Below are 56,826 nucleotides of genomic sequence, written 5' to 3'. Positions count from 1 at the left end.
GCATGGTGCCGTTCAAGCCCTACTTCCTGGGCCAGCAGACGCCACCCTGGTCGCGCGCGACGAGCGTGCAGAAGTGCGTGCGCACCGGCGACATCGAGGAGGTCGGCAAGACCTCCCGCCACGGCACGTTCTTCCAGATGAACGGCAACTTCTCCTTCGGTGACTACTTCAAGCGTGAAGCCATCGAGATGGCCTGGGAGCTGCTGACGACCGCGCAGTCCGAGGGCGGCTACGGCCTGGACGCCGAACGACTGTGGCCGACGGTCTTCAAGGACGACGACGAGGCGTTCGCGCTGTGGCGCGACGTGGTCGGCGTACCCGAGGCGCGCATCACCCGGCGCGACGAGAACGACAACTACTGGCACATGGGCGTGCCCGGTCCGGGTGGCCCGTGCTCGGAGATCTTCTTCGACCGCGGTTCCGACTACGGCGTCGAGGGTGGCCCTGCCGTCGACGAGGACCGCTACATGGAGATCTGGAACCTCGTCTTCATGCAGTACGAGCTGTCGGCCGTGCGCAGCAAGGCCGACTTCGACGTCGCGGGCGAGCTGCCCGCGCGCAACGTCGACACCGGTATGGGGCTGGAGCGCATCGCGAGCCTGCTGCAGGGGGTCGACAACCTCTACGAGATCGACGAGGTCTTCCCGGTGCTCGACCGGGCGGCCGAGATGACCGGCAAGCGGTACGGCGACCGGTCCGGTCACGACGCTGCGCACAGCCACCCCGACGACGTCCACCTGCGCGTGGTCGCTGATCACGTGCGTTCCAGCCTGATGCTGATCGGCGACGGCGTGACGCCCGGCAACGAGGGGCGGGGCTACGTCCTGCGGCGCATGCTGCGACGTGCGGTGCGCGCGATGCGGCTGCTCGGCTACGAGGACAAGGCGCTGCCCGAGCTGCTGCCGGTCAGCAAGGACCGCATGAAGGCGTCCTACCCCGAGCTCGAGACCGATTTCGCCCGCATCAGCCAGATCGCGTACGCCGAGGAGGACGCCTTCCGGCGCACCCTGGTGGCGGGCACGACGATCCTCGACACCGCGGTCAGCCGTGCCAAGCAGACCCAGGCGTCGACCGGGGGCCAGGCACCGGCGCAGCTGTCCGGTGCGCAGGCGTTCCAGCTGCACGACACCTATGGCTTCCCGATCGACCTCACGCTGGAGATGGCCGGCGAGCAGGGTGTCCAGGTCGACGAGGGCGGTTTCCGCCGGCTCATGCAGGAGCAGCGCGACCGTGCCAAGGCGGACGCCAAGGCCAAGAAGGCCGGCCACGGCAGCACCGAGGTCTGGAAGGAGCTGCGGGCGCTCGGCGCCACCGACTTCCGGGCGTACGACGCGCTCGACACCGAGGCGACCGTCAGCGGCCTCGTGCGCGACGGAGCGCTCGTCGATGAGCTCGAGCAGGGCGGCACCGGCCAGGTCGTCCTCGACCGCACGACGTTCTACGCCGAGTCCGGCGGTCAGATCGCCGATGAGGGCATCATCACGGCCGACGGTGCGCGGCTGCGGGTGCTCGACGTCCAGCGCCCGGTCAAGGGCCTGGTCGTCCACTCGGTCGAGGTCCTTGAGGGCGCGTTGCGTCGAGGTGCGCTCGTGCAGGCACAGGTCGACCCCGAGTGGCGGCTGTCGGCGTGCCAGGCGCACTCCGGCACGCACGTGGTGCACGCGGCGCTGCGGCAGGTGCTCGGCCCGTCGGCGCTGCAGTCGGGCTCCTACAACAAGCCCGGCTACCTGCGCCTCGACTTCGCCTGGAACCAGGCGCTGTCACCCGAGACGCGCAGCGAGATCGAGGACGTCGCCAACCGCGCGGTCCGCCAGGACCTGCCTGTGTCGGCGGCCTACATGACGCTGCCCGAGGCGCGAGAGCGCGGTGCGCTGGCGCTGTTCGGCGAGACCTACGACGAGCAGGTGCGCGTCGTCGAGATCGGCGGCCCGTGGTCGCGCGAGCTGTGCGGTGGCACGCACGTGCAGCACTCCTCCCAGGTCGGCGCGCTGACGCTGACGGGTGAGTCGTCGGTCGGCTCCGGCGTACGCCGGGTCGAGGCCTTCGTCGGCCTCGACGCGATGCGTTACCTCGCCAAGGAGCGCGCACTGGTGGCCGAGATCAGCCAGCTGGTCAAGGCGCAGCCCGGCGAGCTGAAGGAACGCATCTCCGATCTGCTCACGCGGGTCAAGGACGCCGAGCGTGAGCTGCAGTCCGTACGCCAGCAGCAGGTCCTCGCTCAGGCGGCACAGCTGACCGGTCAGGCCAAGGACGTCTTCGGGGTGCGCTTCGTCGGCCACGACGCGGGTGAGCTCAGCGGTGACGAGGTACGCAGCCTGGTGCTCGACCTGCGTTCGCGTCTCGGTGACGGCAGCCCCGCGGTCGTGGCGGTCACCGGTGTCGCCAAGGGGCGGCCGGTCGTGGTCATCGCGACCAACCCGCTGGCGCGCGAGTGGGGCGTGCGGGCCGGTGACCTGGTCAAGGTCGCGGCGACGACGCTCGGCGGTGGCGGGGGCGGCAAGCCCGACCTCGCCCAGGGTGGTGGCTCGGATGCGACGAAGGTCGGCGAGGCCCTGCAGCGCGTCGAGCACACCATCGGCGAGACCGTCACCGCAGGACGCTGATCGTGCGACGAGGCGTCCGGCTCGGCGTCGATGTGGGCAGTGTCCGCGTCGGTCTGGCGGCGAGCGACCCCGACGGGGTGCTCGCGACGCCGGTCGAGACGATTGCCCGGCAACCTGCTCGGCTCGGCGACGTCGAGCAGGTTGCTGCCATCGCGCTCGAGCGCGAGGCCATTGAGGTCGTCGTCGGCCTGCCGCGGTCGCTGTCCGGCGACGAGGGCGAGGCCGCGCAGGCGGCACGCGCATGGGCGCGGCAGCTGCGCGAGCGGCTCACCGGCGTACCGATCCGGTTCGTCGACGAGCGCCTGACCACGGTCGATGCCCACCGGGCGCTGCGTGACAGCGGCGTTGCCGGCAGGGCGCAGCGCTCGCACGTCGACCAGCAGGCCGCCGTGCTGATCCTGCAGGTCGCGCTTGACTCCGAGCGACGATCGGGACAGCCTGCGGGGGAACTCATGGGGGGACGCAAACCACGAGCACGTCGGTCACGCGCCGCGGAAGGGCAAGAATGAACGAGCCGCCCCACCTGAGTGACTCGATCTTCGGCGGGGACGACCCGGACGCCACCCGAGAGCAGCAGGTGCACCGCACCGACGGCGAGCCCCTGACCCGGCGGGCAGCGCGCGACCGTCGTGAGGCCGAGCAGGTCCACGAGTCGAGTCGCCGCCAGGCGCGCGCGGAGCGTGAGCAGCACGCAGTCGACGCCTACGACGGGCCTGACGACGGTCTCGGAGGGTTCGAGTACGACGAGGAACCGCCCCGTCGTCGTCGGCGCCCGTGGCTGCCCCTCCTGCTCGCGCTCGTGCTGGTGGGTGCGGGCGGCTACGTCGCGGTGAAGTCTCTCGACATCAGCCTGCCCTCGATCGGCGGTGGCAGCGACCAGGCCGATGCCGACTACACCGGTGAGGGCACCGGCTCCGTCACCGTCACCGTCGACCGCGGTGACACCGGCAGCGACATCGGCGCGACGCTGCAGCAGGCCGGTGTCGTCAAGTCGGGCGCGAGGTTCGCCCAGTCGTTCGCCGCAGAGCAGTCGGCGGCCGGGATCCAGCCGGGCTCGTACACCCTGCGCAAGCAGATGAGCAGCGCCTCGGCGCTGGCGCTGATGCTCGACCCGTCGTCGCGGACCGGGGGCGTCACCGTGCCCGAGGGCCTGTGGGCGAGCGAGATCTACCAGCGTCTGTCCAAGGCCACCGGCACCCCGCTGGCGGAGTACGCCAAGGTCGACACCTCCCAGCTGGGACTTCCCGCGGCGGCCAAGGGCAACGTGGAGGGCTACCTGTTCCCGTCGCGCTACGACTTCCCGAAGAACGCCACGGCGACCGAACAGCTGCGCTCGATGGTCACCGAGTTCAAGCGTCGTACGGCGGCCTTGCAGATCCCGCCGGACCGGCTCGAGCGGGTGCTCACGATCGCGAGCATCGTGCAGGCCGAGTCGCGCGGGCAGGACGGGCCCAAGGTCGCGCGCGTCATCGAGAACCGGCTCAAGCCCAACACCGAGACGGCCGGCCGTCTGCAGATGGACTCCACCGTCCACTACCTGCTCAAGAAGCGCGGCACGATCACGACCACCGACAAGCAGCGCCAGGACACCAGCCCCTACAACACCTACCTGCACAAGGGGCTACCTCCCGGCCCGGTCGGCAACCCCGGCATCGAGGCCATCAAGGCTGCTGAGGCGCCCACGCCGGGCGGCTGGCTGTACTTCGTGACGGTCAACCCGGCCACAGGTGAGACCCGCTTCGCCACGACCGGCGCCGAGCACCAGAAGAACGTCGTCGCGTTCCAGACGTGGTGCCGGTCCAACCCCGGCAAGTGCTGAGCCACTCCCGCGCCGCGGTCCTCGGTTCGCCGATCGCCCACTCGCTGTCGCCGCTGCTGCACCGCGCGGCGTACGCCGAGGCGGGGCTGAGTGAGTGGACGTACGACGCCTACGACGTGCGGCGCGACGGGCTCGCGGAGTTCGTCGAGGGTCTCGGACCGCAGTGGCGAGGGCTGTCCCTCACGATGCCGCTGAAGGAGGAGGCCCTCCTGGTCGCGGCTCAGAGCACCCCGCTGGCGCTGCAGGTCGGCGCCGCCAACACGTTGACGCGCCGTGCTGACGGTGGCTGGGACGCCGACAACACCGACGTCGAGGGCGTACGCGCCGCCTTGGCCGACGCCGGTGTCGGCGAGGGCCGACCGGCACGCACAGCCGCGGTGCTGGGCTCGGGCGCGACCGCACGCTCGGTGCTCGCGGCGCTGGCGATGCTGCACGTCCGCGACGTGACGTTCGTCGTGCGCGATGTCGCTCGCGAGAGCACCCTGGCCCAGGCCCGCGACCACGGCATGACCGCCCGGGTCGTGCGCGGCACCGACGACCTCGCCGGGTGGGCGGACGCCGACATCCTGGTCAGCACGACACCGGCCGGGGCATCGGACCTGATCGCTCAGGCGCTGGGTTCGGTGATCGACGCGGGCGCGCTCGCCCACGACGCTCCTACAGGTCAGGTCGCTCTGGACGTGGTCTACGCCGACTGGCCGACCTCGTTCGCACGAGCCGTCGCGACGCGGGGCTGCACGGTGGTCGGAGGCATCGAGATGCTCGTTCACCAGGCGGCGGCCCAGTTCGAGCTGATGACGGGCCGGCCCGCGCCGCTCGCGCAGATGCAGCGCGTCGGTCGTTCGGCCGTCTCAGGCTGAGAGCCGCCGGCAAGAACCCCGTGGTCGCCGTGGCAGGATCGCGGGCATGCTGCGTTGGTTGACCGCCGGAGAGTCCCATGGCCCCGCACTCGTGGCCACCCTCGAGGGGCTCCCGGCCGGCGTACACGTGACGACGTCCGATGTGCAGGCGGCGCTCGCCCGACGACGGCTCGGTTATGGTCGCGGCGCGCGCATGTCCTTCGAGAAGGACCAGGTCAGCTTCCTCGGCGGCGTGCGGCACGGCTCGACCCTGGGCGGCCCGGTCGCCGTGCACATCGCCAACACCGAGTGGCCCAAGTGGGAAGCCGTGATGGGTCCCGACCCGGTGCCGGAGAAGGACATCGCGGCCGCCGACGACATCGGGGCCGAGAAGGAGATCGCCCGTAACCGGCCGCTCACCCGGCCGCGACCGGGTCACGCCGACCTGGTCGGTATGCAGAAGTACGGCTTCGACGAGGCTCGCCCCATCCTGGAGCGGGCGTCGGCGCGCGAGACGGCGGCTCGGGTCGCGCTGGGCGAGGTCGCTGCGCGGTTCCTGGCGCAGGCGTACGGCATCCGCCTGGTCTCTCACACCATCGCCATCGGCGAGGCGGCCGTCGCGGACGACGCACCCCTGCCTGGTCCGGACGATGTCACCCAGCTCGACGCCGACCCGGTGCGCACGCTCGACGGCGAGGGCTCGGCCGCGATGGTTGCTGCGGTGGACGCTGCCAAGAAGGACGGCGACACGCTCGGCGGGGTCGTCGAGGTCCTCGCCTACGGCCTGCCGCCGGGTCTGGGTTCTCACGTGCACTGGGACCGCCGCCTGGACGCCAGGCTCGCCGGCGCGCTGATGAGCATTCAGGCGATCAAGGGTGTCGAGGTCGGCGACGGGTTCACGACGGCCGGTCGCCGTGGTTCGCAGGCCCACGACGAGATGGTGCGCGAGGACGGCGTGATCCGGCGCGAGTCCAACCGCGCAGGCGGCACCGAGGGCGGCATGTCCACCGGTGACGTGCTGCGGGTCCGCGCCGCCATGAAGCCGATCAGCACGGTGCCGCGTGCGCTGCAGACCGTCGACGTCGCCACCGGTGAGGCCGCGACCGCGATCCACCAGCGTTCCGATGTGTGCGCCGTGCCCGCCGCCGGTGTCGTCGCCGAGGCAATGGTCGCTCTCGTCGTCGCTCAGGCATGCCTGGAGAAGTTCGGTGGTGACTCCGTCGCCGAGACCCGCCGCAACCTGGAGTCCTACCTCGCCTCGGTCCCGGAGGTCATGCGCTCATGGTGACTCGTCCGCGCGTGGTGCTCATCGGACCGCCCGGCTCCGGCAAGACCACCGCCGGCGAAGCGCTGGCGGAGCGCCTGGGGATCGCGTTCCTCGACAGCGACCAGCTCGTGGAGCAGTCGGCCGGGCGCACCATTTCGGAGATCTTCGTCGAGGACGGCGAGCCCGTCTTCCGCAGGATGGAGGCCGACGCCGTACGCCGCGCCCTCGAGACACACGACGGTGTCCTCGCGCTCGGAGGCGGTGCTCCCATGCAGAAGCCCGTTGCCGAGGCGCTGCACGGCCACGTGGTGGTGTTCCTCGACGTCACCATCACCGATGCGGCTCGGCGCGTCGGCTTCGACGGCACCCGTCCGCTGCTCGCGGTCAACCCCCGCGCGACCTGGACCCGGCTGATGCAGGAGCGGCGCCCGACGTACGAGCGTCTCGCCACCCATCGCGTCGACACCGGCGGCCGCGACGTCAAGGTGGTCGTGGACGAGGTCGCGGCCCTGATCGAGAGTGAGTCCCGGTGAGCCGCAACGTGATTCGCGTCGGCGACGACTACGACGTCGTCATCGGCGACGACGCCTGGGACGACCTGCCCGGCCTGGTGGGTGAGCGTGCACAGCGGGTACTGGTGGTGCGCGCGCCGACCCTCCCTGGCCCGGCGGAGTCCGTTCGACGGGCGCTGGCCGGTGCCGGCCTCGAGGTCATCGACGCGGCCGTGCCCGACGCCGAGCAGGCCAAGACCGCTGAGGTCGCCGCCGGGCTCTGGTCACTGATGGGGCAGCACGGGTTCACCCGCACCGACGTGGTCGTCGGTCTCGGCGGAGGAGCGACGACCGACCTGGCCGGCTTCGTCGCGGCGACCTGGTTGCGTGGCGTGCCGGTGGTGCAGGTGCCGACGACCCTGCTCGCGATGGTCGACGCGGCCGTCGGGGGCAAGACGGGCATCAACACCGCCGAGGGCAAGAACCTCGTCGGCGCGTTCCACCCCCCGGTCGGCGTGCTCGCTGACCTCACCACGCTGCGGACGCTGCCGCGCGCGGACCTGGTCGCCGGGATGGCCGAGGTCGTCAAGTGCGGCGTCATCGTCGACACGACGATCCTCGAGCTGGTCGAGCGCGACCCGGCCGCGGCGCTCGACCTCGACGGGCCCGTCCTGCGTGAGCTGGTCGAGCGGGCCGTCCAGGTCAAGGCTGACGTCGTCGCCCAGGACCTGCGCGAGTCGTCGCTGCGCGAGATCCTCAACTACGGCCACACCTTCGGCCACGCGATCGAGCAGGTCGAGCACTACGCGTGGCGCCACGGCGAGGCCGTGGCCGTGGGCATGATCTACGTCGCCGAGCTCGCTCTGCGCGCGGGACTGCTCGGCCAGGCGGACGTCGACCGCCACCGGGCCGTGCTGACCTCACTCGGGCTGCCCACCACCTACGCCGACGGCCAGTGGGACGACCTGCTCACCGCTATGCGACGCGACAAGAAGACCCGCGGCTCGCTGCTGCGATTCGTCGCGCTCGACGCGATCGGCTCACCGACTCGTCTCGAGGGGCCCAGCGAGCAGCAGCTGCGCGCGGCGTACGACGCCGTGGCCGGCTGAGGCCTCAGCCCACTGCGCTCGGTGACGGCTGTGCCGCGCCCCCGACGGGCACGGTGCCCAGCATGATCCGGGTGATCTCGTCGGCGAGCGGAGCGCCCAGGGTGCCCCAGCCCGGCTCGTACCCGTAGACCTCGGCGAGCCCGACACCACGGCGCGTGCCGTCGAGCAGCTCGATGTCCTCGGTCGAGATGAGCCCGGGGTGGACGACGCCGACCGCCTCGGAGACCTTCAGCAGGTCGCGGCGCATCGTCGCGAGGTAGTTGGCCAGGCGGACCGACTTGGTGGCGGGGTCCAGCCCGCGCACCAGCCAGGGGTTCTGCGTCGCGACGCCGGTCGGGCACTTGTCGGTGTGACACTTCTGCGACTGGATGCAGCCGATCGACAGCATTGCCTCACGGGCGACGTTGACCATGTCGACCCCGAGGCCGAACCCGACGACCGCCGCCTTGGGGAGCCCGAGCTTGCCGGAGCCGATGAACGTCAACCGGTCGGTGAGCCCGGCGGCGGCGAACTCGGCGTAGACCCGGGTGAACCCGACCAGGAACGGCAGTGCGACCGCGTCGCTGAAGACCAGCGGCGCGGCCCCCGTCCCGCCCTCACCGCCGTCGACCGTGACGAAGTCGACCCCGCGATCACCGGGCGCCATCTGCTCGACCAGGTGCTGCCAGAAGGTCAGGTCGCCGACAGCCGACTTGACCCCGACCGGCAGGCCGGTGGCGTCGGCGATCCGCTCGACGAAGTCGAGCATCGAGTCGACGTCGGTGAACTCACCGTGCCGGGACGGGCTGATCACGTCGTGGCCCAGAGGGACGCCGCGGATCTGGGCGATCTCCTCGGTGAGCTTGGCTGCCGGGAGCACGCCCCCGAGGCCGGGCTTGGCGCCCTGGCTGAGCTTGATCTCGATCGCCTTCACCGGTGCGCTGGCGACGACGTCCTTGAGGCGTTCGAGGTCGAACCTGCCGTGCTCGTCGCGGCAGCCGAAGTAGCCGGTGCCGATCTGGAAGATCAGGTCGCCGCCCTGGCGGTGGTGGGGCGACAGAGCGCCCTCGCCGGTGTTGTGCATGGCCCCCGCGAGCCGTACGCCGGTGTTGATCGCCTCGATCGCCGGCCCGGACAGCGACCCGAAGCTCATGGCCGAGACGTTGATCAGCGACTGCGGACGGAACGCCAGCCGTCGACCACGCGGCCCACCGAGGACCTTGGCGCTGGGCAGGACGACCTCGTTGCCGCTGTGCGGGTCCGTCGGCGGGGGAGTGGGACTGAAGGTGCGGTGCTTGATGATCGGATAGCCGATCTGGTCCTCGACGTCGTCGTCGGTGCCGAAGCCGAAGTAGTTGTTCTCGCCCTTGGCCGAGGCGTAGATCCAGGAGCGCTGGTCGCGGCTGAACGGCCGCTCCTGGTCGTTGCTGGTGACGATGTACTGACGCAGCTCCGGGCCGATGGTCTCCAGCAGGTAGCGGCCGTGGCCGAGCACCGGGAAGTTGCGCAGCAGCGCGTGCTTCTTCTGGGTCATGTCCCAGGTGGCGAGCCCGGCCGTGGCGACCAGGGGGAGTGCGGACAGCGCGCGGGACCACTTCGTCATGGGTCGCAGTCTGGCCCGGATCACCGTGCGATGCCACGAGCGAGGCCGAGGCGTCACCGAATGCCCACCCCGGGTTCGCGATGCGTTCCGGGGACATCGCCTGAGCCGTTAGACTTCCGCAGAACCCCTTTGACCTGAACGGGTGCTGGCATGCCCGGGCGAGCTGCCCGGCCCACACCTTCCCGGCGTACGAAAGAGATGAACGCGTGGCAAGCACGAACGACCTGAAGAACGGCCTGGTGCTCAACCTGGAGGGCCAGCTGTGGTCCGTCGTCGAGTTCCAGCACGTCAAGCCCGGCAAGGGTCCGGCGTTCGTGCGCACCAAGCTCAAGAACGTCCTCTCGGGCAAGGTCGTCGACAAGACGTTCAACGCCGGCGTCAAGGTCGAGACGGCCAACGTCGACCGCTCCGACATGCAGTTCCTCTACAAGGACGGCACGGACTTCGTGTTCATGGACACCAAGACCTACGACCAGATCCACATCCCCGAGGCGACGGTCGGCGACGCTGCCAACTTCCTGCTCGAGAACCAGGAGGCCATCGTCGCGCAGCACGAGGGCACCGTCCTGTACGTCGAGCTCCCGGCCTCCGTGGTCCTGGAGATCGCCCACACCGAGCCGGGTCTGCAGGGCGACCGCTCCACGGGTGGCAGCAAGCCCGCCACGCTCGAGACCGGCGCCGAGATCCAGGTCCCGCTCTTCCTGGAGCAGGGCACCAAGGTCAAGGTCGACACCCGCGACGGCAGCTACCTCGGTCGGGTCAGCTGACGCATGGCATCCGCTCGGACCAAGGCCCGCAAGAAGGCCCTCGACCTGCTCTTCGAGGCCGAGCAGCGGGGCGTCAACGCCGTCACGCTGCTGGACGAGCGGGAGGCCGCCCCGGTGACGCCGGCGCCCCTGCCGGCGTACACCGGTGACCTCGTCCGCGGGGTCGTCGCCAAGTGGCCGACCATCAACGAAGCCCTGACGACGTACTCCCAGGGCTGGCCCCTGGACCGCATGCCCGCCGTCGACCGGGCGCTGCTGCGCGTCGCGACGTTCGAGCTGCTCTACCAGGACGACGTGCCTGACGCGGTCGTCATCTCCGAGGCCGTGGCGCTCGCGACCGAGCTGTCGACCGACGAGTCGCCGTCGTTCATCAACGGGCTCCTCGCCCGCCTCGCCGAGGTCAAGCCCACGCTCGTCTGAGCTCGTCGAGCCGGGGAGGGATCCGGATGCGCCGTGCAGGAGTCCTACCGAGGATGAGCCTCAGCACCCGCCCCGCGCCCCCCGCCGCCCGTACGACGCGCCTGGCCGCCCTCGACGTCCTGCGCGGTGTCGCGATCATCGCGGTGATTGCGTTCCACCTGACCTGGGACCTCGGCTCCCTGGACCTCATCGGCGTCGACATCGGCCGTACGACGTGGGGCCGGTGGATCGCCCACGGCATCGCCGGGACTTTCCTCCTGCTCGTCGGGGTCAGCCTGGTGCTCGCGCACCGCGAACGATTCAGGGCTCAGGCGTTCTGGCGCCGCGAGGTCGAGCTCGTCGGGTACGCCGCGCTGATCAGCGCGGTGACCTATGTCGCGTTGCCCACGGAGTTCGTGTCGTTCGGGATCCTGCACTCGATCGCGCTCACGTCGGTGATCGCCCTGCCGTTCGTGTGGGCCTCGCGGGCGACCGCACTCGGCGCTGCGGGGCTCGCGCTGGTGCTCCCGCAGCTGATCGTCATCGACGGCAGCTCACGGTGGTGGTCCTGGACGGGGCTCACCGAGAGTGTGAAGCCGACCATCGACTCCGCGCCGGTGCTGCCGATGCTGGCGGTCACTCTGCTCGGCATCCTGCTGATGCGCCGGCTGCAGGACAACCGGCTGGCCGACCGGCTCGCGCTCTGGCGGGCCGAGGACCGCCTGTCCACGGGGCTGCGGCACCTCGGGCGTCACACGCTCGTCATCTACCTCGTCCACCAGCCGCTGCTGCTGGGCGCGCTGCACGGGTTCGTCTGGCTCCGAGGCTGACTCCGCCCGCGGTGCTAGCATTGACAGCACGCTGAGGAGGTGATGTCGGTGGCCACGATTACCGTTCGCGACCTCGATGACGGTGTGCGCGACCGGCTCAAGGTGCGCGCGGCCGAGCACGGACGATCGATGGAGGCCGAAGTGCGCCAGATCCTCACCGACAAGTTCGCAGACGCCGCGCCCGGGCGCACCCTGGGTGCCATCTCGCGCGAGTTCCGGGCAGCCACGGGCGGTTTCGACCTGCGGTCGCGTCCTGAGGGCAGCTCGGTCAGGGGAGTGGCCGACTTCTCCGACGACGCGTGATCGTTCTGGACACCAACGTGGTGTCGGAGATGATGCGTGCGCGGCCTCATGCCCAGGTCGCGAGCTGGCTCGATGCGATCGATGCCGGCGACGTCGGCGTCTCAGGGATCGTCGCCGCCGAGCTGCGAGCCGGAGTCGCCGTACTGCCGCCCGGACAGCGGCGCGAACACCTCGGCCTGCGCCTGACCGACCTTCTCGGTGCTCTCGGTCGCGCCGTTCTGCCCTTCGACGCCAAGGCCGCGGGGCACTACGGCGAGGTGATGTCCGCCAGGCGTCGTCTGGGGCGACCTGTCGACCCCCTCGATGCACAGATCGCAGCGACGTGCCTCGCGCACGGTGCCACGCTCGCGACACGCAACGTCAAGGACTTCGAGGGCGTTGGCCTGACACTGGTCGACCCGTGGGACCACACTGGCTGAGCGACCGCTCAGGGGCGGGTCGCGGCAGTCACCAGCAGCGCGTCGTGGTCGGTGTAGGTCATCGGAATCACCTGCGACACGGCGCCTTTCAGCCGAGACTGCGTCCCGTAGACATGCTGGATGCCGACGGCCTGCGTCGCTGCGTCGTCGTCACGGTGCCAGTACCCGTCGGGTGCGCACGTCGTACGCCGGTTGACGTCTCCTGCGAACCACACCTCGCGTCCGCGACGGGCCTCGTGGCGCAGCTGCGCACCGAGCTCGTCGCACTGAGCCTGTCGCGTGGGGTCGAGCTCCGGACCGCTCGCGGTGAGATGCGATGTGCACGTGGTCGCGTCGTCGGTCGTGGTCGCGCACAGCCACCGCCGTTCCTCGACACCGTTCTGGGCGGCGTACGGCGCTTCCTCGGTCGTGCGGATCGGCGCCTTGGTCAGCACGGCGTTGCCGAAGACACCACGGCCGGTGGGCTTCACGCACGGCAGGGGAGCGCCGCGGTAGATCACGGTGGTGAAGGCGACGTGATAGCCCGTGCGCTCCGCGAGCGTCGCGGCGTCGCCGCTGCAGCCCTCGTTGACGGTCACCGCGTCGGGGCTGTTCCGCTCGATCACGGCCGCGGCCTCGTCGAGCACGGTCGGGTACGCCGTGCGCGGGTAGCACCCGGCCAGTCCGGACAGGCACAGGTTGAGCTGCAGAAGGCTGTGCGTGCGAGGTTCGGGCCGCTCGGCAGCGGACGCGGCCGGAGCTGTGAGGGCCCCCGTTGCGACGACGGTGAGGGCAGCGGCGAGTGCTGATGTGGGGAAGGCCATGTCCAGGGAGCGTGCATCGGTACGGTGAACGGCCGGCGACCGGGTAGCATCCTGGACGACAGACATCCTTTAACGATCCGTCCCGTGAGGCGGCGAAGGAGGTCCTGACGCCATGTCGCGTCCTGACTCAGCCCTACCCTCGGCGACGTCGCAGCCCGCAGCGGCTCCGTCGCCGGGTCGCGTCGTCCTCAGCACGAGCGACATCTCCCGTGCTCTGCGCCGCATGGCCCACGAGGTCCTCGAGCACAACAAGGGCGCCTCCGACCTGGTCGTCCTCGGCATCCCGACGCGTGGTGTCGAGCTGGCCGACAGGCTGGTACGAGCGATCAGCCAGGTCGAGGGTGTCGATGTCCCCGTAGGTGCGCTCGACGTGACGATGTACCGCGACGACCTGCGCAGCCAGCCGGTCCGTGCCGCTCACAGCACGTCGATCCCCGACGCCGGGATCGACGACAAGGTCGTCGTCCTGGTCGACGACGTCCTCTACTCCGGTCGCACGGTGCGCGCTGCGCTCGACGCGCTGGGCGATCTCGGCCGACCACGGGCGGTGCGACTGGCTGTGCTCATCGATCGCGGGCACCGCGAGCTGCCGATCCGCGCCGACCACGTCGGCAAGAACCTCCCGACCGCCAAGAGCGAGAAGGTCCGGGTGCGGCTGCAGGAGCACGACGGCGTCGACGAGGTCCGCATCGTCGAGCCCGCCACGGAGGAGACCCGATGAAGCACCTGCTGTCCGCCGCCGACCTCAGCCGGGACGACGCGCTGCAGATCCTCGACACCGCGACGCAGATGCACGAGGTGCAGCACCGCGAGGTCAAGAAGCTCCCGGCGCTGCGCGGCCGCACGGTCGTCAACCTGTTCTTCGAGGACTCCACCCGCACGCGCAGCTCGTTCGAGATCGCCGGGAAGTGGCTGTCCGCCGACGTCATCAACGTGTCGGCCAAGGGGTCGTCCGTCAGCAAGGGCGAGTCGCTGCGCGACACCGTCATGACGGTCGCGGCGATGGGTGTCGACGGCCTGGTCATCCGCCACCACGCGAGCGGTGCGCCGCAGCAGGTCGCGCAGTGGGTCGACGCAATGGTCGTCAACGCCGGCGACGGCATGCACGAGCACCCGACGCAAGCGCTGCTGGACGCCTACACGATGCAGCAGCGGTTGGGTGACCTCGACGGCAAGCACGTCGCGATCGTCGGCGACCTCACCCACTCGCGCGTCGTGCGCAGCAACCTGATCCTGCTCAAGACCCTCCGCGCCCACGTCACTCTGGTGGCTCCGCCGACGCTGATGCCGAGCGGCATCGCCGACTGGGCCAAGGCCGAGGGCTTCGACACCTCCTACGACCTCGACGGCGTACTGCCGCACGTCGACGCCGCGATGATGCTGCGTGTCCAGAAGGAGCGGATGAGCGGCGGGTACTTCCCGACGCCGCGCGAGTACACCGTGGGCTACGGGCTCACCCGCCAGCGGCTGAAGGTGCTGCCCGAGCACGCGGTCATCTGCCATCCCGGCCCGATGAACCGAGGCCTCGAGATCACCGCCGACGCCGCGGACGAGGCCCGATCGCTGATCCTTGACCAGGTCTCTGCCGGTGTCGCAGTCCGGATGAGCGTCCTCTACCACCTGCTCGCATCGAGTTCCGAGGGAGTCCAGAAGTAATGGGAGAGAAGGACATTCGGGCGGGGCAGACCTCGTACGTCATCCGTGGTGCCGATCTTCAGGGCGCGGGTCGTGCTGACCTGCTGGTCCGTGACGGCGTGATCGCCGAGACGGGCACGGTCAAGGCACCCCGTGGCGCCACGGAGGTCGACGCCGACGGGCTGATCGCGCTCCCAGGTCTGGTCGACCTGCACACGCACCTGCGCGAGCCGGGCCGCGAGGACGCCGAGACGATCGAGACCGGCTCGGCCGCTGCCGCCGCTGGTGGTTTCACGGCCGTGCTCGCGATGGCCAACACCAACCCGGTCACCGACACCGCCGAGGCCGCCGAGCGCGTGCGTGACCTCGGTGAGAAGGTCGGTCTGGTCGATGTGCAGCCGGTCGGTGCAGTCACCAAGGGGCTGGCGGGCGAGGAGCTCGCTGAGCTCGGTCTGATGGCCCGGTCGCGCGCTGCGGTCCGGGTGTTCTCCGACGACGGCAAGTGCGTCCACGACGCACGCCTGATGCGCCGGGCGCTGGAATATGTCAAGGCGTTCGGCGGTGTGGTCTCGCAGCACGCCCAGGAGCCGCGCCTGGCCGACGGTCAGGCCTGCTGCCACGAGGGTGAGCTGTCGGGCCGGCTGGGCCTGCCGGGCTGGCCGGGTGTGGCCGAGGAGGTCGTCGTCGCCCGCGACGTCATGCTCGCGCGCCACACCGGTTCACGGGTCCACATCGCCCACGTGTCGACCGCGGGCTCGGTCGAGGTGGTCCGCTGGGCCAAGTCCCAGGACATCGCGGTCACCGCCGAGGTGACGCCGCACCACCTGCTCCTCACCACTGACCTGCTGAGCGGCTATGACCCGGTGTTCAAGGTCAACCCGCCGCTGCGTCTGCAGGAGGACGTCGAGGCGCTGCGCGCGGCCCTCGCGGACGGCACGATCGACGCGGTCGCCACCGACCACGCGCCCCACGCACGGCACGACAAGGAGCACGCGTTCGCCGAGGCGGCGTTCGGGATGCTCGGCCTGGAGCAGGCGCTGTCCGTCGTCACGACCGTGATGGTCGAAGGCGGCCTCATGGACTGGTCCGCCGTCGCGGCGGCGATGTCGTCACGGCCGGCCGCCATAGCCGGTCTCCGAGAGCAGGGGAGGCCGCTCGCGGTGGGAGAGCCGGCCAACCTTGTACTGCTCGACCCGGCGGCGGAGGTCACCGTGGATCGTGAGCGTTCGCAGTCCCTTTCGCGCAACAACCCCTGGCACGGCCGCGCCCTCAAGGGTCGCGTCCACTCGACCTTCCTGCGAGGCCGAGCCACCTACTTCGACGGAGAGGTCACCACTCGATGACGACCCAGCAGCGCGAGCCGGCAGTGCTCGTCCTCGAGGACGGCCGTACGTTCTCGGGCCTCGCCTACGGCGCGGTCGGCACCACCGTGGGGGAGGGCGTCTTCTCCACCGGCATGACCGGCTATCAGGAGACGATCACCGACCCGAGCTATCACCGTCAGGTCGTGGTCATGACGGCCCCGCACGTCGGCAACACCGGCGTCAACGACGAGGACGGTGAGTCCAGCCGCATCTGGGTGGCGGGCTACGTCGTGCGCGACCCCGCCATCCGACCCTCGAGCTGGCGCTCGGTCCGTACGCTCGAGGACGACCTGCGCGACCAGGGCGTCGTCGGCATCTGCGACATCGACACCCGCGCGCTCACCCGCCACCTGCGCGAGCGCGGTGCGATGCGCGTCGGCATCTTCAGCGGTGACCACCTCGAGGGCCGTACGGACGACCTCGTGTCACGGGTCCAGGACGCTCCCGAGATGGCCGGCTCCGAGCTGGCGTCCGAGGTCTCGACCGATGAGACCTATGTCGTGCCCGCCCAGGGTGACAAGCGTTTCACCGTCGCCGCGCTCGACCTCGGCATCAAGGCGATGACGCCGCAGCGGATGGCCGAGCGGGGCATCGAGGTGCACGTCCTGCCCGCCGACGCGACCTTCGAGCAGATCCAGGCGGTCGAGCCCGATGGGGTGTTCTTCTCCAACGGGCCCGGTGACCCCTCGACCGCGCCGCAGGTCGACGTCCTGCGGCAGGTGCTCGACGCACGGCTGCCGTTCTTCGGCATCTGCTTCGGCAACCAGATCCTCGGCCGCGCGCTCGGCTTCGGCACGTTCAAGCTCAAGTACGGCCACCGCGGCATCAACCAACCGGTCATGGACCGGACCACCGGCAAGGTCGAGGTCACCGCGCACAACCACGGGTTCGCGGTCGACGCGCCTCTCGACGGTGAGACCGTCGCGCCGTCCGACGCGGCCCACGGCACGTCGTACGGTCGCGTGCGGGTCTCGCACGTCTGCCTCAACGACGACGTGGTCGAGGGGCTGGAATGCCTTGACATCCCTGCGTACTCGGTCCAGTACCACCCGGAGGCGGCCGCCGGTCCGCACGACGCGGCCTACCTGTTCGACCGGTTCATCGACCTCATGGGAAAGAAGGGTCAGGCCTGATGCCGAAGCGTGACGACATCAAGAGCGTGCTCGTGATCGGGTCCGGCCCGATCGTCATCGGGCAGGCGTGCGAGTTCGACTACTCGGGCACCCAGGCCTGCCGCGTGCTGCGCGACGAGGGCCTGCGCGTCATCCTGGTCAACTCCAACCCGGCCACGATCATGACCGACCCCGAGTTCGCCGACGCGACCTACGTCGAGCCGATCACTCCCGAGGTGGTCGAGTCGATCATCGCCAAGGAACGCCCGGACGCCGTCCTTGCGACCCTCGGTGGTCAGACCGCCCTCAACACCGCGATCGCCCTGCACGAGGCGGGTGTGCTCGAGAAGTACGGCTGTCCGTTGATCGGCGCCAACGTCGAGGCCATCGAGCTCGGCGAGGACCGCGAGCGGTTCAAGGGAGTGGTCGAGCGCTGCGGTGCCGAGTCCGCCAGGTCGATCATCTGCAACGCCGACGAGGCGCCCGAGGGCGCCAGCGACCGTGAGCAGGTCGCGTTCGCGCTCGAGCGCACCCTCGCCGCTGCGGACGAGCTCGGCTACCCGGTCGTCGTCCGCCCGTCGTTCACGATGGGCGGGCTCGGCTCCGGGTTCGCCTACGACGCCGACGACCTGCGCCGTATGGCCGGTGCCGGCCTGCAGGCCAGCCCGACCACCGAGGTGCTCCTCGAGGAGTCGATCATGGGCTGGAAGGAGTACGAGCTGGAGGTCATGCGCGACAACGCCGACAACGTCGTCGTGGTCTGCTCGATCGAGAACTTCGACCCGATGGGCGTGCACACCGGTGACTCGATCACGGTCGCGCCCGCGCTGACCCTGACCGACCGCGAGTACCAGCGGATGCGTGACGTCGGCATCGCCGTGATCCGTGAGGTCGGCGTCGACACCGGTGGCTGCAACATCCAGTTCGCGATCAACCCCGAGGACGGTCGCATGATCGTCATCGAGATGAACCCGCGCGTCTCGCGGTCCTCGGCTCTGGCGTCGAAGGCCACCGGATTCCCGATCGCCAAGATCGCCGCCAAGATGGCCATCGGCTACACCCTCGACGAGGTCCCCAACGACATCACGAAGGAGACCCCGGCGAGCTTCGAGCCGTCGCTGGACTACATCGTGGTCAAGGTCCCGCGGTTCGCGTTCGAGAAGTTCCCGGCGGCGGACACCACGCTCACCACCACGATGAAGTCGGTCGGCGAGGCGATGTCGATCGGCCGCAGCTTCACCGAGGCGCTGCAGAAGGCCCTGCGGTCGATGGAGCGCAAGGGCTCCACGTTCCACTGGTCGCGCGACACCGACCCCTCGCGCGAGATGGCCCGGGCTCTGCTGGAGGAGGCCAAGCGCCCCACGGACGGCCGCATCGTGCTCGTGCAGCAGGCGCTGCGCGGCGGGTTGTCGGTCGAAGAGGTCCACGAGGCGACCAAGATCGACCCGTGGTTCCTGGACCAGATCCAGCTGATCAACCAGGTCGCCGAGCAGCTCGCCGATGCTGCGCAGCTCACGCCCCGACTGCTGCGCCTGGCCAAGCGTCACGGGTTCAGCGACGCCCAGATCGCCGAGCTGCGGGCCATGCCCGAGGCGGTCGTCCGCGGTGTCCGGCACGCGCTCGGCGTACGACCGGTCTACAAGACCGTCGACACCTGCGCCGCCGAGTTCGCCGCCGAGACGCCGTACTACTACAGCTCCTACGACGAGGAGACCGAGGTGCTGCCGCGTGAGCGGCCCGCCGTGATCATCCTCGGCTCCGGCCCCAACCGCATCGGCCAGGGTGTCGAGTTCGACTACTCCTGCGTGCACGCGAGCTTTGCGTTGCGCGACAAGGGTTTTGACACCGTCATGGTCAACTGCAACCCCGAGACGGTGTCGACCGACTACGACACCTCCAGCCGTCTCTACTTCGAGCCGCTGACGCTCGAGGACGTGCTCGAGGTCGTGCACGCCGAGATGCAGGCGGGCCCGCTCGCCGGCGTCATCGTCCAGCTGGGCGGCCAGACGCCGCTCGGCCTGGCCAAGGCGCTCAAGGCCGAAGGCGTGCCGGTGGTCGGGACCTCGCCCGAGGCGATCGACCTTGCCGAGGACCGCGGTGCGTTCGGACGCGTCCTCACCGAGGCCGGCCTTCCTGCTCCGCGCTACGGCATGGCGTACTCCAGCGAGGAGGCCGTGGCCGTCGCTCAGGAGATCGGCTACCCGGTGCTGGTGCGGCCGTCGTACGTCCTCGGCGGGCGGGGTATGGAGATCGTCTACGACGACGAGACGCTCGTGCAGTACGTCAACCGTGCGACGCACGCGTCGCCGGAGCACCCGGTGCTGGTCGACCGGTTCCTCGACGAGGCCATCGAGATCGACGTCGACGCGTTGTACGACGGTCACGACATGTACCTCGGCGGAATCATGGAGCACATCGAGGAGGCCGGCATCCACTCCGGTGACTCGGCGTGCGTCCTGCCGCCGGTGACCCTGGGTGCCGAGGAGATCGAACGGGTTCGGGCCTCGACGCTCAAGCTCGCCGAGGGCATCGGTGTCCGGGGCCTCATGAACGTCCAGTTCGCGCTGGCCCAGGACGTGCTCTACGTCCTGGAGGCCAACCCGCGGGCGAGCCGCACGGTGCCGTTCGTCGCCAAGTCGACCGGCGTACCCCTGGCGAAGGCGGCGGCGCGGGTCATGCTCGGCGCGAGCATCGCCGACCTGCGCGAGGAGGGCATGCTGCCCCAGCACGGCGACGGGGGAGCGATGCCCGTCGACGCTCCGGTGTGTGTCAAAGAGGCCGTGCTGCCGTTCAAGCGGTTCCGTACGAGCGAGGGCCAGGTCGTCGACAGCCTGCTCGGTCCTGAGATGCGCAGCACCGGTGAGGTCATGGGCGTCGACAGCGACTTCGGGTCGGCGTTCGCCAAGAGCCAGCTCGGGTCGGTGACCGGGCTGCCCGTCGACGGCACGATCTTCGTGTCGGTCGCCAACCGTGACAAGCGCGCGATGATCTTCCCGGTCAAGCGCCTCGCCGACCTCGGGTTCCGTCTGCTCGCGACGGCCGGCACCGCAGATGTGCTGCGCCGCAACGGAATTCACGCCGAGGTCGTCCACAAGCACCACGACGGCAAGCGCGTCGACGGCGAGCCGACGATCGTCGACCACATCCTGTCGGGCGAGGTCGCGATGGTGGTCAACACGCCTTCGGGGCGCGATGCGCGCGCCGACGGCTACGCGATCCGGGCGGCCACGACGAGCATGGACAAGCCGATCATCACGACGGTGCAGCAGCTGTCGGCGGCTGTGCAGGGCATCGAGGCACAGATGGCCGGGCCGATGTCGGTCAAGCCGCTGCAGGAGCACGCTGCCGATCTCGACCTGTTCGGTCGCGACGCCGACGGAAAGAAGTCCGCATGAGCGAGTCCGGTTCTGCTGCAACGACATTCGGTGACCGACTGAGTGCAGCGGTCGCTGCGCACGGTCCGTTGTGCGCGGGCATCGACCCGCACGCGGCGCTCCTGGAGGCCTGGGGTCTGAGCGACGACGCCGACGGTCTGCGAGCGTTCGCGCAGACGTGCGTCGAGGCGTACGCCGGCCGGGTGGCGATCGTCAAGCCGCAGTCGGCGTTCTTCGAGCGGCACGGCTCCCGTGGAGTCGCCGTGCTGGAGGACACGCTCGCCGCTCTGCGTGAGGCCGGAACGCTCAGCCTGCTCGACATCAAGCGAGGCGACATCGGATCGACGATGGCGGCGTACGCGGACGCCTACCTGCGCGACGACTCGTCGCTGCGGGCGGACGCGATCACCGTCAGCCCGTACCTCGGGTTCGGCTCGCTCGACCCGGCGATCGAGCTGGCACAGCAGACGGGGCGTGGTCTGTTCGTGCTCGCCATGACCTCCAATCCTGAGGGCGCGTCCGTGCAGCATGCGGTTGCCGACGGGCGCACGGTGGCGGCCTCGATGATCGAGGGGGTGTCCCGTCTCAACGCGGCTGAGGACGCAGCCCTCGGCAGCTTCGGTCTGGTCACCGGCGCGACGGTCGGCAAGGACCTCGCCGAGCTCGGGCTCACCGACGCGCTGGTCACCAGCCGGGCTCCGCTGCTCGCCCCGGGTCTCGGCGCCCAGGGCGCGACGATCGACGACGTGCGCCGTGGCTTCGGCGCGGCGGAGGGCCAGGTGCTGCCGGCGGCCTCGCGCAGCCTGCTCGGTCACGGCCCGGACGTCGCGGCCCTGCGGGCGGCGACCGACGCAGCCGTCGAGGAGGCTGCGTCGATCGGGCGCTGAGCCCGAGCCCGCAGCGTCAGCCGCGGGCGGCGGACGCCCGCACCCCACCGAGCTTGTGCGGGTTGCGGACGAGGTGGAGCGCCGTGATGCCGGTCTCCTCGACCGTGAGGAAGCACACCGAGTCCAGGTCGTCGCCCTGGGTGACGACGATGGCCGACTCGCCGTTGACACGCAGCACGTCGATGGCGAGGTCTGCACCACCACCGCCCTTGCGTACCGTGCCGGCGATGAAGCGCGACACCTTGTCCGCGCCCTCGACAGGACGCAGGGCTGCCTGTCGGAAGCCTCCGCCGTCGGACACCAGGACGACCTCGGGTGCGAGCAGCTCCAGCAGTCCGGCGATGTCGCCGGTCGACGCCGCCTGCACGAACCGGTCGGTGACCTCACGGTGCCGCACGCGGTCGACGACCTGGCGCGGACGCCTCGCCTCGACGTGCGACCGAGCCCGGTGGCCGAGCTGACGGGCAGCGGCGTCAGAGCGATCGATCGCCCGTGCCACCTCGGAGTACGTCAGCCCGAAGACGTCGTGCAGCACGAACGTCGCCCGCTCCAGCGGCGTCAGTGTCTCGAGCACGACCATCATGGCCATCGACACCGACTCCGACATCTCGACCGAGGCCTCGACGTCCATCTCGTCGCTCGGCTCGGGCAACCAGGGGCCGACGTAGTCCTCGCGGCGACTGCGTTGCTGTCGAAGGCGGTTCAGCGCCAGGCGGGTGGTCACGGTGAGGAGGTACGCCGTCGCGTCACGCGCCTGCGACCGGTCGACGCCCGACCAGCGCAGCCAGGCCTCCTGCACCACGTCCTCGGCGTCGGCGATGCCGCCGACGATGCGGTACGCCGCGCCGACCAGCCGGGGTCGTACCTGCATGAACTCCTCGGCCAGGGCGGTGTGGTCGTCCTCGAGGTGGGTCATCGTCTCTCCCTGTGGTCGCCATGATCGTGTCATGGGAGGTGACACGCACCTCAGCGCGAGGTGTGACATGCACCCGGTGCAGGGTGTCGGAGCGGACGCCGCGTTGCCTGGCCGGATGCTGACTCGCTAGGTTCCGGTAGAGCCCGAAGATGTCCTGCCGGGCGTCGCCGTCGTCCGTCTGACCCTAGGAGTCCGCCCGTGGCCCTTCCGCCCTTGACACCCGAGCAGCGTGCGGAGGCGTTGGAGAAGGCGGCGCGGGCTCGTCGCGAGCGCGCTGCGGTCAAGAACCGGCTGAAGTACGCCCAGGGCTCGTTGCGCGAGGTGATCGAGGCCGGCCGCGACAACGAGGTCATCGGCAAGATGAAGGTCTCCGCACTGCTGGAGTCGATGCCCGGTGTCGGGCGGGTGCGCGCTCGCCAGATCATGGAGGAGATCGGCATCTCCGAGAGCCGCCGTGTCCGCGGCCTGGGCGCCAACCAGATCTCGGCCCTGCTCGGTCGTTTCGAGCAGGCCTGAGCACGTAGTGGTACCAACGCATTCCGGGCGTCTCGTCGTTCTCGCTGGGCCTACTGCCGTCGGCAAGGGCACCGTCGCCGCGTACGTCCGCGAGAACTTCCCCGAGGTCTGGCTGTCGGTCTCGGCGACCACGCGCAGCCCGCGTCCGGGTGAGGTCGACGGTGTCCACTACCACTTCGTCTCCGACGCCGAGTTCGCACGCATGGCGAGCGAGGGTGAGCTGCTCGAGTACGCCGTGGTCCACGGCCGCGCCAGCTACGGCACTCCGCGGCAGCCGGTGCTGGACGCGATCGCAGCGGGTCGGCTGCCGCTGCTCGAGATCGACCTGCAGGGCGCCCGCCAGGTCAAGGAGCGCATGCCCGAGGCATACCTCGTCTTCCTGGAGCCCCCGTCGTGGGACGAGCTGGTTCGTCGACTGGTCGGTCGTGGCACCGAGACAGCCGACGAGCAGGACGTCCGGCTGCAGACCGCACGGACCGAGCTCGCGGCCGTCAGCGAGTTCGACACCACGATCGTCAACGACGACGTTCGGCGTGCGGCCGAGGAACTCGTATCATTGATGCGCAACCCCACCCACTGAAAGCGAGACTCGCTCGTGTCTGGCACGAAGGCTGCCCCCGAGGGCATCACCAACCCGCCGATCGACGACCTGCTGGAGGTCGCCGACTCCAAGTACGCCCTGGTCATCTACTCGGCCAAGCGCGCGCGGCAGATCAACGCGTACTACTCCCAGCTGTCCGAGGGCCTGCTCGAGTACGTCGGCCCGCTCGTCGACAGCCAGGTCAACGACAAGCCGCTGTCGGTGTCTCTGCGTGAGATCAACGAGCGCCTGCTGACGATGGAGAAGCAGGAGGCCTGAGGCCTCGCGGCCTCGGTCCGACCCGCTTCGTGCAGATGAAGATCGTCCTCGGCGTCAGCGGCGGCATCGCCGCCTACAAGGCGGCATCGCTGCTGCGCCGGTTCACCGAGTCCGGCTACGACGTGACCGTCGTGCCGACGGCCGCCGCCCTGGAGTTCGTCGGCGCCCCGACCTGGGCCGCGCTGTCGGGCAAGGCGGTGGCGACCGACGTGTGGACCGACGTCCACCAGGTGCCGCACGTGCGGATCGGCCAGGAGGCCGACCTGGTCGTCGTCGCGCCCGCGACCGCTGACCTGATCGCCAAGGCCGCGCACGGCCTGGCCGACGACCTGCTCAGCACCACGCTGCTCACGGCCCGCTGTCCCGTGGTGATCGCCCCGGCGATGCACACCGAGATGTGGCAGCACCCCGCCACCGAGGCCAACGTCGAGACGTTGCGCTCCCGTGGTGTCCACGTGATGGACCCGGCGTCGGGTCGTCTGACCGGCGCCGACAGCGGCCCCGGACGTCTGCCCGAGCCGGAGGACATCGCGACGTTCTGCGAGCAGGTTCTCGGCGGCCCGCAGGACGACGACCTCACCGGCGTCCACGTCGTCGTCACGGCTGGTGGCACGCGTGAGCCCCTCGACCCGGTCCGCTACCTCGGCAACCGTTCGAGCGGCAAGCAGGGCTACGCCCTCGCTGAGGTCGCAGCCCGTCGCGGCGCCAAGGTCACACTGATCTCCAGCTCGTCGCTCCCGACTCCGGCCGGGGTCGACCTCGTGCAGGTCGAGACCGCGCTGCAGCTGCGTGAGCAGGTGCTCGCGACCCGGGCCGACGTGGTCGTCATGGCCGCTGCCGTCGCGGACTTCCGGCCCGCGCACGTGTCCGGCACCAAGATCAAGAAGACCCACGACGCAGCTGATCCTGACGCTGCGCCGACCGTCGAGCTGGTCCGCAACCCTGACATCCTGGTCGACCTGGTCCAGCGTCGCGCCGACGCATCGCGTCCGGTCATCGTGGGTTTCGCCGCAGAGACCGGCGACCAGAACGGCGACGTCATCACCCACGCGCGCGCCAAGCTCGAGCGCAAGGGCTGTGACCTGCTCGTCGCCAACGAGGTCGGCGACGGGGTGACGTTCGGACAGGACGACACGACGGTCCATCTGCTGCGTCGTGACACCCCTGACGTCACCACGATCGGGCCCGCTTCCAAGTCCGCGGTCGCAACTGCGGTCTGGGATGCGGTCCTCCCGCTGGTCCGGACGTCCTAGACTCGCCGCGACGTGGTCAGGGGCCGCGTCGTCAGCAGCCGCTGCAACCGAGTAGGAGAATTCGTGGCACGCCTCTTCACGTCCGAGTCCGTCACCGAGGGTCACCCGGACAAGATCTGTGACCAGATCAGTGACTCGATCCTCGATGCGATGCTCGCCCAGGACCCTGCTGCTCGCGTTGCGGTCGAGACCATGGTCACCACCGGCCTGGTCCACGTCGCCGGTGAGGTGAGCACCTCCGGCTACGTCGACATCGCCAAGATCGTGCGCGACACCATCGTCGGGATCGGCTACGACTCCTCGGCCAAGGGCTTCGACGGCCAGTCCTGTGGTGTGTCGATCTCCATCGGTCAGCAGTCGCCCGACATCGCCCAGGGCGTCGACACGGCCCACGAGCGTCGTACGGATGGGGCCGAGCACGCGTACGACCAGCAGGGCGCGGGCGACCAGGGCCTCATGTTCGGCTACGCCTGCGACGACACCGCCGAGCTGATGCCGCTGCCGATCTACCTGGCGCACCGGCTCTCGGAGCGGCTGACCCAGGTCCGCAAGGAGGGCCAGCTCGCCTACCTGCGGCCCGACGGCAAGACCCAGGTGACGATCGGCTACGAGGGCGACAAGGCCGTCTCGCTCGACACCGTGGTGCTCTCGACCCAGCACGCTGAGGACATCTCCCTCGACACGCTGCTCGAGCCCGACATCAAGAAGTTCGTCATCGACCCGGTGCTGGAGGACCTCGCCGCCGAGGGCAGCACCCTGGACACCGCGGGCTACAAGAGCTACATCAACCCGACGGGCAAGTTCGTCATCGGCGGCCCGATGGGTGACGCGGGCCTGACCGGCCGCAAGATCATCGTCGACACCTACGGCGGCATGGCCCGCCACGGTGGTGGCGCCTTCTCCGGCAAGGACCCCTCGAAGGTCGACCGCTCGGCTGCCTACACGATGCGATGGGTCGCCAAGAACGTCGTGGCCGCCGGGCTGGCCAAGCGCTGCGAGGTGCAGGTGGCCTACGCCATCGGCAAGGCGCAGCCCGTCGGCCTGTACATCGAGACGTTCGGCACCGAGACCGCGCCCCTGGACAAGATCCAGGCCGCGATCACGTCGGTGTTCGACCTGCGCCCGGCCGCGCTCATCCACGAGCTCGACCTGCTGCGCCCGATCTACAAGCCCACGGCTGCCTACGGTCACTTCGGCCGCACCGCTGTCGAGGGCATCGAGCGCCCGTTCACCTGGGAGCAGACCGACAAGGTCGAGGCCCTGCAGAAGGCCGTCCGCGGCTGACCACTCGCGCACCGACGACGCCGCACCGCCCTCGAGGTGGTGCGGCGTCGTCGTACCCGCACCCGGAGCGCCGGATGTCCGGCGTCCGCGATAGAACTGCGCTCATGGGCGAGCAGGCTGACGGCAGCGCGAGCTCCGAGCAGCTCGCGCTGCTCGGAGCGGCTCCTGCACCCGTGCGGCCTCCGGACGGGGTCGACGTCGCCGAGACCCGGCCGGTCGCGCTGGTGCAGGTCGACACGGGCCTGCCCCACCTGGATCGCCCGTTCGAGTACCTCGTGCCCCGTGACCTCGACGACGCAGCCCTGCCGGGGTGCCGCCTGAAGGTCCGCTTCGCCGGCAAGGACGTCGACGGTCTGCTGCTCGAACGTCGCGAACAGGCGGAGCACACCGGACGCCTGACGCCGCTGCGCAAGGTCGTCAGCCCCGAGAGCGTGGCCACGCCACCGCTGCTCGCGCTGTGCCGAAGCGTCGCCGACCACTACGCCGGCACCCTCGGTGACGTACTGCGGCTGGCGATCCCACCTCGGCACGCTCGCGCCGAGAAGGCCCTGCCCGTCGAGGCGCCCGAGGCCGAACCCCTTCCAGCGGTGGTCGCCGACGCCTGGAGGGCCTACCCCGCGGGCCCGGCACTGCTGGCACGGGTCTCGGCCGGCGAGGCGCCCACGGCGTCCTGGCTCGCGCGCCCCACGGTCGACCCGGGTGAGGACTGGCCGGTCGCGCTGGCACAGCTCGCACTCACGGCTCTCGCCGCCGGCCGCGGTGTCGTGCTGGTCGCCCCTGACGGCCGCGACGTCGACCGGCTCGACGCAGCACTGCGTGAGGTGCTCGGGCCGGGGCAGCACGTCCGGCTGAGCGCCGAGCAGGGCCCCCAGGCGCGTTACACCGCGTGGTTGAAGGTGCTGCGCGGCCACGTGCGGTGCGTCGTCGGCACCCGAGCAGCGGCGTACGCGCCCGTGCAGGACGTCGGGCTCCTGGTGTGCTGGGACGACGGTGACGACGCGCTGAGTGAGCCACGGGCGCCCTACGCCGGCACCCGCGGCGTCCTGGCGTTGCGTGCCGAGCTGGAGCACACCGCTCTCGTGATCGGTGGCCACACGCGCACGGCTGAGGTGCAGTCGTGGCTCGCCTCGGGCCGGGCCCGCCCGGTCGAGGTGCCGCGTGACCGCAGTGCGCAGCCCAGGGTCGAGGTCGCCGGAGACGAGCGCGATGTCGAGCGCGACGGTCCTGCTGCGCGTGCGCACCTGCCGACGCGGGCCTGGCAGGCCGCCAAGCGGGCGTTGCAGACCGGACCGGTGCTCGTGCAGGTGCCGCGCCGGGGCTACCTGCCCGCGCTCTCGTGCCAGCAGTGCCGCACTCCGGCGCGGTGCGCGACGTGTCACGGTCCACTGGGGCTGGCGGCCGCGGGTGACCGACCGGCGTGCCGGTGGTGCGGTCGCACCGTCGTGGACTTCCGCTGTGCCGAGTGCGACGGCACCCGGCTGCGGTCGACCGTGGTGGGAGCGCGGCGTACGGCCGAGGAGCTCGGACGCGCGTTTCCCGGGGTCGCCGTCCACCGTTCCGCGGCCGGCGAGATGCTGCGCGAGGTGGGGTCCGGGCCGTCGCTGGTCATCGCGACTCCTGGCGCGGAGCCGATCGCCGAGGGCGGCTACGCCGCGACGCTGCTCCTGGACGCGTGGGCACTGCTCGAACGCCCGGTGCTCGACGCGCAGGCTGAGGCCCTACGACGGTGGGCCGCCGCAGCGGCGCTCACCCGACCGTCGCGCTCCGGCGGCCTGGTGGTCCTGTGCGGTGCCCCGTCACACACGACGCTGCCCGCGGTGGAAGCACTGGTCCGATGGGCGCCCGGCTGGTTCGCGGAGCGTGAGTTCACCGAACGCGCCGAGCTGCAGCTGCCGCCCGCGCGCTGGGTCGCCGAGCTCACCGGGCCCCGCGTCCCGCTGGCCGCCGCGCTCGAGTCGTTGCACCTGCCAGACGGTGTCGAGCTGCTCGGACCGTTGCCGGTCGGTCGCCCGGGCGCTGAGGACGCCGAGCGAGCCCTGCTGCGATGTGCGGATGCCGCGGTCCCGGACGTCCTGGCGCGTCTCACAGCGATGCGTGCCGCCCGAAGTGCCCGCAAGGACCTCGTGAGCATCGGCGTGCGGGTGGACCCCGAGCCCGGCCTGCTCTGACTCGGCGACGACCCCCGCGTCGGGGTGTCCGCGGCGGCTGGTTGGCTGGGTCGGTATGAGCCACCCTCAGCAGGGGCCGGTGGATGCCCCGTTCACGCTCGACCTCGACGACGACCTCGCACCCAACCCGGTCGACGCCGTGGTGTTCGACCTCGGCAACGTGCTCATCCGCTGGGACCCGGTGCCTGCGGTCGCCGCAGCCGTCGGCGACGAGCGCGCTGCCGCGTTCATCGCCGACCCGGCGTTCGACTTCGCCTCCTGGAACTACGCCCAGGACGCCGGGCGCACGTGGGACGAGGCCGAGCAGATCGCGATCACCCGGCACCCGCACCTGGAGGAGGAGATCCGCGCCTACCGCGCCAACTTCGGCGAGGCGCTGCGAGGTGAGGTCGAGGACACGGTCGCGATCCTGCGCGAGCTGCACCAGGCCGAGGTGCCCCTGATCGCCCTGACCAACTGGTCCGCCGAGCTGTTCCCTCAGGCCCTGGAGAGGTTCGACTTCCTCGACCTGTTCGAGGACATCATCGTCTCGGGCGAAGAAGGCGTCGCCAAGCCCGACCCCGAGATCTTCGAGGTGCTCGCCGACCGCGTGCGCCACCTGGGCGGTCTCGACGACTGCGTCTTCATCGACGACAGCGAGGCCAACGTGCAGGGTGCGACCGGGGCCGGGCTCGACGCCATCCTGTTCACCGACACCGGCCACCTGCGCGAAGACCTGATCGTGCGCGGCCTCCCGCTGAAGCCGGAGCGCTGAGCCTCAGCGTCGGACGGCCGAGCCGTTGCGCTGCCACCACCGGCATCGTTCGCGGACCTCCATCGGCACGGTGCTCGACTGCGCCCATGAGCCGAGGTCGGGGTGCGCGGCCATGCCGGCGGCGTAGCGCACCGTCGCGTCCGGAAACTCAGTACGGGACGAGAGCGCGAGCAGGTCGAGGTCCGGGCTCACACCCTGCGCATGGGTGAGCGCGGTCAACGCGGCCATCCGGACCTCCGGCCGGCTGTGCGGCAGCAGAGCCGTCAGCCGCTCGGCGTGGTCCTCGGTCGCCAGGTAGGACAGCATGATTCCTGCGCTCACCGAGCTCGCGCTGCCCGGCTGCTCGGTCAGGACGTCGAGGGCCACGTCGGCGAGGCTGACGCGGTAGGGGCTGGCCATCAGCAGCAGGCACGCGTGATGACGCAGGTCGACGCGGTCGTGGACGTGCACCTCCTGCAGCAGCCGTCGGAGCACGGGGTCGCGTGGCAGCCCGGTCGCCTCCTGAGCGGCGTGCTCGAACCGTGCCAGGTCGACCGGGGCATGCGGAGGCGGCAGCGGGCGTACGCCGGTCGCAGGCGCCGGTGCGGCTCGGCGACGCAGCAGCTCCATGCCCGCGGCCTGGTCCTCCGGTCCCATGCGCACGATGAGCTGCCGGGCCAGGCGGGCGTCGTCGAGCGACCCGGCGCACAGCGCGCCGACCAGCTGGCGCAGCCGTGGGCGCAGCTCGTCGGGGAACGCACCCATCCGGATCTGGTTGCTGAGCGCCGACACCGCGCCCGTACGAGTACGGCCGGCCGGGTCGGCGCCGAGGTCGAGCAGCACGGGCGCAGTCTGCTCGGGAAGTCCCTCACCGAGGAGGCTGATGGCGTCGATCACCGGCTCCACTCCAGGGACCGCGATGAAGTCGAGCACAGCCTCCACCAGGACCTGGGCGTAGATCGGGTGATCGGCCAGGTGGCACAGGGCCTGGTAGCGCGTGACATACGCCGCGCCGCACGACCGCACCATCTCGGCCAGCAGGGTCGCCGTCAGCTGCCGGACGATGGCGAGCGGGATCATCGTGCTGTGCATGTGGTCCCAGTAGGACGTGAGCGCGAACCAGTCACCGCCGGTCGTGGAGTGTCGGCTCGCGCCGTCGTAGACCGTGTCGAGGAGCTCCTGGCCGCCCCCGAGGGCGCGCGCCCGTTGCAGCGCGGGGCGTCCGGAGGCGAAGATCGACCGGCCGAGTCCCTCGCAGGTGGCCTGCATCGCGCCGGACGGCATGCCCAGCACCTGCTCGTACCCCGCGAGCACCGCGAGGGTCCAACGGCTGGTGGGCGTTCTCCCACAGCGACACCTTGGTGCTGCTGGCGTTGACGCCGACCTCACGCAGGCGCTCGGCGAAGGCCACCTGCTTGGCCGCCTCCGGGTCGGGGGAGGCACAGCGAGACACGCGGGCCAGCCAGGCGACACGGGCGCGCAGGTCGACTGCGGGGCCGTCCAGGTCGGACATGTCGCCCAGGATCTGGGTCGGTCGTCCAGGTCCGCGCGTCATTGATCCACCTCCCCACCAGCGGCACATCGTCGACAGCCCGAACACTACGCGGTGTGCGCGGTCCTGCCGGGCGGATTCCGGGGACAGGGAGTCCCTTAGAGTGGCACTCCGAACCCGCACATCTCCTGCCCGTGAGGCCTGCCGTTGTCTGTCCAGCCCATCCGCCTGTTCGGCGACCCCGTCCTGCGTACGCCGGCTGCCCCTGTCACCGACTTCGACGCCGAGCTGCGCCGCCTCGTCAAGGACCTCGAGGAGACCATGCTCGACGCTCCCGGAGCGGGCCTGGCCGCGCCGCAGATCGGGGTGGGGCTGCGGGTCTTCACCTACTTCGCCGACGGTGAGGTCGGCCACCTGATCAACCCCGACCTCGAGCTGTCCGACGAGATCGAGTGCGGTCCTGAGGGATGCCTGTCGATCCCGGACCTCGTGTTCGACACGCCGCGGGCCGTGCGGACGGTGGCCAAGGGCTTCGACATGTACGGCGAACCGGTCACCATCGAGGGCACCCACCGGCTGGCCCGGTGCCTGCAGCACGAGACCGACCACCTCGACGGCATCCTGTTCGTTGATCGTCTCGACCAGGAGGCGCGGCGGTTGGCCATGAAGGAGATCCGCGACGCGGAGTGGGCCGGGATGCCTGGTCCGATCGTGCGGGTCAGCCCGCACCCGACGTTCGGGCGGGCCACCTGATGCGCGTCGTGTTCGCCGGCACGCCCGAGGTCGCCGTCCCGTCGTTGGACGCCGTGCTGGCGTCCGAGCACGAGGTCGTCGCCGTCGTGACCCGTCCCGATGCGCGCGCCGGGCGCGGGCGTCGTACGGTCGCCTCGCCCGTGCGTGCGCGCGCCGAGGACGCCGGCCTGGAGGTCCTCACCCCGGCCCGTCCGTCCGAGCCGGAGTTCCAGCAGCGGCTGCGCGAGCTGGCTCCCGACGTGTGCCCGGTGGTCGCCTACGGCGCGCTGGTGCCCCGTGCCGCTCTGGACATCCCGCGCCTGGGCTGGGTCAACCTGCACTTCTCGCTCCTGCCGGCGTGGCGTGGCGCTGCCCCGGTGCAGCACGCGGTGATGCACGGCGACGAGGTCACCGGAGCCACCACGTTCGTGCTCGAGGAGGGCATGGACACCGGGCCGGTGCTCGGCACGCTCACCGAGACGGTCCGTCCGACCGACACCAGCGGCGACCTGCTCGACCGCCTGGCGCAGGCCGGTGCAGGACTGCTCGTCGCCTCTCTCGACGCTCTCGCCGAGGGGCGTGCAGTGCCGGTGCCGCAGCCTGCTGACGGCGTCTCGCTCGCGCCCAAGATCACCACAGACGATGCCGAGATCCGTTGGCACGAACCGGCTTTCGCCGTCGACCGACGCATCCGCGCGTGTACACCCGCACCGGGTGCGTGGACGACGTTCCGGGGCGAGCGGATGAAGGTCCAGCCGGTCACCGTCGCCGACGCCGAGCCGGTCCCGCCCGGCCAGGTGGTGGTCGGCAAGCGTGACGTGCTCGTCGGCACCGCCACCGCTCCCGTGCGGCTCGGCACGGTGCAGGCGGCCGGCAAGAAGGCGATGGCTGCGGCCGACTGGGCTCGCGGCACCCGGATCGACGACGCGGAGGTTCTCGGTGGCTGACGACCGACGCGGAGGATTCCGCAACTCCAGAGGTCGGCAGCGACCCGACGTCCGACGTGACGTCGACCGCGGACGATCGGCGAGCAGGCCCTCCGAGCGACGCCGCGAGGGCGACCCGGCCCGGCGCGCGGCGTACGACGTCCTGCGGGCGGTCGAGCGCGGCGCGTACGCCAATCTCGAGCTCCCGAAGATCCTGCGCAACGCCGGTCTCACCGGGCGTGACGCCGGGTTCGCCACCGAGCTGACCTACGGCGCGATCCGGATGCGTGGGTTCTACGACCCCGTGATCGAGCTCGCCGCGGGCCGGCCCGTGGCGCAGATCGACCCACCGGTCCTGGACACCCTGCGGCTGGGCGCTCATCAGCTGCTCGGCATGCGCGTCCCGTCGCATGCTGCGGCGTCCGAGACGGTGGCCCTGGCCCGCAGCGTCAACGGCACCGGTGCCTCGGGATTCGTCAACGCCGTGCTGCGCCGTGTCAGCGAGCGCACACGCGAGGAGTGGCTCGCCGAGGTGACCGCCGGTCGTGAGCCCGACGACGCGCTCGCCGTCGAGCACTCCCACCCGGCCTGGGTGGTCCGGGCCCTGCGCTCGGCGCTCCTCGGGCACGGAGCGACCACCGACGAGCGGGTCGAGGGCGACCTCGTGCGCCTTCTCGCGGCTGACAACGACCCGCCGCAGGTCTCCCTCGTCGCGCGCCCCGGCCTGGCCGACGTCGACGAGCTGGTCGAGGCCGGTGCGGAGCGGTCGCCGCTCTCGCCGGTGGGCGCGCGTCTGGGGTCGGGCGACCCCGGAGCCATCCAGGCGGTCCGCGACACCCGCGCAGCGGTGCAGGACGAGGGCTCGCAGCTGCTGGCGCTCGCGCTGGCCGGTGCCGAGGTCCCGTCGGATGACCCCGAGGGCGAGCAGTGGCTCGACCTGTGCGCCGGCCCGGGTGGCAAGACCGGTCTGCTCGCGGTGCTCGCGCGCCAGCAGGGCGCGCTGCTGTTCGCCAACGAGGTGAGCGAGCACCGCACTGAGCTGGTCCGCAAGACCTTGCGCGCAGCGCTCGACGACGGCGTCGAGGTCATGATCGGCACCGGCGACGGGCGCGACCTGGGTCGTGAGGAGCCCGACACCTACGACCGCGTCCTCGTCGATGCTCCCTGCACCGGCCTGGGTGCCCTGCGTCGTCGCCCCGAGGCGCGCTGGCGGCGTACGGCTTCCGACGTCGCCGACCTGACCGCCCTGCAGCGTGAGCTGCTCCGGTCGGCCGTCGATGCGACCCGTCCGGGCGGGGTCATCGGTTATGCGACCTGCAGCCCGCACATCGCCGAGACGACCGTGGTCGTGGACGACCTCGTCCGGTCACGCGACGACGTGGTGCTCGAGGACGCGCGTCCGCTGTTCAAGGACGCCGACGGACGCCAGATCGACGCGCTCGGCAACGGCCCGTCGGTGCAGCTGTGGCCCCACCTGCACGGCACCGACGCGATGTTCTTCGCCCTGCTGCGCAAGACCTCCTGACCCGAAAGGCACGCCTCTCCCGATGCAGATCTCACCCAGCATCCTGTCGGCCGACTTCGCCAACCTCGAGACCGAGCTGCAGCGCATCAGCAACGCCGACTGGGCCCATGTCGACGTCATGGACGGCCACTTCGTGCCCAACCTGACCCTGGGTCTGCCGGTGGTCGAGGCACTGCAGAAGGTCAGCCCGATCCCGCTGGACTGCCACCTGATGATCGAGGACCCCGACCGGTGGGCGCCGTCGTACGCCGAGGCCGGCGCGCAGTCGGTGACGTTCCACATCGAGGCCGCCAAGGACCCGGTGACGCTGGCCCGTGCGCTGCGCGCGGCCGGAGCGCGCGCGTCGATGGCGGTCAAGCCGGGCACCGACTTCGCGCCGTACGCCGACCTGCTGCCCGAGCTGGACATGGTCCTGGTGATGACCGTCGAACCCGGCTTCGGCGGCCAGTCGTTCATGGCCGACCAGATGCCCAAGGTGCGTCAGGTGCGCGAGGCCGTCGCCCGGCACGGCGGTGAGGTGTGGATCCAGGTCGACGGGGGAGTGTCGGCCACGACGATCGAGCAGTGCGCCGAGGCCGGAGCCGACGTCTTCGTCGCCGGCTCGGCGGTCTACGGCGCCGACGACGCGGCGGCCGCGGTCGACGAGCTGCGCGCGCTGGCGCAGCAGCACGCCCACTGATCCCGGGTGCGTCGTCTCACAGATCGGTGTTCCGTTCGGCGTCGCGTGACGGCGGGTGCATACTGAGGGGTAGCAGTACGTGCTCCGGGGTCGGTGTAATTCCGAGCCGGCGGTGACAGTCCGCGACCCGCACGCCTCACCTGAGGTGAGCGGTTGACCTGGTGGAACTCCAGGACCGACGGTGAAAGTCCGGATGGGAGGCGCACGTGCGGGCGCCCCTTCCGGGGCGTCCGTCCGCCGGTGACGTCCGGGCGCGCTCTGCGCGGTCCGGGCTGACGGGTCGCACCGCTGACCCGTCGCACGTCACTTCTCCACCCCGGGGCTCGCCGTCCGCGAGCGAGAGGGAGTGGAGCCCATGGTTCTCCAGCAGCACGACGACGCTGCCTGGCTGCGCCGGGCCGTCGAGCTCGCCGCGCACGGACCCGCTGCCGATCCCAACCCGCGTGTCGGAGCCGTCGTTCTCGACGCTGCTGGCGAGCTCGCGGGCGAGGGCTGGCACCAGGGTGCGGGCACGCCGCACGCCGAGGTCATGGCGCTACGCGCCGCGGGTGGCCAGGCGCGAGGTGGCACTGCCTACGTCAGCCTCGAGCCGTGCTCCCACGAGGGCCGCACGCCCGCCTGCACGGGCGCCCTCCTGGACGCAGGCGTACGCCGCGTGGTCTTCGCCGCGGCCGACCCCAGCCCGGAGGCGTCCGGAGGAAGCGACGTCCTGCGCGAGCACGGTGTCGACGTCGTCGGCCCGGTGAGCGGCACCGGCTCCGAGCAGCTCAACCAGCCATGGGCGTACGCCGCGGTGCACGGTCGCCCGTGCGTCACCTGGAAGGTCGGGGCCACGCTCGACGGCCGGGTCGCAGCGGCCGACGGCTCAAGCCGCTGGATCACCGGTGACGCGGCGCGCGCCGACGTCCACCGCCTGCGTGCGACGGCGGGCGCAATCCTGGTCGGCACCGGCACCGTCCTGGCCGACGACCCGTCCCTCACGGTGCGCGACGCCGACGACCGGGTCGTCGGAGCACAGCCGCTGCGTGTGGTGATGGGTGAGCGAGACATCCCGGCCGACGCCCGTGTCAACGGTCCGGGCGAGCTGGTCCACCTGCGTACTCACGAACCGGCCGAAGTCCTGAAGTCGTTGCAGGACAAGCAGATTCGGCACGTGTGGCTCGAAGGCGGGCCGACGGTGGCCGCGGCGTTCGTTCGCGCCGGCCTCGTCGACGAGGTCCTCGTCTACCTCGCGCCGACTCTCCTGGGTGACGGCCCCTCACTCGTCGGCTCACTCGGCGTGCCCACGTTGGCCGCCGCCCACCATCTCGAGCTGGACGACGTCGTCCAGCTCGGTCAGGACGTCCGGCTGCGACTGCGGCCGCGACCCGTCGAAGGAGCGCACTGATGTTCACCGGAATCGTCGAGGAGCTCGGCACCGTCGAGCAGATCGACCAGGGGCAGGAGTCGGCCGTGCTGCGCGTGCGCGGTCCGCTCGTGACCAGCGACGCCGTGCACGGCGCCTCGATCGCGGTCAACGGCGTGTGCCTCACGGTCGTCGAGCACGGCGACGAGCAGTTCTCGGTCGACGTCATGGCCGAGACCCTGCGGCGCAGCAGCCTCGCCGAGCTCGCCGTGGGCGACCGCGTCAACCTCGAGCGCGCGATGCCGGCCGACGGCCGGTTCGGCGGTCATGTCGTCCAGGGTCACGTCGACGGCACCGCGCGCATCGTCGCGCGCGAGCCGGGCGACCGCTGGGAGGTCGTGACGTTCGACCTGCCCGCCGACCTCGCGCGCTACGTCGTCGAGAAGGGTTCGATCACGGTCGACGGCATCTCGCTCACGGTCTCGGCCGTCACGCCCGACACCTTCAGCGTCTCGCTCATCCCGACCACCCTCGAGCTGACCACGCTGGGCCGCAAGCAGGTCGGCGACCCGGTCAACCTCGAGGTCGACGTGATCGCCAAGTACGTCGAGCGCCTGATGGCGCCGGCCACTCACCGAGGAGCCTCCGCGTGAGTCTGCTGCACCACCTGTTCGATGCCCAGATCGTCTTCGACTACGGCATCCACTGGTTCGAGACCGAACCCGTCTACGGCAAGCAGAGCATCCTGTGGCGTGAGGTCATCGGCAACGTCTTCGGCTTCGCCTCCGCTGTCGGCGGCCTGCGTCGACGCGTCTGGGCCTGGCCGGTCGGCATCATCGGCAACGCCCTGCTGTTCACGGTGTTCTTCGGTGTCGCGTTCTCCAACCCGCAGGGCGAGACCTTGTTCGGGCAGGCCGCCCGGCAGGTGTTCTTCATCATCACCTCGGTCTACGGGTGGTGGCGCTGGCAGCAGCTGCGCCGCGAGCGCGGTCAGGACGCCTCTGCCATCACGCCTCGCTGGGCGACGATGCAGGAGCGTGCGGCCTACCTCGCCGTCTGGGTCGGTGGGGTGCTGATCTGCCAGTGGGTGTTCGCGAGCATCGGAGCGGGCTGGCCCGCTCCCCGTTGGTACTACTGGGCCGACGCGTGGATCTTCGTGGGCTCGATGGTCGCGACCTATGCGATGGCCCGCGGCTGGAACGACTTCTGGCTCGCCTGGATCGGTGTCGACCTGGTGGGCGTCCCCCTGCTCGTCCACTCCAAGTTCTACCCCTCCGCCGTGCTGTACGTCGTGTACTCGGCCCTGGTCATCTACGGCTTCGTCGTGTGGCTGCGGGTGTCGAGGTCGCACGACGCCGCTGAGTCCGCCGAACCCGCAGGAGCGCTGTCATGAGATCCACGATCGAGCAGGCGTTGCACGCGCTGCGCCTGGGCCGACCGGTCCTCGTCCTTGACGACGAGGACCGCGAGAACGAGGGTGACGCGATCGTCGCCGCCCAGACGGTCACGCAGGAGTGGGTCGGCTGGTCGGTCCGTCACGGCTCCGGGCTCATCTGCGCCCCGATGACCGACGCGTACGCCGACCGCCTCGCCCTGCCGCACATGGTCGAGCGCAACGAGGACTCGCTGCGCACGGCGTACACCGTGACGGTCGATGCGGCGCAGGGCGTGACCACGGGCATCAGCGCCGCCGACCGGCTGCGCACGCTCTCGGTGCTCGCCGACCCCGAGTCGGGGCCGTCCGACGTGATCCGGCCCGGCCACGTGCTGCCGCTGCGCGCGCGTGACGGGGGAGTGCTGGAGCGCCCCGGCCACACCGAGGCCGCGGTCGACCTGTGCCGCCTCGCAGGCCTGGCGCCGGTCGGCGGCATCGTCGAGCTGGTGCACGACGACGGCTCGATGCTGCGCGCACCGGACGTCCACGCTCTCGGCGACGAGCACGACCTTCCTGTCATCACGATCGAGCAGCTCATCGCCTGGCGCCAGCGCCACGACCGCGTCGAGCGCGTCACCCGGACGGTGCTGCCCACCGAGCACGGGCGGTTCGACCTGATCGCCTACGTCGACCGGCTGACCGGTTCGGAGGTGCTCGCCCTGGTCTCGCCCGAGGGTCTCGGCAAGGGCCCGGTACTGACCCGGGTGCACTCGGAGTGCCTCACCGGCGACGCGCTCGGCTCGCTGCGCTGCGACTGCGGTCCGCAGCTGCAGGCGGCCATGGCGCAGGTGGCCCGTGAGGGTGGCGTCGTCGTCTACGTGCGCGGTCATGAGGGACGAGGTGTGGGGCTGGTCGACAAGCTGCGCGCCTACGCCCTGCAGGACTCCGGTCGCGACACCGTCGACGCCCAGCTCGATCTCGGCCTGCCCGTCGACGCGCGCGAGTTCCACACGGCCACAGCGGTTCTCACCGATCTGGATGTCGACGACGTCCGGCTGCTGACCAACAACCCGGCCAAGGTCGAGTCGGTGACGGCCGCCGGGATCCGGGTGAGCGACGTCGTACCCCTGGTCGTCGGCACAGGCGCCCACAACGCGCGCTACCTGCAGACCAAGCGTGACCGGCTCGGTCACACGATCACGTCCGACACCACCCGAGGAGCAGCATCATGAGCGGAGCCGGAGCACCCGAGCTCGCCGTCAGCACCCCTGACCTCAAGGTCGCCGTCGTCGCGGCGTCCTGGCACACCACCGTCATGGACGGGCTGCTCGCCGGCGCCCGCCGGGGCCTGGCCGACGCGCAGGTCCCCGACGACCACATCACCGTCGTCCGCGTGCCGGGCAGCTTCGAGCTCGGCGTCGCCTGCGCGCGGCTCGCACCGTCGTACGACGCGGTCGTCGCGCTGGGTGTCGTCATCCGTGGCGGGACCCCCCACTTCGACTACGTCTGCCAGGCGGCGACGTCGGCGCTGTCCGAGGTCGCGCTGCGGACCGGAACGCCGGTCGGCTTCGGGCTGCTGACGTGTGACACCGAGGAGCAGGCGCTCGACCGGGCCGGCCTCGCGGGGTCCGCCGAGGACAAGGGCCACGAGGCCGTGACCGCGGCCCTGGCGACCGTCGCCGCGCTGAAGGGCCTCACGTAGCCTGCGCAGATGACCTCATCGAGCGCGATGCGACGGGCTCTGGCCCGAGCCCGGGACGGCAAGGCCCTCAACGATGACGAGGCGTTGGTGCTGCTCGGTGCCCGGGGAGATGACCTCGTGGCGCTCATGCAGCCCACGGCTCGGGTGCGCGACGCGGCGATGCTCCGTGCAGGTCGGCCGGGCACCGTCACGTACTCGCGCAAGGTGTTCATCCCGCTGACGAGACTGTGCCGAGACCGTTGCCACTACTGCACATTCGCGACCGTGCCGCATCGTCTGCCGGCAGCGTTCCTGTCGCCCGACGAGGTGCTGGCGATCGCCCGCGAGGGCGCGGCTCAGGGCTGCAAGGAGGCGCTCTTCACGCTCGGCGACCGTCCGGAGGACCGCTGGCCCGCGGCGCGTGAGTGGCTCGACGCGCACGGGTACGACGACACGCTCGCCTATGTGCGGGCCATGGCCATCCGTGTGCTCGAGGAGACGGGGCTGCTGCCGCACCTCAACCCCGGTGTCATGTCGTGGGCAGACCTGCAACGGCTCAAGCCGGTGGCGCCCTCGATGGGCATGATGCTCGAGACGACGTCGACCGCGCTGTTCACCGAGCCCGGCGGAGCTCACTTCGGCTCGCCCGACAAGGACCCGGCCGTGCGGCTGCGCGTGCTCGAGGACGCCGGCCGCGTCGGCGTACCGTTCACCACCGGCGTGCTGGTCGGCATCGGCGAGACCGTGCAGGACCGGCTGGCGAGCATCCTCGCGATCCGGCGGGTGGCTCGTGAGTACGGCTCGGTGCAGGAGTGCATCGTCCAGAACTTCCGGGCCAAGGACGACACGGCCATGCGGTCGACGCCGGACGTGGGGGAGGAGGAGTACCTCGCGACCGTCGCTGTCACCAGGCTCCTGCTCGGTCCGACCGTCAGCGTCCAGGCACCGCCGAATCTGTCTGAGCCACAAGAGATCTCACGGCTTCTCGCGGCGGGGGTCGACGACTGGGGCGGTGTCTCGCCGTTGACGCCGGACCACGTCAACCCGGAGCGCCCTTGGCCCGAGGTCGACGAGCTGCGTCGTTGGACGGAGGAGTCCGGGCTGCGGCTGGCAGAGCGGCTGACAGCCCACCCGAGGTACGTCCTCGGGGCCCTCGAGCACGACGAGCCGTGGATCGACCCGCGACTGCACGCGCACGTGCGCGCACTGGCCGACATGACCACTGGCCTCGCCGCTGAGGATGCCTGCGCCGCAGGACGGGCGTGGCAGGAACCGGACGGCGGTCTCGCTGCGACTGGTTCGGGTCGCGGTCGGGTCGACCTGCATCGTGAGGTCGACACCCACGGGCGCACCGACGACCGGCGCAGTGACTTCGACGAGGTCTACGGCGACTGGGACGAGGTCGCGCACCGTGTGGACGGCGCGCCCCAGCGGATGGATGCCGACGTGCGAGAAGCGTTGTCCCGCGCCGAGATCGACCCTGCGGGCCTGTCCGACGACGACTACCTCGCGCTCGTCACCAGTGACGGTGCGGAGCTCGATGCGCTCTGCCGGCTCGCCGACGACCTGCGCCGCGACACGGTCGGCGACGCGGTCACCTACGTCGTCAACCGCAACATCAACTTCACCAACGTCTGCTACGTCGGTTGTCGCTTCTGCGCGTTCGCCCAGCGCAAGACTGATGCAGACGCGTTCACGCTGTCGTTGCAGCAGATCGGAGAGCGCGCGGCCGAGGCGCAGCGTCTCGGTGCGACCGAGGTCTGCCTCCAGGGCGGCATCGACCCCGCGCTCGGACGGACGGCGTACGTCGACATCGTGCGGGCGGTGACCGAGGCTGCGCCGGGCATCCACGTGCACGCGTTCTCGCCGATGGAGATCGCGACCGCGTCGGCCAAGGCCGGCGTCTCGGCCAGGGAGTGGCTCCAGGAGGTCCGCGACGCCGGGCTCGGCTCGATCCCGGGCACAGCCGCGGAGATCCTCGACGACGAGGTGCGCTGGGTGCTGACCAAGGGCAAGCTCCCGGCGTCGCAGTGGGTGGACGTCGTGCGCACCGCTCACGAAGTGGGGCTGCCGAGCAGCTCGACGATGATGTACGGCCACGTCGACCACCCGCGGCACTGGGTGGGCCACCTGCGTGTCCTCACCCGGCTGCAGGACGAGACCGGCGGGTTCACCGAGTTCGTGCCGCTGCCGTTCGTGCACCACCACGCACCGGTCTACCTCGCAGGGCTGGCCCGGCCGGGCCCGACGATGCGCGACAACCGCGCTGTGCACGCGCTGGCGCGCGTGATGCTGCACGGCCGCATCGACAACATCCAGACCTCGTGGGTCAAGCTCGGCGTCGACGGCACCCGGCAGATGCTGCAGGGCGGGGCCAACGACGTCGGCGGCACGCTTATGGAGGAGACCATCAGCCGGATGGCCGGGTCCGAGCACGGCTCGGCCAAGACCGTGGCCGAGCTCGAGCAGATCGCCGATGGCATCGGTCGACCGGTGCGTCAGCGGACGACGACCTACGGACAGGCTGAAGGCGTCCCTGCCTGAGCCCGTACCCTCTGGGTCGTGAAGACGTTCGAGCAGCTGTGGGACGAGCTGTCCCGCAAGGCCACTGAGCGCCCCGAGGGCTCCGGCACCGTCGCCGCCCTCGACGCAGGCGTGCACACCATCGGCAAGAAGGTCGTCGAGGAGGCGGCCGAGGTCTGGATGGCGGCCGAGCATGAGGGCCAGGAGCGCACCGCCGAGGAGATCAGCCAGCTGATCTACCACCTGCAGGTGCTGATGCTCGCCTCCGACATCTCCCTCGACGACGTCTACTCCCACCTGTAGGAGCCCTGCGATGCTGAAAGTGGCTGTCCCCAACAAGGGCGCCCTGGCCGACTCCGCCGCTGCGATGCTCCGCGAGGCCGGCTACCGCGGCCGCCGCGAGAGCAAGGAGCTCGTGGTCCGCGACGCCGACAACGACGTCGAGTTCTTCTACCTGCGCCCGCGTGACATCGCCGTCTACGTCGGCTCGGGCACCCTCGACGTCGGCCTCACCGGCCGTGACCTGCTGCTCGACTCCGGCAGTCCGGCCGAGGAGGTCATGGCCCTCGGGTTCGGCGGTTCGACCTTCCGGTACGCCGGCCGCCCGGGCGTGGCCGCCGACGTCACCGAGCTGGCCGGTCGCCGCATCGCGACGAGCTTCTCCGGGCTGGTCCGCGCCGACCTCGACAAGCACGGCGTGGCGGCCGACGTGGTCAAGCTGGACGGCGCGGTCGAGACCGCGGTGACCCTGGGCGTCGCCGACGTCATCGCCGATGTCGTCGAGACCGGCACCACGCTGCGCAACGCCGGCCTCGAGGTGTTCGGCGATCCGATCCTCACCAGCGAGGCGGTTCTCGTCCGTCCGGCCACCCGTGACGACAGCACCGCGGTCGACGTGCTCGTACGCCGGCTGCAGGGCGTGCTCACCGCACGCCACTACGTGATGATGGACTACGACATCCGCGTCGAGCTGGTCGAGAAGGCCTGCGCGCTCACCCCCGGTCTGGAGTCGCCGACCGTCTCACCCCTGCACGACAAGGGGCAGGTCGCGGTCCGCTCGATGGTGCCGCGCCACCTCACCAACCGCATCATGGACGAGCTGTACGACCTCGGTGCGCGGGCGATCCTCGTCACCGACATCGCCGCCTGCCGCATATGAGCGCCGATCCGTACGCCGTCTTCCGCCCTCGGCGAGGACGGGTGGTCCCGCAGGTCATGGCGGTGCTGTCGGTCATCGTGTTCACGACGGTGGCGCTGACCGTCACCGGCGAGGGGCGCGGCGGCTGGGGCGGGCCCGACCGGATGCTGCTCATCCTGTTCGGGCTGGGCTTCGCCGGCATGCTGTGGAAGTTCTCCCAGGTGCGCGCCGAGCCGACCGCTGAGGGGCTGACGGTCCACAACCTGCTCGTGACCCGCCACCTGGAGTGGTCGCAGATCGTCAACGTGCAGCTGAGCGGCAGCTGGGCAGTGCTCGAGCTCGACGACACGGACACGGTCGCGGTGATGGCGATCCAGCGCTCCGACGGCGACCGAGCGATGGCCGAGGCCCAGCGTCTCGCCGCGCTCGTCGAGGGCCGCCGGCCGGGAGCCTGAGCGCGTCTCAGTCGTCCAGGTCGTCGGCGCGTGCCGGCACCTGGTCGCGGGCCTCGGCGTACGTCAGTCCGGTCAGCATCAGCAGGTCGGTCACGGTCGAGCGGACCTGCGCCCGGATCACCTCTCCCGACAACGACGAGTTGCGTGACGAGAGGCCGGCTCGTCGGGCGATCCGCGTGAGGTCGTCACGCAGTGGGTCGAGGTCACGGCGCTGGCTGAGCTCGTCGGCCATGCGGCCCATGACCTCGCCCAGGTCATCGACGAGGTCGAGGTAGCCGGGCGGCACCTGCTCGCCGACCCAGACGGCCACAGCCGCTCGACGCACGAGCACACGCAGGTTGCGGATGGCGCGGTCGAGGGGTTCGACGATCTCGGCGATCCCGACGACCGACGGCACATGCGAGCGCCGGAAGGGCGACTGACGCGTGACCGCGATGCCCTCGGCGGTGGCCTCGCGCAGCTCGTCCAGCATGGTCTCGGAGGCGCGGGCTCGATCCAGGGCTGCGTCGGCGCGGGACTGGTCGCGGCGGCGTACGGCCGTGGCCGTCTCGGCGAGGATCGAGCTGAGCTCGTGGACCACCTTGCCGGCCTGGACCCGTGGCCGCCGCACCGGTGACGTCGGGGTGATGGTGGCCGCGAGCAGCGCGACGACGCCTCCGATCGCGGCGTCGAGCCAGCGGCTGAAAGCCTGGCCCGCGGGAGCCACGAGAATGACGACGACCATGGACTGCACGCCCGCCTGGATCATGATCAGACCGCCGGCGCCGAGCAGCACCGCGATCGACATCGCGCACACCACGACGACGGCCAGCTGCCAGGCGCCCGTCCCGAACAGGTGCACGAACACGTCGCCGATGAACACCCCGACCGCGACGCCGACCGTGAGCTCGACGACCCGACGCAGCCGCTGCCCGTAGGTCAGGCCGAGCGTGACCAGGACCGTGATGGGCGCGAAGAAGGGGGACGGGTGGTCGAGCAGGTCGTGGGCGATCAGGTAGGCCAGACCTCCGAACACGGCGCACTGCAGGATCAGGAACAGGCGGTTGCGCAGCCGGTCGACGCGCTCGGCGAAGGACCGCCGGGTCAGCTGCGGACGCGGGTCGAGACGGCGCCCCCAGTCGCGGGCGACGGCTGCTGCCGGACCGGGATGCTCGCTCATGCGACCTCCTCGTCGGTGCGGACGACGACGTGAGCGTGCTCGGCCGTGCGGTCGGCGGCGAACAACGCGTCCTCCTGCTCGGCCCAGCGCTGCCAGTTCGGGCCGAACTCGTCCCCGTCGCGGGTCAGCCCGCGACGCATCCGTGTCGCCGGCGCCGCATCGACCCAGACGCGCACGTCGGCGTACGGGCGGGCGATGCCGACGCTGCACCCGCAGCCCTCGACGACGACGAACCGACGGCGCGGCACGGACACCGCCTCGGCGTACGCACCCTCGACCCAGTCGTAGCGACGGAACGTCGCGGGTTCGTCGCGAGCAAGTGGCACGAGCACCTGAGCCGTGAGCAGGGCAGGTGCCGCGGCGAGCCCGTCCCAGCCGGGGAACAGGTCGTCCAGGTGGACCGACGCCACGTCGTCCAGACGTGCTGCGACGAGCTGGGCGAGTGAGGACTTGCCCGCGCCGGCGCGGCCGTCGACGGCGATGACGACCGGCCCGTCACCGGACACCGCTCGGGCAGCCCCGACCACGCGGTCTGCGTCGGAGGGGCGGGCGTGGTTCACGCCCCAGACATGGTCGGCACCGGTCACGGCACCAAACTAGGGTGTCGCGGGTGAGCGTTGCTGTTCGTGTGATCCCGTGTCTCGACGTCGATGCCGGCCGGGTGGTCAAGGGGGTCAACTTCGAGAACCTGCGCGATGCAGGCGACCCCGTCGAGCTGGCCGACACCTACGACGGGCAGGGCGCCGACGAGCTGACCTTCCTCGACGTGACCGCATCGTCCGGCGACCGCGAGACGACCTACGACGTCGTCGGTCGCACCGCCGAGCAGGTCTTCATCCCGCTGACCGTCGGCGGGGGAGTGCGCGCGGTCGCCGACGTCGACCGGCTGCTGCGGGCCGGCGCCGACAAGGTCGGCATCAACACCGGCGCGCTCGCGCGGCCCGAGGTCATCGCCGAGATCGCCGACCGGTTCGGGTCACAGGTGCTCGTGCTGTCGGCCGATGTACGCCGGTCAGCGGACGGCACCTTCGAGGTCACCACGCACGGCGGTCGCCGGTCCGCAGGCGTCGAGGCGGTCGAGTGGTGCGTGCGGGCGGCCGAGCTGGGTGCCGGTGAGATCCTGCTCAACTCGATGGACGCCGACGGCACCAAGAACGGTTTCGACCTCGAGCTGATCCGCGCCGTGCGGGCCGAGGTGTCGGTGCCGCTGATCGCCAGTGGCGGAGCGGGCTCCCCGCAGCACTTCGTCGAGGCGGTCGAGGCCGGCGCCGACGCCGTGCTCGCCGCCTCGGTGTTCCACTTCCGTGAGCTGACGATCGGTCAGGTCAAGGACGCGTTGCGTGCCGCCGGTCACCCGGTCCGCTAGAACCCCACGCCCGCCGAGCGGTAGGCCGTCACTGACGCGGCGTCGCCGTCGACCTCGACATCAGCCCGTGCACCGTCCGCACCCGCGCGGCCGTAGATCTGCAGGAGCACCTCGCCGGGTCGGCCGTGGAGGGTCACCGACGGTCCGTCGGACTGCCCCGAACGCAGCGTCTGCTCGCCGTGGCCGTCGCTGATCGCGCGTACGCCCAGGGGCACCTTGCGCAGAGTGAGTCGGGCCAGTGACGGCAAGGCCTTCCAGAGGGCGTGCTCGAGATCGGGCGACAGGTCGCGGCGCGCCGCAGGGTCGGCCGCGCGCAGCACGTCCTCGTGGTGGACGAACATCTCACCGGTGTTGGCCCGCTCGTCGACGCCGGGCAGGGCGAACGCCGACAGCCGCGGCGGTCCGCCTCGCACCTGGTCGACGAGCTCGTCCCACGGTCGGGCCGCGAGTTCCTTTGCAACCGAACGCGCATGTCCTGCAAGGGGTTTGAGCACCATGGCGGCAGCGGCGTCGGGCCTGGACTCGCGGACGATGAGGTGTACGGCGAGGTCGCGTGTCTGCCAGCCCTCGCACAGCGTCGGCGCGTCCGGCCCGACCCGCTCGAAGGTGTCGCACAGGGCGTGGCGTTCGAGCTGGGCGAGGCGAGGCATGGTCGCCATCGTGCCAGGGGCGCACGCACAATTCGGTGGCGGCACTGTCGGCCCTGCGTGAGAAGGTGGTTCCTGGTCGCGACGACACCACAGGGGGTTCGTGCGACCGTCCACACCTGCTCGGAAGGACCTCGCTCACGTGACCTCGGCTGCACCAGCCACCCCCGCCCGCCGAGGCACGCTCCTTCGCGGACTCCGCGTCGTGGCCCGAGGGTTCGCCGAGCAACGCGGTGTCCTCGCGCTCGCGGTCGTCGGGTCGGCGATCTACGGCGTCATGACGGTCGCGATGGCGCGCGTCATCGCTCACCTCGTGTCGTCCGTCGTCGAGCCCGCGGTGCGTGCCGGGGAGATCACCGGAGGGCAGGTCTGGACCATCGTCTGGCAGATGTCCCTCGCCGTCCTGCTCACGGTCGTGGGTGTGATCCTGCGCCGGGTCTGCGCCGGCATGGCGTTCTTCAACCTCAACGCCGGCTACCGCCGACGCGTCACGCGCCAGTACCTCCGCCTCCCGCTGTCCTGGCACCACCGCCATCCCTCCGGTCAGCTGCTGTCCAACGCGAATGCCGACGTCGAGGCCACCTGGAACGTCTTCCAGCCGTTGCCGATGGCGATCGGCGTCCTGGTGATGCTCGCCGTCGGGGCGGTTGAGATGGTGCGGGTCGACCTGTGGCTCGCGCTCATCGGGATGCTGGTGTTCCCGGCTCTGTTCCTCGCCAACCTGGTGTTCCAGGCGCGCATGTCGCCGCGGGTCACGCTCGCGCAGCAGCTGCGCGCCGAGGTCAGCGAGGTCGCCCACGAGAGCATCGAGGCCGGGCTGCTGGTCAAGGCGATGGGTCGTGAGGAGCAGGAGACCGCGCGGTTCGCCGAGGTGACCGACCGCTTGCGCCGAGCGGCCATCGAGGTCGGCCGCACCCGCGGCACGTTCGACCCGGTCATCGAGGCCATCCCGACGCTGGGCACGCTCGCGGTCCTCGCCGTCGGTACCGCTCGGGTGGGCGCGGGCTCGATCCAGGCCGCCGACGTCGTCCAGATCGCCTACCTGTTCTCGGTGCTCGCGTTCCCGGTGCGCGCGTTCGGGTGGGTGCTCGCCGAGCTGCCCCGCACCGTCGTCGGGTGGGAGCGCGTCAACGCCGTCCTCTCGGCCCGGGGCGAGATGGCGTACGGCGACGCGGCCTTGGCGCCCGACGGCACCGGCGCGACTGCGGTGCGTGACGTCTCGTACGCCTACGAGGTCGCCGAGCGCTCCGACCTCGGACCGACCCGGGCCGAGCACGAGCCCGAGCCGGGCGAGCAGGTCGTCGCACTCCGCGACGTCACGATCGAGGTGCCCGCCGGCCGGACGACGGCCGTCGTCGGTCCGACGGGTGCGGGCAAGTCCACGCTCACCAACGTCGTCCTGCGGCTGGTCGACCCCTCGGGCGGGGTCGTCGAGATCGACGGGCGCGACCTGCGTACCGTCCGACGCGGTGGCGTGCCGGCGGTCGCGACCCTCGTCGCCCAGCAGACCTTCCTGTTCGACGACACGGTCCGGGGCAACGTCACGCTCGGTCAGGACGTCGAGGAGGACGACGTCGTCGACGCGCTCAAGATCGCTCAGGCCGACGGCTTCGTCGCCGATCTGCCGGACGGCATCGACACCCGCGTCGGCGAACGTGGAGCCAGCCTGTCCGGTGGGCAGCGGCAGCGCGTTGCGCTGGCGCGTGCGGTGATCCGGCGTCCGCAGCTGCTCGTGCTCGACGACGCGACGTCCGCGGTCGACCCGGCGATCGAGACCGCGATCCTCGACGGGCTGCGCGAGCGCAGCCGCGGCATGACCGTACTCGTCGTCGCCTATCGCATGTCGACGATCGCGATGGCCGACCAGGTCGCCTACCTCGAGCGTGGCCGCGTGATCGACCAAGGAACCCACCCCGAGCTGATGCAACGGTGCGAGGGATACCAGCGCCTCGTCACCGCGTACTCCCGCGAGGCGCAGGAGCGCGCCGCCGTCGCGGCCGACGAGGAGACCGCATGAGCACCGCGACGTCGAGTGAGATCGGTGGCAGCGCTGAGCTGACCACCTCGCAGACGCTGCGGCGCGGTCTGCAGCTGTCACCCGAGCTGCGCAAGGGCCTCGGGGTGACGCTGGGGCTGGCGCTGCTGTCGACGCTGGGGCGGGTACTGGTGCCGTTCGTCGTCCAGCAGACGACCGACCACGGCATCCTCGCCGAGGGCGGACCCGACACGGGCATGGTCGTCCGGCTGGTGCTGCTCGCCGCGGTCGCCGTGCTGCTCACGGGGGTGACGTCGTACGTCGTCAACCTGCGCCTGTTCCGCGCATCGGAGGGCGGCCTCGCCACCTTGCGCACCCGCGCGTTCAGGCACATCCACGACCTGTCGACCTTGACCCAGAGCACGGAACGGCGTGGGTCGCTGGTCTCCCGGGTCACCAGCGACGTCGACACGATCTCGCAGTTCGTGCAGTTCGGCGGGCTGATCCTCATCATCTCGGTCGGGCAGGTGCTACTCGCGACTGTGCTGATGGCGATCTACAGCCCGTTGCTCGCGCTGCTGGTCTGGGTCTGCTTCGTGCCGCTGTTCATCGTCATCCGCCACTTCCAGGGCGTGGTGGGTCGCGCCTACACCGTCGTCCGTGAGCGCGTGGGTGACATGCTGGCCGCGATCTCCGAGTCCGTCGTCGGCGCCGTCACGATCCGTGCGTACGGCGTCGAGGAGCGGACGGGACGCCGCATCGAGGACGCGATCGAGGAGCACCGCCGGTCGGCCATCGGCGCCCAGGTGCGCGCGGTCATCGCGTTCAGCACCGGTCAGCTGGTCGCGGGGCTCACCACGATGATGGTGCTCGCCGTGGGGGCAGTGATGGCGGCCAACGGCGACATCACGCTCGGTGAGCTGATCGCGTTCTTGTTCCTGGTCACGCTGTTCACCCAGCCCGTGCAGACAGCCACCGAGATCCTCAACGAGATGCAGAACGCCGTCGCGGGCTGGCGCCGGGTCATCGGCGTCATCGACACCCCCGCCGACGTCAGCGACCCGGGCACGCAAGGTGTCGAGCTGCCGCGTGGCCCGATCACGGTCGAGTTCGACGACGTGTCCTTCGCCTACCCCGGTGGCGACACCGTGCTGTCCGACGTCTCGCTCACGATCCCGCCGCGCTCACGCGTCGCGGTGGTCGGCGAGACCGGATCGGGCAAGACGACGCTCGCCAAGCTGCTCACGCGCCTGATGGACCCCGCGGGCGGGCGTGTGCTGCTCGACGGCGTCGACCTGCGCCGCGTCCGTTTCGCGTCGTTGCGCGCTCGCGTCGTGATGGTGCCGCAGGAGGGCTTCCTGTTCGACACCACGCTCCTGGAGAACATCCGCTTCGGGCGCCCCGACGCGACGGTCGAGGACGTCGAGCTCACCCTCACCGAGGTGGGACTCGACGGCTGGGTCGACTCGCTCGCGCACGGTCTCGGCACGGAGGTCGGGCAGCGCGGCGAGTCGCTGTCGGCCGGTGAGCGGCAGCTGGTCGCGCTCGCACGCGCCTACCTCGCTGACCCCGACCTTCTCGTGCTGGACGAGGCGACCTCAGCGGTCGACCCCTCGACCGAGGTGCGCATCCAGCGCGCTCTCGACGGGCTCACCACGGGTCGCACCTCCATCGCGATCGCGCACCGGCTGTCGACCGCTGAGGCGGCCGACGAGGTGATCGTCGTCGACCGCGGACGCGTCGTGCAGCGCGGCCCGCACGAGGTCCTCGTCCAGCAGCAGGGCAGTGTCTACGCCCGGCTGCACGCGAGCTGGGCGCGCCAGCAGACCTGAGTCACCGTGGCTTGCGGCGCTCCTCGGCCTTGCGCTTGAGCTCTTCGGCTCGGGCCTTGGCCTGGTCCTTCCAGCCACCCTCACGCTCGACCTTGTCGCGCAGCTCTTCGGCTCGGGCCTTGGCCTGGTCCTTCCAGCCACCTTCACGCTCGACCTTGTCGCGCAGCTCCTCGGCTCGGGCCTTGGCCTGGTCCTTCCAGCCGCCCTCGCGCAGGCCGCCGGGGCTCGGCCGTACGCCGTCGCTGCCGGCGCCCGTGGAGTGCGTCCCGGCTGCGGGCGGCCCGTCGATGCCATCGGTGGACTCGCGACCGATGTCGTCCGCGGTGGTGGCCGGGAGCTCATCGCCGGGCGGGGTGACGCTCGCGGCAGGGCCGCCCGAGGTCGGCGTACCTGCGGCAGTGGAGGTTCCCCAGAAGTCATCTCCGGCGCGGCGAGCGCCGCGGCGGGGGGCGTCTGCTGGGCGAGCCGGTGCAGGACCGGTCGGCAGCGTGCCGACCGGGCGGTCATCGTCGCCCGGGGCCGGGGCCGGGGCCGTCTCGGTCACGGGCGCAGGGTGAGTCGCGGGCGCAGACGCGGTCGGCTCCGCGCTGTTGCGCGGCACCCGGCTGTGCGCCGGCTCGTCGACCCGCGCTTCCTCGTGGCGCTCCGGCGCCGGGACGTCCGACCGGGAGCGATCACCTGTGTCGGCCTGTGTGGTGACGTAGGGGCGGTCGGCGCGGATGTCGTACGCCGGTGCGGTCGAGTCGACGCCCATCTCCTCACGCACACGCGGCGCCGGGCTCACCTTGCTGCGCACGGACGGGGTCACGTCATCGCGCCGGCTCGGGACATCGGCGCCGGGCTGGGCAGCGCGCTCATCGGTGGGCGCTGCGGCCGACGGGCGGGTTGTCGTGGCTGTCTCGTCGTGGGTGGGTTTCGACGCGTCGGTGCCGCCGGTGGCGGCCCGGGCGTCGCGCTGCAACCTCTCGGCTCGCGAACGGTCCTGCTCGCCTGCGGCGCGCTCGGCCTCGAGCCTGCGCGATCGGCCACGTCGCGAGAGCGCGACGGCGAGGCCGATCAGCAGCAGGAGCACGATCACGCCGAGAACGATCCAGATCCAGTTGTTGTCGTCCATGCTGTCCTCCTCGAAGGCAGCCGACGGCCGGTCACGTGCAGCCGACGGCAACACTGTGCTGTGGCCAACGTACCCAGACCGTGGGACGCGCCACCAGACGCGACGCGCGGGACTCACCCGTGCATCGAAGGAGGCGCCCGTGCCACGCACCCGTCACGAGCTGGAGGCGGAGCTGGTCGCGTACTACGACCAGGAGGTCACCGCGCTCCGAGATCGTGAGGTCGAGCCGCGACGTACGCAGGCGCGTTCGTGCTTCGTCGAGATTCTCGAGCGGGAGGGTCGGGACGCGCTGCTGGAGGTCGGTGCTGGCCCGGGCCGCGACGGCGTGGCGTTCCAGGCGGCAGGCCTCGCCTACGTCGGCGTCGATCTTGCTTCCGCGAGCGTGGCGGCATGCACGGCCATCGGCCTCGACGTCCGGGTGGGCACGGTGCACGACCTGCCCTGGCCTGACCGGACGTTCGACGCCGTGTGGACGATGAGCACGCTCCTGCAGGTGCCCGACCTCGACCTCGGCTCGGCGCTCGGTGAGGTGACGAGGGTGGCGCGGCCAGGTGCGCCGATCGCGATCGGCCTCTGGGGTGCGCCCGAGTCACGCGAGCAGTACTTCGGCGACCGGTTCTTCAGCCTGCGCAGCGACGACGACCTGTGCGCTCGCCTCGCGGACCACGGCACGGTCGAGCAGCTGATCACCTGGCCGGGCGAGGGTGACCTGCACTACCAGTGGGTGGTGCTGCGCCGAACCGGGTGACCGTCGTACGGGCGGGTCGTCGGTCGCCGACATCGATCGGCGACAATGGCGGGGTGCCTGATGAGTCCCCGCTGTCCCCGGACCTCGCCGCGCGTCTGAAGCGTGACGCCTACGGCCTGGTCGCCGCAGTCGTCCAGCAGCACGACACCGGTGAGGTGCTGATGCTCGGCTGGATGGACGACGAGGCTCTGCACCGCACCCTCACCGAGGGCCGGGTGACGTTCTGGTCGCGCAGCCGCGGCGAGTACTGGCGCAAGGGTGACACCTCCGGGCACGTGCAGCACGTGCGCTCGGTCGCGCTCGACTGCGACGGTGACGCGCTGCTGGTCCGTGTCGACCAGGTCGGGGCCGCCTGCCACACCGGCGAGCGCACCTGCTTCTTCACCGACCTGTCGGCGGTGAGCGCGTGAGCGCTGACGTCCACGTCGACCTGTCCTGGGGCACCGTCTGGCCCAACCTGCAGGTGTTCAGCGAGCTCGCTCGAGAGCGCCGGGTCATCCCCGTCGTACGCCGGCTGCTCGCTGACGGCGAGACCCCGCTGGGCGTCTACCGCAAGCTCGCCCAGAACCGACCGGGCACGTTCCTGCTGGAGTCCGCCGAGCACGGGGGCATGTGGTCGCGGTACTCCATCGTCGGCGCATCCAGCCGGGCGACGCTGACCGAGCGCGACGGTGAGGCGACCTGGCTCGGCGAGCCGCCCGTCGGCGTACCCGTCGACGGTGACCCCACGCAGGCGCTGCGCGACACCGTGGCCGCTCTGGCGACCCGGCCGATCCCGGGCCTGCCGCCGCTCACCGGCGGCATGGTCGGGACCGTGACCTACGACGCCGTACGCCGGTGGGAGCGTCTCCCCGACAGCAGCACCGACGACCTCGACCTGCCCGAGGTCGCGATGATGCTGGCCACCGACCTGGCGGTGCTCGACCACCGTGACGGGTCGCTGCTCCTGGTCGCCAACGCGATCAACTACGACGACACCGACGAGCGTGTGGAGCAGGCCTGGGCCGATGCGGTGGGTCGCCTGGACCGGATGACCGAACAGCTCGCCGCGCCGGCCGAGTCGACCGTGGCCGTCCCGCGCCCCGTCGACCTGGAGCCGACCAGCACCCACACCCGTGAGCAGTTCCACGACATGGTCGAGCGCTGCAAGGAGGACATCCGCGCCGGCGAGGCGTTCCAGATCGTGGTGTCCCAACGGTTCTCCGTCGAGTGCGCGGCCGACGCGCTCGACGTCTACCGCGCCCTGCGGGCGTCCAACCCCAGCCCCTACATGTACCTCCTGCGGCTGCCGCACCCGGACGGCTCGACGTACGACGTCGTCGGCTCGAGCCCGGAGGCGCTGGTCAAGGTCTCGGGCAGCAGCGTGATCACGCACCCGATCGCCGGCTCACGACCGCGCGGCAAGACGCCCGAGCAGGACCAGCTGCTCGCCGATGAGCTGTCGCGTGACCCCAAGGAGCGCGCCGAGCACCTGATGCTCGTCGACCTGTCGCGCAACGACCTGCAGAAGGTCTGCGTCGCGGGCACGGTCGACACGGTGGAGTTCATGGAGGTACGCCACTACAGCCACATCATGCATCTGGAGTCGACCGTCGTCGGCGAGCTCGCCGACGGGCGCAGCGCGTACGACGTGCTCGTCGCCACCTTCCCGGCAGGCACGCTGTCGGGGGCCCCGAAGCCGCGGGCCATGCAGATCATCGACTCCTACGAGGGCCGCCGACGTGGGGTCTACGGCGGAGTCGTCGGCTACCTCGACTTCGCCGGCGACCTCGACATGGCGATCGCCATCCGCACGGCCGTGCTCAAGGACGGCGTCGCCCACGTCCAGGCCGGCGCCGGCATCGTGGCCGACTCGGTGCCCGAGAGCGAGTACCAGGAGACGATCACCAAGGCCGCAGCGGCGCTGCGAGCCGTCTCGACCGCGACCGGGATGGGAGCTCCGCGATGACCTCCAAGCGCACGGTCCTGCTGGGCTCGCTCGTCGCTGCCGTCGTGCTGCTCGCGTGCGGTGGACGGACGTGGGTCGAGGGAGCCGTGCACGACGCCGTCCTGCGCAACAGCACCGTCTCCGTGTCGGGCAACGACGCAGCCGGAGGGGTCGTCGCGGCGGCGCTCGTGGGTGCGGCCGCGACGGTCGCGACCGCGACCGGCGGACGCGTCGTGCGGTGGGTCGGCGCGGTGGCGACGCTGCTGGCCGGGGTGCTCGCCGTCGTCCTCACCGTCGGGGTCCTGGTCGACCCCGCGGGTGTGGTCGGTGAGCACGCTGCCGAGACGACGGGCCGTACCGGTTCGGTCGACGCCGACGGGTCGGTCACCGTCTGGGTGTGGCTCTCGCTGCTCGGCGCGGTGCTGCTCACTGCTGCGGGCGGTCTGGCGCTCGCCGGTATCCGCCGCTGGGTCGGGCTGTCGTCCAGGTACGACGCACCGACCGGCGAGGCCCGCAGCGCTCGTGAGGCGTCCGACTGGGACCGGCTCTCGCAGGGTCAGGACCCCACGGTCGACGGCACCACCGACCCACCCCGCTGACCACTCACCTTCCTGCCTGCCACAATGTCCCCGACGCCACGTCGGCGACCAGCCCCTCTCGAAGGAGTCCATCCGCATGTCTGACCAGCAGCACGACGACCACGGCAAGAGCGTCGCGGCCTGGACCGGCGTCTACTCGCTCATCCTCGGCTCGGCCCTGATCTCGGTCGGCGTCTACTTCGGTGCGCACCTGTGGACGATCCTCGGTGTCGTCGTGTGCGTGGTCGGCATGATCGGTGCCGTGGTGCTCAGCAAGGCCGGCTTCGGCGTCGAGGCCAAGCGTCTGCAGGCCCACGGGCAGCAGGGCGTCCGCTAGGCAGACGGGCCCCAGGGCCACCACGGCCGGCGGGTAGCCTGCTGCGGTGCCCACAGTCCTCGACGACATCATCTCCGGGGTCCGTGAGGACCTCGACGTACGCCAGCGCGCCCTGCCGTTCTCCGCGGTGCAGCAGCTCGCGACCGACGCACCCGCTGCGCGCGACGCGAGAGCCGCTCTGACCGCTCCCGGGGCGGTCAAGGTCATCGCTGAGGTCAAGCGCAAGAGCCCGAGCAAGGGTGAGCTGGCCACGATCCCGGACCCGGCCGAGCTCGCCGCCGCGTACGCCGCGGGCGGTGCCTCGGTGATCTCGGTCCTGACCGAGGAGCGGCGGTTCGGCGGATCGCTGGCCGACCTCGACGCCGTCCGCGCCGCCGTCGACGTCCCGGTCCTGCGCAAGGACTTCATGGTGTCGGAGTACCAGCTGTGGGAGGCCCGCGCGCACGGTGCCGACGTCATCCTGCTGATCGTCGCGGCACTCGACGACCCCCAGCTGCGCGATCTCCATCAGCTGGCCGGTGAGCTCGGCATGACCGCCCTGGTCGAGGCCCACGACGAGGCCGAGACCGACCGGGCTGTCGACCTGGGTGCGCAGGTCATCGGCATCAACGCCCGCAACCTCAAGACGCTCGAGGTCGACCGGGCCGTGTTCGCCCGGCTCGCGCCCCGTGTGCCCGAGACCGCCGTACGCGTCGCCGAGTCCGGCGTACGAGGCCGTGACGACGTCGCTGACTACGTCGCGTCCGGTGCCGACGCGGTGCTCGTCGGTGAGGCGCTCGTGACGGGCGGAGACCCGCGCGAGGCGGTCGGCGTACTGCGAGGAGGAGCCACAGCATGAGCGACAACCGCATCGGACGATTCGGCGACTACGGCGGCCGCTACGTCCCCGAAGCCCTCGTCGCTGCGCTCGAGGAGCTCGACGAGCAGCGTTCCAAGGCGATGCACGACCCCGGTTTCCTGGGCGAGCTCGCCCAGCTGCACCGGTCGTACACCGGTCGTCCCAGCATCATCACCGAGGTGCCGCGCTTCGCCGAGCACTGCGGTGGGGCGCGCGTGGTCCTCAAGCGTGAGGACCTCAACCACACCGGGTCGCACAAGATCAACAACGTCCTCGGCCAGGCCCTCCTGACCAAGCGGATGGGCAAGCGGCGGGTCATCGCCGAGACCGGCGCGGGTCAGCACGGCGTCGCCACCGCGACGGCCGCGGCGCTGCTCGGTCTGGAGTGCGTCGTCTACATGGGTCGCGTCGACACCGAGCGCCAGGCCCTCAACGTCGCTCGTATGCGCCTGCTCGGGGCCGAGGTCGTCCCCGTCGACCACGGCAGCCGGACCCTCAAGGACGCCGTCAACGAGGCGTTCCGCGACTGGGTGACCCACGTCGACCACACGCACTACGTCCTCGGCACGGTGACCGGCCCGTACCCGTTCCCCGAGATGGTCCGCGACTTCCACCGCATCATCGGCGTCGAGGCGCGCCAGCAGATGCTCGACGAGATCGGCCGGCTGCCCGACGCCGTGTGCGCCTGCGTCGGTGGAGGCTCCAACGCGATGGGCATCTTCCACCGGTTCATCGACGACCCCGACGTCCGGCTCATCGGCCTCGAGGGCGGGGGAGAGGGCGTCGACTCCGGCCGCCACGCGTCCCGTTTCAGCGGTCAGGCCACGCCAGGCGTGCTGCACGGCGCGTTCACCTACGTCCTGCAGGACGACGACGGCCAGACCATCGAGTCGCACTCGGTGTCCGCCGGGCTCGACTACCCGAGCGTCGGGCCTGAGCACGCCTACCTCAAGGACATCGGCCGCGCCGAGTACCACCCGGTGACCGACGACGAGGCGATGGAGGCGTTCCGCCTGCTCGCGCAGACCGAGGGCATCCTGCCGGCGATCGAGAGCTCGCACGCGCTGGCCGGCGCGATGAAGGTCGGGCGCGAGCTCGGCCC

56 protein-coding genes and 1 riboswitch (2 of these 57 only partly in view) are annotated in these 56,826 nt (G+C 71.1%); of the genes, 48 read left to right on the top strand and 8 right to left on the bottom strand.

Translation table 11 applies throughout. The features are described from left to right. The 7 genes in view from alaS to aroB are tightly spaced (at most 46 nt apart) and all read left to right on the top strand, a layout consistent with a single transcriptional unit that may run on beyond the window. Positions 1 to 2,603 carry the 3' portion of an alanine--tRNA ligase gene (gene alaS / locus VV01_RS09470; protein ID WP_050669671.1) on the top strand. Its footprint begins 118 nt before the window's first position, so the window shows 2,603 of its 2,721 coding nt (coding positions 119–2,721); its start codon lies off the left edge, out of view; the stop codon is at positions 2,601 to 2,603. A gap of 2 nt (positions 2,604 to 2,605) precedes the next feature. Continuing rightward, on the top strand, positions 2,606 to 3,112 hold the full coding sequence (gene ruvX / locus VV01_RS09465; RefSeq protein WP_050669670.1) for a Holliday junction resolvase RuvX: 507 nt from the start codon (positions 2,606 to 2,608) through the stop codon (positions 3,110 to 3,112). Further along, on the top strand, positions 3,109 to 4,422 hold the full coding sequence (mltG, locus tag VV01_RS09460; protein WP_050669669.1) for an endolytic transglycosylase MltG: 1,314 nt from the start codon (positions 3,109 to 3,111) through the stop codon (positions 4,420 to 4,422). The genes ruvX and mltG overlap by 4 nt, the downstream gene beginning before the upstream one ends. Continuing rightward, positions 4,416 to 5,282 carry a shikimate dehydrogenase gene (locus VV01_RS09455; RefSeq protein WP_050669668.1) on the top strand — a complete coding sequence of 289 codons (867 nt, stop codon included), beginning with the start codon at positions 4,416 to 4,418 and terminating at the stop codon, positions 5,280 to 5,282. Before mltG ends, VV01_RS09455 begins: the two co-directional genes overlap by 7 nt. A gap of 46 nt (positions 5,283 to 5,328) precedes the next feature. Then, positions 5,329 to 6,549, top strand: coding sequence for a chorismate synthase (gene aroC, locus VV01_RS09450; RefSeq protein ID WP_050669667.1), 1,221 nt, complete (start codon positions 5,329 to 5,331; stop codon positions 6,547 to 6,549). Further along, a complete protein-coding gene (locus tag VV01_RS09445) occupies positions 6,543 to 7,061 on the top strand; it encodes a shikimate kinase (RefSeq protein WP_050669666.1) in 519 nt (172 codons plus the stop codon). The genes aroC and VV01_RS09445 overlap by 7 nt, the downstream gene beginning before the upstream one ends. Next, positions 7,058 to 8,128 carry a 3-dehydroquinate synthase gene (aroB, locus tag VV01_RS09440; RefSeq protein WP_050669665.1) on the top strand — a complete coding sequence of 357 codons (1,071 nt, stop codon included), beginning with the start codon at positions 7,058 to 7,060 and terminating at the stop codon, positions 8,126 to 8,128. Before VV01_RS09445 ends, aroB begins: the two co-directional genes overlap by 4 nt. Before the next feature lie 4 nt (positions 8,129 to 8,132). Here aroB and VV01_RS09435 read toward each other — a convergent pair whose 3' ends face one another. Further along, entirely contained in the window at positions 8,133 to 9,710 is a 1,578-nt protein-coding gene (locus tag VV01_RS09435; RefSeq protein ID WP_050669664.1) for an FMN-binding glutamate synthase family protein, read from the bottom strand. Positions 9,711 to 9,916: 206 nt separating this feature from the next. Here VV01_RS09435 and efp point away from each other — a divergent pair, with 206 nt between their 5' ends. Genes efp through VV01_RS09410 form a run of 5 tightly spaced genes read left to right on the top strand, consistent with a single transcriptional unit; the run spans position 9,917 to position 12,428 of the window. Then, positions 9,917 to 10,477: an elongation factor P gene (efp, locus tag VV01_RS09430; protein ID WP_050669663.1), complete on the top strand. Its 561-nt coding sequence runs from the start codon at positions 9,917 to 9,919 to the stop codon at positions 10,475 to 10,477. Positions 10,478 to 10,480: 3 nt separating this feature from the next. Continuing rightward, entirely contained in the window at positions 10,481 to 10,897 is a 417-nt protein-coding gene (gene nusB / locus VV01_RS09425; protein ID WP_050669662.1) for a transcription antitermination factor NusB, read from the top strand. Positions 10,898 to 10,950: 53 nt separating this feature from the next. Continuing rightward, on the top strand, positions 10,951 to 11,706 hold the full coding sequence (locus VV01_RS09420; RefSeq protein WP_050669661.1) for a DUF1624 domain-containing protein: 756 nt from the start codon (positions 10,951 to 10,953) through the stop codon (positions 11,704 to 11,706). 48 nt (positions 11,707 to 11,754) lie between these two features. Next, a complete protein-coding gene (locus VV01_RS22290; protein ID WP_071606541.1) occupies positions 11,755 to 12,009 on the top strand; it encodes a FitA-like ribbon-helix-helix domain-containing protein in 255 nt (84 codons plus the stop codon). Beyond that, positions 12,006 to 12,428, top strand: coding sequence for a type II toxin-antitoxin system VapC family toxin (locus VV01_RS09410; protein ID WP_050669660.1), 423 nt, complete (start codon positions 12,006 to 12,008; stop codon positions 12,426 to 12,428). The genes VV01_RS22290 and VV01_RS09410 overlap by 4 nt, the downstream gene beginning before the upstream one ends. 8 nt (positions 12,429 to 12,436) lie before the next feature. Here the strand turns inward: VV01_RS09410 and VV01_RS09405 are convergent, their stop codons facing one another. Next, positions 12,437 to 13,231: an endonuclease/exonuclease/phosphatase family protein gene (locus VV01_RS09405; protein ID WP_050669659.1), complete on the bottom strand. Its 795-nt coding sequence runs from the start codon at positions 13,229 to 13,231 to the stop codon at positions 12,437 to 12,439. Positions 13,232 to 13,343: 112 nt separating this feature from the next. On the opposite strand from VV01_RS09405, the gene pyrR reads away from it, so the two are divergent. From pyrR to pyrF, 6 genes are read left to right on the top strand one after another with little or no spacing between them, the layout of a single operon-like run. After that, positions 13,344 to 13,952 (top strand): bifunctional pyr operon transcriptional regulator/uracil phosphoribosyltransferase PyrR, encoded by a 609-nt coding sequence (gene pyrR / locus VV01_RS09400; RefSeq protein ID WP_050669658.1) that lies wholly within the window; start codon positions 13,344 to 13,346, stop codon positions 13,950 to 13,952. Then, positions 13,949 to 14,887 (top strand): aspartate carbamoyltransferase catalytic subunit, encoded by a 939-nt coding sequence (locus VV01_RS09395; protein ID WP_050669657.1) that lies wholly within the window; start codon positions 13,949 to 13,951, stop codon positions 14,885 to 14,887. The genes pyrR and VV01_RS09395 overlap by 4 nt, the downstream gene beginning before the upstream one ends. Further along, positions 14,887 to 16,209: a dihydroorotase gene (locus VV01_RS09390; RefSeq protein ID WP_050669656.1), complete on the top strand. Its 1,323-nt coding sequence runs from the start codon at positions 14,887 to 14,889 to the stop codon at positions 16,207 to 16,209. The genes VV01_RS09395 and VV01_RS09390 overlap by 1 nt, the downstream gene beginning before the upstream one ends. Beyond that, positions 16,206 to 17,363, top strand: coding sequence for a glutamine-hydrolyzing carbamoyl-phosphate synthase small subunit (gene carA / locus VV01_RS09385; protein WP_050669655.1), 1,158 nt, complete (start codon positions 16,206 to 16,208; stop codon positions 17,361 to 17,363). The genes VV01_RS09390 and carA overlap by 4 nt, the downstream gene beginning before the upstream one ends. Next, entirely contained in the window at positions 17,363 to 20,737 is a 3,375-nt protein-coding gene (carB, locus tag VV01_RS09380; protein ID WP_050669654.1) for a carbamoyl-phosphate synthase large subunit, read from the top strand. The genes carA and carB overlap by 1 nt, the downstream gene beginning before the upstream one ends. Then, positions 20,734 to 21,603, top strand: a complete 870-nt coding sequence (pyrF, locus tag VV01_RS09375; RefSeq protein ID WP_050669653.1) for an orotidine-5'-phosphate decarboxylase — start codon at positions 20,734 to 20,736, stop codon at positions 21,601 to 21,603. Before carB ends, pyrF begins: the two co-directional genes overlap by 4 nt. A gap of 16 nt (positions 21,604 to 21,619) precedes the next feature. Here pyrF and VV01_RS09370 read toward each other — a convergent pair whose 3' ends face one another. After that, a complete protein-coding gene (locus VV01_RS09370) occupies positions 21,620 to 22,519 on the bottom strand; it encodes an RNA polymerase sigma-70 factor (RefSeq protein ID WP_050669652.1) in 900 nt (299 codons plus the stop codon). Between the two features lie 198 nt (positions 22,520 to 22,717). Between VV01_RS09370 and mihF the strand changes: the two genes are divergently transcribed. From mihF to VV01_RS09335, 7 genes are all read left to right on the top strand, one after another. Next, complete coding sequence (gene mihF / locus VV01_RS09365; RefSeq protein WP_050669651.1) at positions 22,718 to 23,035, top strand: integration host factor, actinobacterial type; 318 nt, start codon at positions 22,718 to 22,720, stop codon at positions 23,033 to 23,035. 7 nt (positions 23,036 to 23,042) lie between these two features. Continuing rightward, a complete protein-coding gene (gmk, locus tag VV01_RS09360) occupies positions 23,043 to 23,615 on the top strand; it encodes a guanylate kinase (RefSeq protein WP_050669650.1) in 573 nt (190 codons plus the stop codon). 15 nt (positions 23,616 to 23,630) lie between these two features. Beyond that, positions 23,631 to 23,894 (top strand): DNA-directed RNA polymerase subunit omega, encoded by a 264-nt coding sequence (gene rpoZ, locus VV01_RS09355; RefSeq protein ID WP_050669649.1) that lies wholly within the window; start codon positions 23,631 to 23,633, stop codon positions 23,892 to 23,894. 35 nt (positions 23,895 to 23,929) lie between these two features. Next, entirely contained in the window at positions 23,930 to 25,147 is a 1,218-nt protein-coding gene (gene coaBC / locus VV01_RS09350) for a bifunctional phosphopantothenoylcysteine decarboxylase/phosphopantothenate--cysteine ligase CoaBC (protein WP_050669648.1), read from the top strand. 63 nt (positions 25,148 to 25,210) lie between these two features. Further along, positions 25,211 to 26,431: a methionine adenosyltransferase gene (gene metK, locus VV01_RS09345; protein WP_050669647.1), complete on the top strand. Its 1,221-nt coding sequence runs from the start codon at positions 25,211 to 25,213 to the stop codon at positions 26,429 to 26,431. Between the two features lie 104 nt (positions 26,432 to 26,535). Beyond that, positions 26,536 to 28,599, top strand: coding sequence for a primosomal protein N' (locus VV01_RS09340; RefSeq protein ID WP_050669646.1), 2,064 nt, complete (start codon positions 26,536 to 26,538; stop codon positions 28,597 to 28,599). A gap of 55 nt (positions 28,600 to 28,654) precedes the next feature. Then, entirely contained in the window at positions 28,655 to 29,353 is a 699-nt protein-coding gene (locus tag VV01_RS09335; RefSeq protein WP_071606334.1) for an HAD family hydrolase, read from the top strand. Between the two features lie 3 nt (positions 29,354 to 29,356). Here the strand turns inward: VV01_RS09335 and VV01_RS09330 are convergent, their stop codons facing one another. After that, positions 29,357 to 30,646: a hypothetical protein gene (locus VV01_RS09330; RefSeq protein WP_050669644.1), complete on the bottom strand. Its 1,290-nt coding sequence runs from the start codon at positions 30,644 to 30,646 to the stop codon at positions 29,357 to 29,359. Positions 30,647 to 31,031: 385 nt separating this feature from the next. Between VV01_RS09330 and def the strand changes: the two genes are divergently transcribed. The 13 genes from def (at position 31,032) to VV01_RS09265 (ending at position 43,203) form a co-directional block, all read left to right on the top strand. After that, entirely contained in the window at positions 31,032 to 31,577 is a 546-nt protein-coding gene (gene def / locus VV01_RS09325; RefSeq protein WP_050669643.1) for a peptide deformylase, read from the top strand. Then, positions 31,577 to 32,503, top strand: coding sequence for a methionyl-tRNA formyltransferase (fmt, locus tag VV01_RS09320; protein ID WP_050669642.1), 927 nt, complete (start codon positions 31,577 to 31,579; stop codon positions 32,501 to 32,503). Before def ends, fmt begins: the two co-directional genes overlap by 1 nt. Continuing rightward, positions 32,496 to 34,007, top strand: coding sequence for an RsmB/NOP family class I SAM-dependent RNA methyltransferase (locus VV01_RS09315; protein WP_050669641.1), 1,512 nt, complete (start codon positions 32,496 to 32,498; stop codon positions 34,005 to 34,007). Before fmt ends, VV01_RS09315 begins: the two co-directional genes overlap by 8 nt. Before the next feature lie 22 nt (positions 34,008 to 34,029). After that, positions 34,030 to 34,686: a ribulose-phosphate 3-epimerase gene (gene rpe / locus VV01_RS09310; RefSeq protein WP_050669640.1), complete on the top strand. Its 657-nt coding sequence runs from the start codon at positions 34,030 to 34,032 to the stop codon at positions 34,684 to 34,686. Between the two features lie 76 nt (positions 34,687 to 34,762). Beyond that, a riboswitch (FMN riboswitch) is annotated at positions 34,763 to 34,895 on the top strand. 146 nt (positions 34,896 to 35,041) lie between these two features. Next, complete coding sequence (gene ribD / locus VV01_RS09305; RefSeq protein WP_050669639.1) at positions 35,042 to 36,073, top strand: bifunctional diaminohydroxyphosphoribosylaminopyrimidine deaminase/5-amino-6-(5-phosphoribosylamino)uracil reductase RibD; 1,032 nt, start codon at positions 35,042 to 35,044, stop codon at positions 36,071 to 36,073. Further along, positions 36,073 to 36,684: a riboflavin synthase gene (locus VV01_RS09300; RefSeq protein ID WP_050669638.1), complete on the top strand. Its 612-nt coding sequence runs from the start codon at positions 36,073 to 36,075 to the stop codon at positions 36,682 to 36,684. Before ribD ends, VV01_RS09300 begins: the two co-directional genes overlap by 1 nt. Next, entirely contained in the window at positions 36,681 to 37,424 is a 744-nt protein-coding gene (locus tag VV01_RS09295; protein ID WP_407942911.1) for a nicotinamide mononucleotide transporter family protein, read from the top strand. Before VV01_RS09300 ends, VV01_RS09295 begins: the two co-directional genes overlap by 4 nt. Continuing rightward, on the top strand, positions 37,421 to 38,638 hold the full coding sequence (locus VV01_RS09290) for a bifunctional 3,4-dihydroxy-2-butanone-4-phosphate synthase/GTP cyclohydrolase II (RefSeq protein ID WP_050669637.1): 1,218 nt from the start codon (positions 37,421 to 37,423) through the stop codon (positions 38,636 to 38,638). The genes VV01_RS09295 and VV01_RS09290 overlap by 4 nt, the downstream gene beginning before the upstream one ends. Further along, positions 38,635 to 39,108 carry a 6,7-dimethyl-8-ribityllumazine synthase gene (gene ribH, locus VV01_RS09285; RefSeq protein WP_050669636.1) on the top strand — a complete coding sequence of 158 codons (474 nt, stop codon included), beginning with the start codon at positions 38,635 to 38,637 and terminating at the stop codon, positions 39,106 to 39,108. Before VV01_RS09290 ends, ribH begins: the two co-directional genes overlap by 4 nt. A 9-nt stretch (positions 39,109 to 39,117) precedes the next feature. Next, entirely contained in the window at positions 39,118 to 41,631 is a 2,514-nt protein-coding gene (locus VV01_RS09280) for a bifunctional FO biosynthesis protein CofGH (protein WP_050669635.1), read from the top strand. Between the two features lie 18 nt (positions 41,632 to 41,649). Then, positions 41,650 to 41,913 carry a phosphoribosyl-ATP diphosphatase gene (locus VV01_RS09275; RefSeq protein ID WP_050669634.1) on the top strand — a complete coding sequence of 88 codons (264 nt, stop codon included), beginning with the start codon at positions 41,650 to 41,652 and terminating at the stop codon, positions 41,911 to 41,913. A gap of 10 nt (positions 41,914 to 41,923) precedes the next feature. Beyond that, entirely contained in the window at positions 41,924 to 42,769 is an 846-nt protein-coding gene (gene hisG, locus VV01_RS09270) for an ATP phosphoribosyltransferase (RefSeq protein ID WP_050669633.1), read from the top strand. Further along, positions 42,766 to 43,203, top strand: coding sequence for a PH domain-containing protein (locus VV01_RS09265; RefSeq protein ID WP_050669632.1), 438 nt, complete (start codon positions 42,766 to 42,768; stop codon positions 43,201 to 43,203). The genes hisG and VV01_RS09265 overlap by 4 nt, the downstream gene beginning before the upstream one ends. Before the next feature lie 7 nt (positions 43,204 to 43,210). On the opposite strand, the gene VV01_RS09260 is transcribed toward VV01_RS09265, so the two are convergent. After that, positions 43,211 to 44,362 carry an FUSC family protein gene (locus VV01_RS09260; RefSeq protein WP_050669631.1) on the bottom strand — a complete coding sequence of 384 codons (1,152 nt, stop codon included), beginning with the start codon at positions 44,360 to 44,362 and terminating at the stop codon, positions 43,211 to 43,213. Beyond that, positions 44,359 to 44,949 carry a nucleoside/nucleotide kinase family protein gene (locus tag VV01_RS09255; RefSeq protein ID WP_231635198.1) on the bottom strand — a complete coding sequence of 197 codons (591 nt, stop codon included), beginning with the start codon at positions 44,947 to 44,949 and terminating at the stop codon, positions 44,359 to 44,361. The genes VV01_RS09260 and VV01_RS09255 overlap by 4 nt, the downstream gene beginning before the upstream one ends. A 23-nt stretch (positions 44,950 to 44,972) precedes the next feature. Here VV01_RS09255 and hisF point away from each other — a divergent pair, with 23 nt between their 5' ends. Further along, a complete protein-coding gene (gene hisF / locus VV01_RS09250; protein WP_050669629.1) occupies positions 44,973 to 45,728 on the top strand; it encodes an imidazole glycerol phosphate synthase subunit HisF in 756 nt (251 codons plus the stop codon). On the opposite strand, the gene VV01_RS09245 is transcribed toward hisF, so the two are convergent. Next, on the bottom strand, positions 45,725 to 46,378 hold the full coding sequence (locus tag VV01_RS09245) for a TIGR03085 family metal-binding protein (protein ID WP_050669628.1): 654 nt from the start codon (positions 46,376 to 46,378) through the stop codon (positions 45,725 to 45,727). The genes hisF and VV01_RS09245 overlap by 4 nt on opposite strands. Before the next feature lie 202 nt (positions 46,379 to 46,580). Here VV01_RS09245 and VV01_RS09240 point away from each other — a divergent pair, with 202 nt between their 5' ends. Both VV01_RS09240 and VV01_RS09235 read left to right on the top strand, forming a co-directional pair. Further along, positions 46,581 to 48,392, top strand: a complete 1,812-nt coding sequence (locus VV01_RS09240) for an ABC transporter ATP-binding protein (protein ID WP_231635197.1) — start codon at positions 46,581 to 46,583, stop codon at positions 48,390 to 48,392. Next, positions 48,389 to 50,182 carry an ABC transporter ATP-binding protein gene (locus tag VV01_RS09235; protein ID WP_050669626.1) on the top strand — a complete coding sequence of 598 codons (1,794 nt, stop codon included), beginning with the start codon at positions 48,389 to 48,391 and terminating at the stop codon, positions 50,180 to 50,182. The genes VV01_RS09240 and VV01_RS09235 overlap by 4 nt, the downstream gene beginning before the upstream one ends. A gap of 1 nt (position 50,183) precedes the next feature. Here VV01_RS09235 and VV01_RS22790 read toward each other — a convergent pair whose 3' ends face one another. Next, a complete protein-coding gene (locus VV01_RS22790) occupies positions 50,184 to 51,296 on the bottom strand; it encodes a hypothetical protein (protein ID WP_050669625.1) in 1,113 nt (370 codons plus the stop codon). Between the two features lie 139 nt (positions 51,297 to 51,435). On the opposite strand from VV01_RS22790, the gene VV01_RS23840 reads away from it, so the two are divergent. From VV01_RS23840 to trpB, 7 genes are all read left to right on the top strand, one after another. Next, complete coding sequence (locus tag VV01_RS23840) at positions 51,436 to 52,044, top strand: class I SAM-dependent methyltransferase (RefSeq protein ID WP_050671831.1); 609 nt, start codon at positions 51,436 to 51,438, stop codon at positions 52,042 to 52,044. 53 nt (positions 52,045 to 52,097) lie between these two features. After that, on the top strand, positions 52,098 to 52,454 hold the full coding sequence (gene hisI / locus VV01_RS09220; protein ID WP_071606540.1) for a phosphoribosyl-AMP cyclohydrolase: 357 nt from the start codon (positions 52,098 to 52,100) through the stop codon (positions 52,452 to 52,454). Next, positions 52,451 to 53,992, top strand: coding sequence for an anthranilate synthase component I (locus VV01_RS09215; protein ID WP_050669624.1), 1,542 nt, complete (start codon positions 52,451 to 52,453; stop codon positions 53,990 to 53,992). The genes hisI and VV01_RS09215 overlap by 4 nt, the downstream gene beginning before the upstream one ends. Then, the gene (locus tag VV01_RS09210) at positions 53,989 to 54,570 is read left to right on the top strand and encodes a Trp biosynthesis-associated membrane protein (protein WP_050669623.1); all 582 of its coding nucleotides are present in this window, start codon (positions 53,989 to 53,991) and stop codon (positions 54,568 to 54,570) included. Before VV01_RS09215 ends, VV01_RS09210 begins: the two co-directional genes overlap by 4 nt. A gap of 76 nt (positions 54,571 to 54,646) precedes the next feature. Then, on the top strand, positions 54,647 to 54,886 hold the full coding sequence (locus VV01_RS09205) for an HGxxPAAW family protein (RefSeq protein ID WP_050669622.1): 240 nt from the start codon (positions 54,647 to 54,649) through the stop codon (positions 54,884 to 54,886). Between the two features lie 46 nt (positions 54,887 to 54,932). Then, complete coding sequence (trpC, locus tag VV01_RS09200) at positions 54,933 to 55,724, top strand: indole-3-glycerol phosphate synthase TrpC (RefSeq protein ID WP_050669621.1); 792 nt, start codon at positions 54,933 to 54,935, stop codon at positions 55,722 to 55,724. After that, positions 55,721 to 56,826, top strand: the 5' portion of a protein-coding gene (gene trpB, locus VV01_RS09195) for a tryptophan synthase subunit beta (protein ID WP_050669620.1). The gene runs 103 nt beyond the window's last position; 1,106 of the gene's 1,209 nt are visible here — the first part of the coding sequence; it begins with the start codon at positions 55,721 to 55,723; its stop codon lies beyond the right edge, outside the window. The genes trpC and trpB overlap by 4 nt, the downstream gene beginning before the upstream one ends.

This window comes from Luteipulveratus halotolerans (assembly GCF_001247745.1).
GTDB classification, from domain to species: Bacteria; Actinomycetota; Actinomycetes; order Actinomycetales; family Dermatophilaceae; genus Luteipulveratus; species Luteipulveratus halotolerans.
The sequence above is the reverse complement of the archived record's forward strand: the minus strand, read 5'-3'. Positions and strand labels throughout refer to the sequence as shown.

Bases quoted from the DNA above. Each gene is read 5' to 3' on its own strand.
- mltG (WP_050669669.1), top strand. From the start codon at position 3,109: ATGAACGAGCCGCCCCACCTGAGTGACTCGATCTTCGGCGGGGACGAC.
- aroC (WP_050669667.1), top strand. From the start codon at position 5,329: ATGCTGCGTTGGTTGACCGCCGGAGAGTCCCATGGCCCCGCACTCGTG.
- VV01_RS09445 (WP_050669666.1), top strand. From the start codon at position 6,543: ATGGTGACTCGTCCGCGCGTGGTGCTCATCGGACCGCCCGGCTCCGGC.
- VV01_RS09435 (WP_050669664.1), bottom strand. From the start codon at position 9,710: ATGACGAAGTGGTCCCGCGCGCTGTCCGCACTCCCCCTGGTCGCCACG.
- nusB (WP_050669662.1), top strand. From the start codon at position 10,481: ATGGCATCCGCTCGGACCAAGGCCCGCAAGAAGGCCCTCGACCTGCTC.
- VV01_RS09420 (WP_050669661.1), top strand. From the start codon at position 10,951: ATGAGCCTCAGCACCCGCCCCGCGCCCCCCGCCGCCCGTACGACGCGC.
- VV01_RS09405 (WP_050669659.1), bottom strand. From the start codon at position 13,231: ATGGCCTTCCCCACATCAGCACTCGCCGCTGCCCTCACCGTCGTCGCA.
- pyrR (WP_050669658.1), top strand. From the start codon at position 13,344: ATGTCGCGTCCTGACTCAGCCCTACCCTCGGCGACGTCGCAGCCCGCA.
- VV01_RS09395 (WP_050669657.1), top strand. From the start codon at position 13,949: ATGAAGCACCTGCTGTCCGCCGCCGACCTCAGCCGGGACGACGCGCTG.
- VV01_RS09390 (WP_050669656.1), top strand. From the start codon at position 14,887: ATGGGAGAGAAGGACATTCGGGCGGGGCAGACCTCGTACGTCATCCGT.
- carA (WP_050669655.1), top strand. From the start codon at position 16,206: ATGACGACCCAGCAGCGCGAGCCGGCAGTGCTCGTCCTCGAGGACGGC.
- carB (WP_050669654.1), top strand. From the start codon at position 17,363: ATGCCGAAGCGTGACGACATCAAGAGCGTGCTCGTGATCGGGTCCGGC.
- pyrF (WP_050669653.1), top strand. From the start codon at position 20,734: ATGAGCGAGTCCGGTTCTGCTGCAACGACATTCGGTGACCGACTGAGT.
- VV01_RS09370 (WP_050669652.1), bottom strand. From the start codon at position 22,519: ATGACCCACCTCGAGGACGACCACACCGCCCTGGCCGAGGAGTTCATG.
- coaBC (WP_050669648.1), top strand. From the start codon at position 23,930: ATGAAGATCGTCCTCGGCGTCAGCGGCGGCATCGCCGCCTACAAGGCG.
- VV01_RS09340 (WP_050669646.1), top strand. From the start codon at position 26,536: ATGGGCGAGCAGGCTGACGGCAGCGCGAGCTCCGAGCAGCTCGCGCTG.
- VV01_RS09335 (WP_071606334.1), top strand. From the start codon at position 28,655: ATGAGCCACCCTCAGCAGGGGCCGGTGGATGCCCCGTTCACGCTCGAC.
- fmt (WP_050669642.1), top strand. From the start codon at position 31,577: ATGCGCGTCGTGTTCGCCGGCACGCCCGAGGTCGCCGTCCCGTCGTTG.
- rpe (WP_050669640.1), top strand. From the start codon at position 34,030: ATGCAGATCTCACCCAGCATCCTGTCGGCCGACTTCGCCAACCTCGAG.
- ribD (WP_050669639.1), top strand. From the start codon at position 35,042: ATGGTTCTCCAGCAGCACGACGACGCTGCCTGGCTGCGCCGGGCCGTC.
- VV01_RS09300 (WP_050669638.1), top strand. From the start codon at position 36,073: ATGTTCACCGGAATCGTCGAGGAGCTCGGCACCGTCGAGCAGATCGAC.
- VV01_RS09290 (WP_050669637.1), top strand. From the start codon at position 37,421: ATGAGATCCACGATCGAGCAGGCGTTGCACGCGCTGCGCCTGGGCCGA.
- ribH (WP_050669636.1), top strand. From the start codon at position 38,635: ATGAGCGGAGCCGGAGCACCCGAGCTCGCCGTCAGCACCCCTGACCTC.
- VV01_RS09280 (WP_050669635.1), top strand. From the start codon at position 39,118: ATGACCTCATCGAGCGCGATGCGACGGGCTCTGGCCCGAGCCCGGGAC.
- hisG (WP_050669633.1), top strand. From the start codon at position 41,924: ATGCTGAAAGTGGCTGTCCCCAACAAGGGCGCCCTGGCCGACTCCGCC.
- VV01_RS09265 (WP_050669632.1), top strand. From the start codon at position 42,766: ATGAGCGCCGATCCGTACGCCGTCTTCCGCCCTCGGCGAGGACGGGTG.
- VV01_RS09260 (WP_050669631.1), bottom strand. From the start codon at position 44,362: ATGAGCGAGCATCCCGGTCCGGCAGCAGCCGTCGCCCGCGACTGGGGG.
- VV01_RS09245 (WP_050669628.1), bottom strand. From the start codon at position 46,378: ATGCCTCGCCTCGCCCAGCTCGAACGCCACGCCCTGTGCGACACCTTC.
- VV01_RS09235 (WP_050669626.1), top strand. From the start codon at position 48,389: ATGAGCACCGCGACGTCGAGTGAGATCGGTGGCAGCGCTGAGCTGACC.
- VV01_RS22790 (WP_050669625.1), bottom strand. From the start codon at position 51,296: ATGGACGACAACAACTGGATCTGGATCGTTCTCGGCGTGATCGTGCTC.
- VV01_RS09210 (WP_050669623.1), top strand. From the start codon at position 53,989: ATGACCTCCAAGCGCACGGTCCTGCTGGGCTCGCTCGTCGCTGCCGTC.
- VV01_RS09205 (WP_050669622.1), top strand. From the start codon at position 54,647: ATGTCTGACCAGCAGCACGACGACCACGGCAAGAGCGTCGCGGCCTGG.